Origin of the sequence: Thermosynechococcus sp., assembly GCF_025999095.1 — a bacterium.
Taxonomy (GTDB): domain Bacteria; phylum Cyanobacteriota; class Cyanobacteriia; order Thermosynechococcales; family Thermosynechococcaceae; genus Thermosynechococcus.
The window spans coordinates 173,015-230,321 of sequence record NZ_AP024678.1; the positions used below are offsets into that span (position 1 = coordinate 173,015).

52 protein-coding genes (2 of these 52 cut by a window edge) are annotated in these 57,307 nt (G+C 54.1%); 31 read left to right on the plus strand and 21 right to left on the minus strand.

The window, feature by feature from the left end; all coding sequences use genetic code 11:
• Nucleotides 1-1,246, minus strand: partial view of a thioredoxin-disulfide reductase gene (gene trxB, locus Q0W94_RS00870; RefSeq protein WP_297759919.1) — the 5' portion only. Its footprint begins 116 nt before the window's first position; 1,246 of the gene's 1,362 nt are visible here — the first part of the coding sequence; its start codon is at nt 1,244-1,246; the stop codon falls past the left edge of the window.
• A gap of 113 nt (nt 1,247-1,359) precedes the next feature.
• On the opposite strand from trxB, the gene smc reads away from it, so the two are divergent.
• Nucleotides 1,360-4,866, plus strand: a complete 3,507-nt coding sequence (smc, locus tag Q0W94_RS00875) for a chromosome segregation protein SMC (protein WP_297762451.1) — start codon at nt 1,360-1,362, stop codon at nt 4,864-4,866.
• A gap of 111 nt (nt 4,867-4,977) precedes the next feature.
• Entirely contained in the window at nt 4,978-5,607 is a 630-nt protein-coding gene (locus Q0W94_RS00880) for a DUF3747 domain-containing protein (protein WP_297759921.1), read from the plus strand.
• 2 nt (nt 5,608-5,609) lie between these two features.
• On the opposite strand, the gene smpB is transcribed toward Q0W94_RS00880, so the two are convergent.
• The gene (gene smpB, locus Q0W94_RS00885) at nt 5,610-6,068 is read right to left on the minus strand and encodes an SsrA-binding protein SmpB (protein WP_297762453.1); all 459 of its coding nucleotides are present in this window, start codon (nt 6,066-6,068) and stop codon (nt 5,610-5,612) included.
• A gap of 588 nt (nt 6,069-6,656) precedes the next feature.
• Between smpB and Q0W94_RS00890 the strand changes: the two genes are divergently transcribed.
• From Q0W94_RS00890 to Q0W94_RS00915, 6 genes are all read left to right on the plus strand, one after another.
• The gene (locus tag Q0W94_RS00890) at nt 6,657-8,342 is read left to right on the plus strand and encodes a ShlB/FhaC/HecB family hemolysin secretion/activation protein (RefSeq protein WP_297759923.1); all 1,686 of its coding nucleotides are present in this window, start codon (nt 6,657-6,659) and stop codon (nt 8,340-8,342) included.
• 572 nt (nt 8,343-8,914) lie between these two features.
• Nucleotides 8,915-17,377 carry an S-layer family protein gene (locus Q0W94_RS00895; RefSeq protein WP_297759925.1) on the plus strand — a complete coding sequence of 2,821 codons (8,463 nt, stop codon included), beginning with the start codon at nt 8,915-8,917 and terminating at the stop codon, nt 17,375-17,377.
• 106 nt (nt 17,378-17,483) lie between these two features.
• Nucleotides 17,484-18,158 (plus strand): two-component system response regulator RppA, encoded by a 675-nt coding sequence (rppA, locus tag Q0W94_RS00900; RefSeq protein ID WP_297759927.1) that lies wholly within the window; start codon nt 17,484-17,486, stop codon nt 18,156-18,158.
• An 11-nt stretch (nt 18,159-18,169) separates the two neighbouring features.
• Nucleotides 18,170-19,567 (plus strand): cell wall metabolism sensor histidine kinase WalK, encoded by a 1,398-nt coding sequence (locus tag Q0W94_RS00905; RefSeq protein ID WP_297759929.1) that lies wholly within the window; start codon nt 18,170-18,172, stop codon nt 19,565-19,567.
• A gap of 105 nt (nt 19,568-19,672) precedes the next feature.
• Entirely contained in the window at nt 19,673-20,293 is a 621-nt protein-coding gene (locus Q0W94_RS00910) for a hypothetical protein (protein ID WP_297759931.1), read from the plus strand.
• Between the two features lie 313 nt (nt 20,294-20,606).
• The gene (locus Q0W94_RS00915; protein ID WP_297759933.1) at nt 20,607-21,227 is read left to right on the plus strand and encodes a bifunctional 4-hydroxy-2-oxoglutarate aldolase/2-dehydro-3-deoxy-phosphogluconate aldolase; all 621 of its coding nucleotides are present in this window, start codon (nt 20,607-20,609) and stop codon (nt 21,225-21,227) included.
• On the opposite strand, the gene Q0W94_RS00920 is transcribed toward Q0W94_RS00915, so the two are convergent.
• Nucleotides 21,172-21,876: a DUF1997 domain-containing protein gene (locus tag Q0W94_RS00920; protein WP_297759935.1), complete on the minus strand. Its 705-nt coding sequence runs from the start codon at nt 21,874-21,876 to the stop codon at nt 21,172-21,174. The two genes, Q0W94_RS00915 and Q0W94_RS00920, sit on opposite strands and share 56 nt — an antisense overlap.
• A 76-nt stretch (nt 21,877-21,952) precedes the next feature.
• On the opposite strand from Q0W94_RS00920, the gene Q0W94_RS00925 reads away from it, so the two are divergent.
• Together Q0W94_RS00925 and Q0W94_RS00930 are read left to right on the plus strand one after the other, a co-directional pair.
• Nucleotides 21,953-24,118: a glycosyltransferase gene (locus Q0W94_RS00925; RefSeq protein WP_297759937.1), complete on the plus strand. Its 2,166-nt coding sequence runs from the start codon at nt 21,953-21,955 to the stop codon at nt 24,116-24,118.
• Between the two features lie 71 nt (nt 24,119-24,189).
• The gene (locus tag Q0W94_RS00930) at nt 24,190-24,582 is read left to right on the plus strand and encodes a DUF1823 family protein (protein WP_297762455.1); all 393 of its coding nucleotides are present in this window, start codon (nt 24,190-24,192) and stop codon (nt 24,580-24,582) included.
• Here the strand turns inward: Q0W94_RS00930 and bioA are convergent.
• The 11 genes from bioA to Q0W94_RS00985 form a co-directional block, all read right to left on the minus strand.
• Entirely contained in the window at nt 24,570-25,868 is a 1,299-nt protein-coding gene (gene bioA, locus Q0W94_RS00935) for an adenosylmethionine--8-amino-7-oxononanoate transaminase (protein WP_297759939.1), read from the minus strand. The two genes, Q0W94_RS00930 and bioA, sit on opposite strands and share 13 nt — an antisense overlap.
• Nucleotides 25,861-26,124 carry a YlxR family protein gene (locus tag Q0W94_RS00940; protein WP_315863139.1) on the minus strand — a complete coding sequence of 88 codons (264 nt, stop codon included), beginning with the start codon at nt 26,122-26,124 and terminating at the stop codon, nt 25,861-25,863. The genes bioA and Q0W94_RS00940 overlap by 8 nt, the downstream gene beginning before the upstream one ends.
• Before the next feature lie 5 nt (nt 26,125-26,129).
• Complete coding sequence (nusA, locus tag Q0W94_RS00945; RefSeq protein WP_297759942.1) at nt 26,130-27,329, minus strand: transcription termination factor NusA; 1,200 nt, start codon at nt 27,327-27,329, stop codon at nt 26,130-26,132.
• Nucleotides 27,330-27,369: 40 nt separating this feature from the next.
• The gene (rimP, locus tag Q0W94_RS00950; RefSeq protein ID WP_297759944.1) at nt 27,370-27,831 is read right to left on the minus strand and encodes a ribosome maturation factor RimP; all 462 of its coding nucleotides are present in this window, start codon (nt 27,829-27,831) and stop codon (nt 27,370-27,372) included.
• Between the two features lie 215 nt (nt 27,832-28,046).
• The gene (locus tag Q0W94_RS00955; protein WP_297759946.1) at nt 28,047-28,346 is read right to left on the minus strand and encodes a hypothetical protein; all 300 of its coding nucleotides are present in this window, start codon (nt 28,344-28,346) and stop codon (nt 28,047-28,049) included.
• A 156-nt stretch (nt 28,347-28,502) separates the two neighbouring features.
• Nucleotides 28,503-29,756 (minus strand): organoarsenical effux MFS transporter ArsJ, encoded by a 1,254-nt coding sequence (gene arsJ, locus Q0W94_RS00960; RefSeq protein WP_297759948.1) that lies wholly within the window; start codon nt 29,754-29,756, stop codon nt 28,503-28,505.
• A gap of 10 nt (nt 29,757-29,766) precedes the next feature.
• Nucleotides 29,767-30,777: an ArsJ-associated glyceraldehyde-3-phosphate dehydrogenase gene (locus Q0W94_RS00965; RefSeq protein WP_297759950.1), complete on the minus strand. Its 1,011-nt coding sequence runs from the start codon at nt 30,775-30,777 to the stop codon at nt 29,767-29,769.
• A gap of 87 nt (nt 30,778-30,864) precedes the next feature.
• The gene (locus Q0W94_RS00970; RefSeq protein ID WP_297759952.1) at nt 30,865-31,476 is read right to left on the minus strand and encodes a DUF4033 domain-containing protein; all 612 of its coding nucleotides are present in this window, start codon (nt 31,474-31,476) and stop codon (nt 30,865-30,867) included.
• Entirely contained in the window at nt 31,463-32,155 is a 693-nt protein-coding gene (locus Q0W94_RS00975) for a hypothetical protein (protein ID WP_297759953.1), read from the minus strand. The genes Q0W94_RS00970 and Q0W94_RS00975 overlap by 14 nt, the downstream gene beginning before the upstream one ends.
• 44 nt (nt 32,156-32,199) lie before the next feature.
• The gene (locus Q0W94_RS00980) at nt 32,200-33,561 is read right to left on the minus strand and encodes a DNA methyltransferase (protein WP_297759955.1); all 1,362 of its coding nucleotides are present in this window, start codon (nt 33,559-33,561) and stop codon (nt 32,200-32,202) included.
• Nucleotides 33,562-33,682: 121 nt separating this feature from the next.
• A complete protein-coding gene (locus Q0W94_RS00985; RefSeq protein WP_297759957.1) occupies nt 33,683-34,237 on the minus strand; it encodes an SPOR domain-containing protein in 555 nt (184 codons plus the stop codon).
• An 84-nt stretch (nt 34,238-34,321) separates the two neighbouring features.
• On the opposite strand from Q0W94_RS00985, the gene Q0W94_RS00990 reads away from it, so the two are divergent.
• From Q0W94_RS00990 to Q0W94_RS01030, 9 genes are all read left to right on the plus strand, one after another.
• A complete protein-coding gene (locus Q0W94_RS00990) occupies nt 34,322-35,389 on the plus strand; it encodes a thiamine phosphate synthase (RefSeq protein ID WP_297759959.1) in 1,068 nt (355 codons plus the stop codon).
• On the plus strand, nt 35,373-36,563 hold the full coding sequence (locus Q0W94_RS00995; protein ID WP_297759961.1) for a bifunctional 2-polyprenyl-6-hydroxyphenol methylase/3-demethylubiquinol 3-O-methyltransferase UbiG: 1,191 nt from the start codon (nt 35,373-35,375) through the stop codon (nt 36,561-36,563). The genes Q0W94_RS00990 and Q0W94_RS00995 overlap by 17 nt, the downstream gene beginning before the upstream one ends.
• Nucleotides 36,560-37,513, plus strand: coding sequence for a folate-binding protein YgfZ (locus tag Q0W94_RS01000; RefSeq protein ID WP_297759963.1), 954 nt, complete (start codon nt 36,560-36,562; stop codon nt 37,511-37,513). The genes Q0W94_RS00995 and Q0W94_RS01000 overlap by 4 nt, the downstream gene beginning before the upstream one ends.
• A 73-nt stretch (nt 37,514-37,586) precedes the next feature.
• Nucleotides 37,587-37,997 (plus strand): Nif11-like leader peptide family natural product precursor, encoded by a 411-nt coding sequence (locus Q0W94_RS01005; RefSeq protein ID WP_024124985.1) that lies wholly within the window; start codon nt 37,587-37,589, stop codon nt 37,995-37,997.
• On the plus strand, nt 37,981-39,330 hold the full coding sequence (locus tag Q0W94_RS01010) for a YvcK family protein (RefSeq protein WP_315863076.1): 1,350 nt from the start codon (nt 37,981-37,983) through the stop codon (nt 39,328-39,330). The genes Q0W94_RS01005 and Q0W94_RS01010 overlap by 17 nt, the downstream gene beginning before the upstream one ends.
• Before the next feature lie 63 nt (nt 39,331-39,393).
• Nucleotides 39,394-39,984, plus strand: coding sequence for a DUF3177 family protein (locus Q0W94_RS01015; protein WP_297759968.1), 591 nt, complete (start codon nt 39,394-39,396; stop codon nt 39,982-39,984).
• Between the two features lie 3 nt (nt 39,985-39,987).
• Entirely contained in the window at nt 39,988-40,644 is a 657-nt protein-coding gene (locus Q0W94_RS01020) for a class I SAM-dependent methyltransferase (protein ID WP_297759970.1), read from the plus strand.
• Nucleotides 40,644-41,204 carry a 2'-5' RNA ligase family protein gene (locus Q0W94_RS01025; protein ID WP_297759972.1) on the plus strand — a complete coding sequence of 187 codons (561 nt, stop codon included), beginning with the start codon at nt 40,644-40,646 and terminating at the stop codon, nt 41,202-41,204. Before Q0W94_RS01020 ends, Q0W94_RS01025 begins: the two co-directional genes overlap by 1 nt.
• Nucleotides 41,205-41,575: 371 nt before the next feature.
• Nucleotides 41,576-41,941 (plus strand): PadR family transcriptional regulator, encoded by a 366-nt coding sequence (locus Q0W94_RS01030; RefSeq protein ID WP_297759974.1) that lies wholly within the window; start codon nt 41,576-41,578, stop codon nt 41,939-41,941.
• On the opposite strand, the gene Q0W94_RS01035 is transcribed toward Q0W94_RS01030, so the two are convergent.
• On the minus strand, nt 41,938-42,645 hold the full coding sequence (locus Q0W94_RS01035) for a uracil-DNA glycosylase family protein (protein WP_297759976.1): 708 nt from the start codon (nt 42,643-42,645) through the stop codon (nt 41,938-41,940). The genes Q0W94_RS01030 and Q0W94_RS01035 overlap by 4 nt on opposite strands.
• Nucleotides 42,646-43,086: 441 nt before the next feature.
• Between Q0W94_RS01035 and Q0W94_RS01040 the strand changes: the two genes are divergently transcribed.
• From Q0W94_RS01040 to psbZ, 11 genes are all read left to right on the plus strand, one after another.
• Nucleotides 43,087-43,605, plus strand: coding sequence for a phycocyanin subunit beta (locus Q0W94_RS01040; protein WP_011057792.1), 519 nt, complete (start codon nt 43,087-43,089; stop codon nt 43,603-43,605).
• A gap of 68 nt (nt 43,606-43,673) precedes the next feature.
• On the plus strand, nt 43,674-44,162 hold the full coding sequence (cpcA, locus tag Q0W94_RS01045) for a phycocyanin subunit alpha (protein ID WP_024124992.1): 489 nt from the start codon (nt 43,674-43,676) through the stop codon (nt 44,160-44,162).
• 113 nt (nt 44,163-44,275) lie between these two features.
• The gene (locus Q0W94_RS01050; protein ID WP_024124993.1) at nt 44,276-45,139 is read left to right on the plus strand and encodes a phycobilisome linker polypeptide; all 864 of its coding nucleotides are present in this window, start codon (nt 44,276-44,278) and stop codon (nt 45,137-45,139) included.
• A 39-nt stretch (nt 45,140-45,178) separates the two neighbouring features.
• Nucleotides 45,179-45,415: a phycobilisome linker polypeptide gene (locus tag Q0W94_RS01055; RefSeq protein WP_024124994.1), complete on the plus strand. Its 237-nt coding sequence runs from the start codon at nt 45,179-45,181 to the stop codon at nt 45,413-45,415.
• Between the two features lie 22 nt (nt 45,416-45,437).
• Nucleotides 45,438-46,253 (plus strand): HEAT repeat domain-containing protein, encoded by an 816-nt coding sequence (locus Q0W94_RS01060; protein WP_297759980.1) that lies wholly within the window; start codon nt 45,438-45,440, stop codon nt 46,251-46,253.
• Nucleotides 46,250-46,891, plus strand: coding sequence for a HEAT repeat domain-containing protein (locus tag Q0W94_RS01065; RefSeq protein ID WP_297759982.1), 642 nt, complete (start codon nt 46,250-46,252; stop codon nt 46,889-46,891). The genes Q0W94_RS01060 and Q0W94_RS01065 overlap by 4 nt, the downstream gene beginning before the upstream one ends.
• A gap of 14 nt (nt 46,892-46,905) precedes the next feature.
• The gene (locus Q0W94_RS01070; protein WP_297759984.1) at nt 46,906-47,739 is read left to right on the plus strand and encodes a phycobilisome rod-core linker polypeptide; all 834 of its coding nucleotides are present in this window, start codon (nt 46,906-46,908) and stop codon (nt 47,737-47,739) included.
• A 3-nt stretch (nt 47,740-47,742) separates the two neighbouring features.
• Nucleotides 47,743-48,483 (plus strand): phycobilisome rod-core linker polypeptide, encoded by a 741-nt coding sequence (locus tag Q0W94_RS01075; protein ID WP_297759986.1) that lies wholly within the window; start codon nt 47,743-47,745, stop codon nt 48,481-48,483.
• A gap of 33 nt (nt 48,484-48,516) precedes the next feature.
• Nucleotides 48,517-49,272 (plus strand): phycobilisome rod-core linker polypeptide, encoded by a 756-nt coding sequence (locus Q0W94_RS01080; RefSeq protein ID WP_297759987.1) that lies wholly within the window; start codon nt 48,517-48,519, stop codon nt 49,270-49,272.
• A 135-nt stretch (nt 49,273-49,407) separates the two neighbouring features.
• Nucleotides 49,408-50,262, plus strand: a complete 855-nt coding sequence (locus tag Q0W94_RS01085; RefSeq protein WP_297759989.1) for a M23 family metallopeptidase — start codon at nt 49,408-49,410, stop codon at nt 50,260-50,262.
• A gap of 116 nt (nt 50,263-50,378) precedes the next feature.
• Nucleotides 50,379-50,567, plus strand: a complete 189-nt coding sequence (psbZ, locus tag Q0W94_RS01090) for a photosystem II reaction center protein PsbZ (RefSeq protein WP_297759991.1) — start codon at nt 50,379-50,381, stop codon at nt 50,565-50,567.
• Here psbZ and Q0W94_RS01095 read toward each other — a convergent pair.
• The 5 genes from Q0W94_RS01095 to Q0W94_RS01115 all read right to left on the minus strand — a co-directional run bounded on the left by Q0W94_RS01095 (nt 50,564) and on the right by Q0W94_RS01115 (nt 54,330).
• A complete protein-coding gene (locus Q0W94_RS01095; RefSeq protein WP_315863140.1) occupies nt 50,564-51,340 on the minus strand; it encodes an RNA methyltransferase in 777 nt (258 codons plus the stop codon). The genes psbZ and Q0W94_RS01095 overlap by 4 nt on opposite strands.
• Nucleotides 51,340-52,032: a type 1 glutamine amidotransferase gene (locus Q0W94_RS01100; RefSeq protein WP_297759995.1), complete on the minus strand. Its 693-nt coding sequence runs from the start codon at nt 52,030-52,032 to the stop codon at nt 51,340-51,342. The genes Q0W94_RS01095 and Q0W94_RS01100 overlap by 1 nt, the downstream gene beginning before the upstream one ends.
• A gap of 8 nt (nt 52,033-52,040) precedes the next feature.
• Nucleotides 52,041-52,511 carry a CAAD domain-containing protein gene (locus tag Q0W94_RS01105; RefSeq protein ID WP_297759997.1) on the minus strand — a complete coding sequence of 157 codons (471 nt, stop codon included), beginning with the start codon at nt 52,509-52,511 and terminating at the stop codon, nt 52,041-52,043.
• A gap of 129 nt (nt 52,512-52,640) precedes the next feature.
• Nucleotides 52,641-54,077, minus strand: a complete 1,437-nt coding sequence (locus Q0W94_RS01110; protein WP_297759999.1) for a circularly permuted type 2 ATP-grasp protein — start codon at nt 54,075-54,077, stop codon at nt 52,641-52,643.
• 25 nt (nt 54,078-54,102) lie between these two features.
• A complete protein-coding gene (locus Q0W94_RS01115) occupies nt 54,103-54,330 on the minus strand; it encodes a hypothetical protein (protein ID WP_297760001.1) in 228 nt (75 codons plus the stop codon).
• Between the two features lie 256 nt (nt 54,331-54,586).
• Here Q0W94_RS01115 and ffh point away from each other — a divergent pair, with 256 nt between their 5' ends.
• Nucleotides 54,587-55,996: a signal recognition particle protein gene (gene ffh, locus Q0W94_RS01120; protein ID WP_297760003.1), complete on the plus strand. Its 1,410-nt coding sequence runs from the start codon at nt 54,587-54,589 to the stop codon at nt 55,994-55,996.
• A 25-nt stretch (nt 55,997-56,021) separates the two neighbouring features.
• Here ffh and Q0W94_RS01125 read toward each other — a convergent pair whose 3' ends face one another.
• On the minus strand, nt 56,022-57,307 hold the 3' portion of the coding sequence (locus Q0W94_RS01125; protein ID WP_297760005.1) for a glycoside hydrolase family 57 protein. 304 nt of this gene lie beyond the right edge of the window; 1,286 of the gene's 1,590 nt are visible here — the last part of the coding sequence; its start codon lies beyond the right edge, outside the window; its stop codon occupies nt 56,022-56,024.

Here is a 57,307-nt window from a genome sequence, read left to right on the forward strand (position 1 = left end):
CCGCTTGCTCAGCGATCGCGCTGTCCTCAGTGATGTCAATTTCAATAAGCTGCACTTTGCCGTCGAATTCCTCCACCAGTCGATCCAAAATCGGCTTGAGGGTATGGCACGGACCACAGGTGGGGGAGACATATTTCACCACCAGGAGGCGATCGCTTTCGTGGAAGAGTTTGCGCAAGGCATAGCTGCCCCGATGTTTAATGGCATTGGGATCAAACTCCTGTTCTGGAGAGGCAGTGGGTTTCGCCGTCTCTGGGGGCTGGGTCGCCGTTGCCGTTTGGTGAAACTCCTGAATGAGCCCCCGCGCTGAGAGCCAACGTTCTGCATCAAGGGCTGCCATACAACCACTGCCTGCTGCTGTTACGGCTTGGCGGTATTCATGGTCTTGAACATCCCCAGCGGCAAAGACCCCCTCCACATTCGTATGGGTACCGTGACGGGTAATAATGTAGCCCACATCGTCCAATTCCAGAAAATCTTTGAACAGTTGGGTATTGGGTGTGTGACCAATTGCATAGAATAACCCCCGCACCGGCAAGAGGGATTCTTCCCCCGTAGCTTTATTGGTAATCCGCAGACCCGTCATTAAGTTGCCATCGCCAAGGATTTCCCGTGCTTCGGTTTGCCAGTGAACTGTAATTTTAGGATTGGCAAAGACACGATCCTGCATAGCCTTACTGGCTCGCATTTTGTCACTACGCACCAGAAGATGCACGTGGGAGCCATACTTGGTGAGATAAACTGCTTCCTCTGCCGCACTATCGCCGCCGCCAATCACCGCTAACGCCACATCCTTGAAAATGGGCGTTGCGCCATCACAAATGGCACAGGCAGAGACGCCCTTGGTCCAATACTGCTCTTCGCCGGGCAAATGGAGGCGTTTGGCCGTGGCACCCGTACAGATAATCACGCTGTGGGCATAGACTTGCCGCTCCGCTGAGCTGATGAGAAAGGGGCGTTGACTAAAATCCACCTGAATCACATCTTCGGTAACCATTTCTGTGCCCCAGCGCGCCGCTTGCGCCTTCATCCGTGCCATCAGTTGTGGCCCTTGAATGCCTTCGGGAAAGCCGGGGAAGTTTTCCACTTCAGTCGTGGTCATCAGTTGGCCACCGGGCAACCCCCCAATTTGATAGCCCTCAAACATAAACGGTTTCAGGTTAGCACGGGCAGCATAGATAGCCGCTGTGTAGCCCGCAGGGCCAGAACCAATAATGACAACGTTTTCAATCCGTGGCGGTGTCATGGCTAAAATAAACTCGAAACGACTATGAGTTATTTGATTTTAGCTTGATTTTCCGTGGCAAACAAGGGGAACATCTTTGGGCATAATGAAACGGTTAGGCACGCTCCTTGGCTGTGTACATCAAACAGTTAGAACTCACGAATTTTAAGTCCTTTGGCGGCACCACTGTGATTCCGCTGCGGCCAGGGTTTACGGTCATTTCAGGCCCCAATGGCTCAGGGAAGTCGAACCTTTTGGATGCTTTGCTCTTTGCCCTCGGCCTTGCCGGTTCCAAAGGGATGCGGGCAGAACGCTTGCCAGATTTGGTGAACCATAGCCAAACGCGGCGCAGCCATAGTGTTGTTGAAACGCGAGTCACGGTGACATTTGCACTGGATGCCGAAACGGAATGGCGGGTAACGCGGCGACTGCGGGTCACTAAGCAGGGCACCTATACCTCGACCTACGCGGTGAATGATCAACCCTGCACACTGAATGAATTACACGATCAGTTACAGGCGTTTTGTATCTATCCCCAAGGCTATAACGTCGTCTTGCAGGGGGATGTCACTGACATTATTTCGATGAATGCCAAGGCACGGCGGGAAATCATTGACGAATTGGCGGGGGTGGCCGATTTTGACCGCAAGATTGCCCAAGCGCGCGAAAAATTAGATACGGTTAAGGAACGCGAAGAACGCTTTCGCATCGTTGAGCGGGAATTGATTCAACAGCGCGATCGCCGGCAACGGGATCGGCTGCACGCCGAAAAATATCAAGCCCTACGATTGGAACTGCAAGAGCGAGAGCAATGGCTACTAGTGCGCCAATGGCAGTCCCACGAAGAGCAAAAAGTGCAACTACAAGCACAGATCCAGACCCTACAACAGGAGCAAACCCAGCGCCAAGGGCAACTGCAACAAAAGGCACAGGAGATGGCCACGGCAGCCGCTGCCCTAGAACACCTCAATCAACAGGTGAAAGCCCTCGGTGAAGAAGAGTATCTCCGCCTCCAAGCAACGTTAGCGGCTCTCCATGCCCAACAGCGCCAATGTCAACACCAGCAAACCGCCTACCAACAGCAGCAAGAACAGTTGGCAGAACAACTCCAGCAACGGCAAGCCCAGTACCACCATCAACAGGCGCAACACCGGCAACTTGCTGAAGAGTTAGCACAGCAACGGGGCGATCGCTCCCCCTTGGTTACAGCGGTTGCCACCAGCCAAGCCGCCCTCGAGGCCCTGCGGCAGCAAGCTCAGGAGTTGCATACGGCCGCCCAAGCTTGGTTTCAGGAACACAGTCAGCGGCGGCAGCGGATTGATACCCTGATCCATGAACTGGAACCCAGTCGCAGTGAATTGTCTCGCCTGCAGGAGCGATCGCAACAATTGCGGCAGCGGCAGGGGGAATTGCGCCAAGCGGCCACCACCTTAGAAGCCGAACAATTGGAATTGCAAGACGCTCTAACAAAAGCTGCGGCAGCAGTCAAGCAAGAGGAGCAACAACTGCAAACCATCGCCCAGCAACTCGCGACAGCACAGCAACAATTGAGCCTCACAGAAGAAACCTATCACCGCCTTGAGCGGGAACAGCGCCAAAAGCAGCGGGAGCTCGATCAATTGGAAGCACGGCAACAAGCAGTTGAGGAAACCCAAGGCAGTTTTGCAGCGCGGCTCATTTTAAGTGCGGATCTCCCCGGTGTGTTTGGGCTGGTGGCACAGCTCGGCCAAGTGGAACCCCGCTATCAACTGGCCTTGGAAATTGCAGCTGGAGCGCGCCTGGGCAACATTGTTGTGGCAGATGACAGTGTCGCAGCGGCAGCGATCGCCCTCCTCAAGCGGGAGCAGGCAGGTAGAGCCACCTTTTTGCCTTTGAATAAGATGGCGCGTCCCAAGCCCCTCTCCCCCATTGTCTTGGCGGGCTGTATTGACTATGCGTTAAATCTCGTGACCTTTGAGCCGCAATATGCCCCCATTTTTGCCTATGTGTTTGGCACTACGCTGGTCTTTGAGAGCCTTGAGGCGGCGCGACAATACCTAGGGCAATATCGGATAGTCACGCTTGAGGGAGATTTGCTCGAACCCTCAGGGGCAATGACTGGGGGCAGCCAGCGTCGCACCAATACCCTGCGTTTTAATCAGGGCATCACCCCCCAAGAGTCGGCAGAAGTCCAACAGGTGCGCGATCGCCTGAGGGAATTGGAAGGCCTGTTAGATGGCCTGCTGCAGGAGCGCACTCACAAACAAGGGAGAGTGAATGAGCTGAGCCAAGCCCTGAGTGAAATCCGCCAAAGCCATCGCGATCGCCAGCGGCAATGGGAGCAACTGCAGCAACAACAGCAGCACCTAAACCGCCAGCAAGCAGAGTTAGAGCGCCAGCAGCAGTACCTTAGCCAAGAGTTAACCGCCGCCGCAACTGAACTCACTCAGCTACAGGCTCGCCTTCCTCAACTAGAGGCAGAACTTGCTGCAGAGCGCCTTGCCCTCAATGCCCTTGAAGCCAATCCTAGCCATCAGCAGTGGCAGCAGGTTCAGGCACAGCTTCAAGCCCAGGAAAAAATCCACGCGGAGCATGTGGCCGCCCTGCAAGCCGTGGATCACGCCTTGGGCGATCGCCACCGTCAACTAGAGCAACTGGAACGCGACCTACAACAAACAGAGCAGGAGATTCAGCGACTGCGCCAAGCCCAACGGGAAATGCTCTGTCAACAGCAAGCCCTCGATCAAACCCTTGGGGATCTAGCGACACAAGTTCAAAGAACGCAAACTGCCTTGAGTGAGTTGGACACCCGCCTTGGCCACCTCAAGGGCGATCGCGATCGCCATGAGTACCAACTGCGGCAGCAGCAAAAGAACTATCAGCAACTGGAATGGCAATACCAAAAAGCCAGCGAAACCCTGACCACGCTGCAAGCACAACTTCAGGAATTGAGTACCATTGAGCCACCTCCCTTGCCGCAGCCATTGCCGGCAGTACCCGCTGACCTCTCCCTTAGGGACATTCAACAGCAGTGCCAAGCCCTCGAAAAACAGCTCCGCGCCATGGAACCAGTCAATATGCTGGCAATTCAGGAATTTGAGGAAACACAAGCACGGCTCAAGGAGCTACAGGAGAAACTCGCCGTTCTGGCAGCAGAGCGCACGGAGATTTTGCTGCGGATTGAGAACTTCACCACCCTGCGTCACCGGTCCTTCCGTGAAGCCTTTGATGCCGTCAATGCGAACTTCCAAACGATTTTTGCCACCCTCTCCGATGGCGATGGCTATCTGCAACTCGAAAGTCCTGAAGATCCTTTTGCTGGTGGACTGAATCTGGTGGCGCATCCCAAAGGTAAGCCCGTCCAACGCTTGGCCTCAATGTCCGGGGGTGAAAAATCCCTAACGGCTCTCAGTTTTATCTTTGCCCTACAACGCTATCGCCCTTCCCCGTTTTATGCCTTCGATGAAGTGGATATGTTTCTCGATGGTGCCAATGTCGAGCGCCTTGCCAAAATGATTCAGCAGCAGAGCCAACAGGTGCAGTTTATTGTTGTCAGTCTGCGGCGACCAATGATTGAAGCGGCTCAGCACACCATTGGTATCACCCAAGCGCGGGGTCAACATACCCAAGTGATTGGCCTCGATTTGACGGCTCACCATTGATGGCTGAAAAATAATGCCTAGAATTTTGATAGTTCATCGGCGTGGATCGTAGTGGAACAGTAAGTTCAACTGAGCTGTCAAAATCCCCACGTGTTGCTGAGGAGTGTCCCTATGAAATACTGGCAAAAACTTGGCTTGAGCTTGTTGACAGTGGTGGCCTGTTTGGGAACAATTGCCCCTCGGCCGGCCCAAGCCAATATGTTTACGCAAACGGAAGTAGATCAAAGCCGCTATGTGGTGATGGCTGTGCCCCTGGCCCGCGGTGGCTATCGCCTACTGGTGGTGGAGCAAATGAAGGATACTCGCCCCTGCTGGCGTGAATCGGGCAGTAACCCTGTGGTGATTGATCCGCTGTTGACGACGTTTGACTTTACGGGCATTTGTGGTCGGGCTACGGATAGCAATGGCTACTCGATTCGGGTAGCGCAACAGGATTTAGGGTTGCAGTATAGTCTGCGCATTGAACAGAGGGATGGGGAGTTGCTCCTTGTTGGCAGTAGCAATCGCGGTGGTCCGCGGATGGTGATTGGCCGCACCCACGGTATGCAGGAAGGGCAATTTCTCAAATTCCATCTGGAACCCACTTGGCGGCTGACGCGGCGCACCTACGAAGGCCAAGTGCTGGGGCATGTTTATTTCACAAATGACACTTGGGAAACAGCCACAGGCAGCGCTCCTGCTCCTGCCAAGCCCGTCAGCACCGAAACCAACATCCCCACTGCAACAACGCCGCAAAGCTAGGCTTAGCGTTGCTTCATTGCCCGTTCCATTTCCCGCTTGTCCTGCCGTTGCTTGAGGTCTTGGCGCTTGTCGTGGAGTTTCTTACCACGGGCAAGTCCTAGGGAGACCTTGACCCGACCATTTTTCAGGTAGAGCTTTAGGGGCACAAGGGTCAGCCCCTTTTGTTCAACTTTGCCCACTAGCTTACGGATCTCCTGCTTGTGGAGAAGGAGCTTGCGATCGCGCAAGGGCTCATGGTTATAGGATGGGTTGGTACCTTCGTGGGGCGAAATGTGGACATTCATCAACCACGCTTCACCATTGCGGATGCGGGCAAAGCCATCCCGTAAATTTACCTTGCCAGCGCGAATAGACTTTACCTCGGTGCCGAGCAACACGAGACCACATTCATAGGTTTCCAGAATTTCGTATTGGAAGCGCGCTTGGCGATTTTCACTTAGGACTTTGATGCTATCGCCCATCAAAAACTCCGCAAGGGTACTGCCAATATACCGTAGTTTAGGGATAGGAAGAGTTTTCATCTTATCACTGCCTTCCCACCCATTTGCTGAATAGTTGTGACGCCATGCCCAAGCTGCAGCAGTTAGAGTTTTTGCAAGGCCTGCCCTTGATTGTCGTGGTGCATTGCTGTGGTGTGTGCTAATGGTCCTGCTGAAACAATCAGCCACGCCGAAATTCATATTCAAGCGGGTTTTCCTTGCCTAGGGGTAACTTGGACACCCCCCGATGCTGCTTTGGTCTTGCAACAACAAGGAAGCTTACGCAGACATCAGGACTGCTTCCTAGTACCCTCGTAGCAGCCCCCTCTCCAGGGCACGAGTTCGGGTTGGTCCGACCCTACGGCCCGATTAGAGCTCAAGCCAAGCCCTTTCCTCAGAATCACTGGCTACTTCACTCCTCAAAATGGGATCATCTAATCAAAAACTAAGCAAGAAGTAAATTTAGCATGATGACAGCTTGTCAAGTGCACAATTGACAATCAGCAGCAGCAATGCAGCGCATATAATAATTTCTATAGAATAACCGTACTAACATCTTATGGCTAGTTAATGAACTCCCTATTGGTATTTTTGATGTTTCCTACACCTATTTCGTTCAACTACAACCAAGCGGTATTAATCGCTCAAGCTTTTTCCCCTGAGCGCATCATTGAGGAGCTTCAACCCCCTTCGTTACCATCTCGTGAGCCCAAAATTACCATTCCCCAGGGTCAGGAAATTGAACCACCTGCCGATGCCGATAAAACTCGCTTCTTTCTCAAGGACATTATTATCAGAGGTTCCACTGTCTATACTCCCGAAACCCTTAAACAGCTATACGCAGATCAGCTCAACCGCGAGGTAAGCCTTTCCGATATCTACACCATTGCCCAAAGAATTAGTGAATACTACCGTCGCTCAGGCTACCTTCTGATTCGTGTCTTGGTCCCTGCTCAGGAAGTAGTCGAAGGTACTGTGCGCCTCGAAGTCATCGAGGGCTATGTCGAGGAGGTACGGTTTGAAGGTTCTAAAGGAGCTATCAAACCGCTACAGCCCTATGCCAATCGCATCCAATCCTCCCGCCCTCTCAAGGCTAAGGTTCTCGAGCGTAACCTATTATTAATAAGCGATTTAGCGGGCTATCAAGTAAGTGGGCGCCTTGAACCCGGTAGCCAGCGTGGTGCAACCATTCTTTCCCTCACTGTAAATAAAGATTCGTTTCAACCTTTTGTTACAATCAACAATTGGTCTGCTGACAATGTCGGGCCTGTTCGTCTTCAGGCAGGAACCTATTTTAACTCTCTGCTCAATCGAGGTGAACAATTTATTCTCAGTAGCACAACAGTCCCCTTTGATTTCAATGAACTGAAAAGTGGTCGCTTCGATACAAACATTCCTTTAAATTCAAACAGCCTCAGATTCCTAGGCAGCTTGAGTTACGCTGAAAGCCAACCTGGAGGTAATCTTGCTCCCTTCAGGATCAAAGGTACCACTTGGGCGGGCAGCATAGGCTTCAGCTATTACCCCATTCGCTCAAGAAAACTGAATCTGCTCACAAGTATCTCCTTTGATGCCCTAAATAGCACTGTCAGCACTACATTTTTAGGGCCGCCAGTTCCTCTGAATCAAGACCGAGTCCGCGTATTCCGCACCACGAGTCAACTCAGCTATCTCAGTTCGGTGGGATTCACCAGCGCTTCCATACAGCTCTCCCAAGGCATTGCAGGCTTGGGTGCTCGTTTGAATGGAACCCCCACTTTACCGCTCTCTCGTCTGAATGCCACTCCTGCAGCCTTCAAAGCTAACTTTGACGTTAGCCAGATTTTCTTCTTCCCACAAAATTGGTCAGTCACCCTAACAGGTGCAGCTCAAGTGGCAGCAGCTCCCCTGGTGGTTTCTGAGCAGTTTGGAATTGGCGGCCCTAACTTTGGATCTGCCTACATTCAATCTGCCATTACAGGAGATGATGGCTATGCCCTACGCCTTGAGTTGCAAAATACCCGTCGCTATCGCCTAGGCAAGACAGACTTTATTAGCCAACCCTATGCCTTTGTGGACTACGGCCAGACATTTCTTAAAAGGCCCACTATTGTTGAACCTCAGAGTCAGGAAGCTTTTTCAACCGGTTTTGGTTTGCGTCAACTAATCAACCCTAACCTCCAACTTCGCCTAGAGCTTGCCCTTCCGCTCACGCGAATTACACCTAACTTTGAGCGAAGTCCTCGTCTATTCTTTCAGATTCAAGGTGTATTCTAGATTTTTACCTTGCTTAGGAGCTGGTCTTATTTGTGTGATCTGTGGATTCTCAATCCTCAGATAGACATAGACACCACCACCTCGGGTCACAGGTGGGGCGAGCTTCACACAACAGTTAGTCGCATGTCCCTTAAGGCGAGTGTCCAGATTAAGCCCATATTAAGTTTCTAGCCAATAGTCAATCTAGGTAGATATGCGCTATTGACTGTAGGGGTAAGTATATTGTATAAGGAGAGGTAAGCAATAAACTCCCCTCTAGGAATGTAGGAATGAGATAACTCTGCTCACCTACACTTCTGAGATTCCATGAGGAGTGGCGGAAGTGCTCTACTAGAGATACCGCCGATCTCCAGGGCCCTAAAGTACAGAAACGCAAACGGCGTTGGTGGAGGAGGTAACCTCAATTCAGCTTAAAGCCAAGAATACCATAGCCCTTAGCTTGGGGGTCTTAATCTGGGTATCTACAGCAAAAGACAGGAGTTTGTTCCCCTATGAAAAAACTGCTTAGTGTGTTCCTGAAAGGATTTGGTCTTACTCTCTCAAGTATTTTTCTGGGAAGCCTAAATCCCCAAGTGGTTAGGGCTCTGCCACAAAATCCCAGTGTCACACATGGTCAGGTTTTCTTTGACCAAAGCACCGCCCATCAACTCCACATTCTCCAAAGCAGCGATAAGGCAATTATCAACTGGGAGGGCTTTAGCATTGCCGGCAATGAAGGTGTCTTTTTTGTCCAACCAGGAGCAACAGCAGCCGCGCTGAACCGAGTCACAGGATTAACTCCCTCAAGTATTGCTGGTCAACTGAGTGCCAATGGTCGTATCTTCTTGATTAACCCCAACGGCATCGTCTTTTTGCCCAACGCTCAAGTCAATGTGGGTAGCCTCATTGCCAGTACCCTTGACATCAAAGATCAAGACTTTTTACAGGACAATCTACGCTTTTACAGCCTTCCCAATACCCCCCCTGCTGCTATCACCAACCAGGGTCGTATTACTGCTCAAGAGGGCGGGCTAGTAGCCCTAATTGCGCCGGGGATTCAAAACACAGGTCTTATTTCGGCCCGCTTAGGTCAAGTTGCCCTGGCGAGTGGTACCGGTGTAACCCTTGACTTCACAGGGGATGGTCTCCTCAGCGTCAGGGTAGATAGCGATCTCGCTGAGCAAGTGACCGACATCTATGGTCGCCCACTATCTAGCCTAATTGACCAACAGGGACACATTACTGCCGGGCAAGTCCTTCTTTCCGCAAGTGCGGCTCAGCGCATCATGGATCGGGTAATGAACGTTGACGGCGTCATCGAAGCACGCACCGTTGACAATCGCCAAGGGCGCATCCTCTTAGCTGGCGGTCCCATTGGTGAAGTCGGTATCGGCGGACGGCTGGATGCTGATGGAACTTATGGCGGCCAAATTACCGTAACAGGCCAAGATATTCATCTTCGAAACACTGCCCATCTATCGGCCAACGGCGACCTTGGTGGGGGTCAGATTTTTATTGGTGGCAGTCTCCAAGGACAAGGTCCCTTACCCAACGCCAGAAACACCTTCATTGACGCAGGGGCACAACTTCAAGCCAATGCCCTCACCCAAGGCAATGGTGGGGAAGTGATTGTGTGGGCGGATGGGACAACGAAGTTTGCGGGTTTTATCAGTGCTAAAGGCGGCATTATTGCCGGGGATGGTGGATTTGCTGAGGTATCTGGGAAAGAGCACTTGTGGATGGGTGGTTTTGCGGATTTGAGTGCAACTAATGGCAAATTTGGTACTCTCCTGCTCGACCCTGGTAGTGTCACGATTCAAGATGGCCCAAATGACCCGCCTACAACTTCAGATGTATTCAATGATGCGTACATTGCCAGTCAACTAGGTAGTGCCAATGTAACCATTAGCACTACTGCATCTACCAATGGTGCTGCTCAAACCATCACGATCAATAGCGATGTAGATATTACTTGGAATAAACAAACTAACCTCACCCTCCAAGCAGGGCGCGATATCGTTGTTAACCCCAATGTAACCATCAAAAATACATATGGAGGTACAGGTGGAGGTAGCATCACACTAAAAGCAGATGGCAACGGAGGTGGCAACTTCAAGGGTATTTTTATTGATGGCGGCACTGGTACTCAATCCACTACCATAGAAACAACCTCAGGCAATATAACCCTTAGCGGCAAAGGAGGTAACAGCCTCAATAATAACTATGGCATTCAATTAACGGGCAACGCCAACCTCATTAGCAACAGCGGCAGCATCAGCCTCACTGGCACAGGAGGTAATCCTGCTGGTACAAACAACTATGGTGTTTACTTGAGCCGAGGTGCTCGTATTGAGAATACCGCTGGACACATTACAATTACTGGTGTTGCTGGTGCATCTGGTACTAGTAGTGGGTCAAACAACGACGGTGTTTTCATTACAACCAGCCCACGTAATGACGACGTTCCGAATTCACCGACCACTAGTCCTCGCCAAACTCAAATTATTAACAATAACGGTAACATAACAATCACAGGCACTGCTCAGGGAAGTAGATCCACAGACGATGGCATCGCTCAGTGGAATGCGTTGGTGCAAACTACAGGGACAGGCAATATCACTTACATTGGTACGTCAGGCACAGGCGCAGGTTCGGGCAACAAGGATGGCCTAGAATTACAACGGCATCAAGAGCTATATGGCACTGTGAGATACAGTGCCGAGATTTCGGCAACGGGTTCAGGCAATATTACCCTAACTGGTATTTTGCGGGGCGGTAACGCCACGGATAATGCGATTAAGTTTGGCGAGCCAGCGAGCGGTGGTAATGATGGTGGTTTTATTGTCACAACAAATACAGGCAATATCTGTTTAATTGGTGAGCATGGCAATAGTGTCCCTGCAGGCTCTACTTGGCGGAGTATCCGCGCACAGGGAAACACACGCACAATTCGAAGTACGGATGGCGGCAACATTATTCTTGTTGGGGATAGGATTCAGCTTGATGCCGCTTCTGGTACCACCACATTAAATAGCTCCGGCATTTTAGTCGTCCAACCTCATACAGTAGGTCGTAATATTGATATCCTTGGTACCGCGCCTGACAACTCTGCTCTGGCGTTTAACACCACAGAATTTGGTTTAACGACTGGTTTTAGTCACATCATCTTTGGCCGCGCAGATGGCACAGGAACAGTTACAGTCAATGGTCTGATCACTCGAAACCAACACCTCAGCCTGCGAGGTGGTTTTATTAACCTCAACCAACTAATTTATTTAAGTGGACAAACACTAGGTCTTTTCAGCAATGGAGGCGCTGTCAATCAAACAGCACCGTTTAGTGCAGCTAACTTACTTTTATCGGGCAGCGGCACTTTTATCCTCAACCATCCCGCAAATAATGTCAACACCATCGCAACCGCTGGCTCAACCGGTGCGATTACATACCGAGATCAAAGTGCTCTTACGGTTGGCAGTGTCAGTATTCCTTTTGTTAGTACATATCCCAGTTGTTGCACCAGCTCATCGATCACCTTAACTGCTAACGGCATCACGACTAACAATGCTGATGTCATTCTGCGCACCCCCAGTGGTTTGCTAACCCTCGATGCCAGCAGCAACCTCGGCAGTGGCAACCTCACCCTGATTAGTGGCAATGGAGTCACACAGACTGGTACCGGCAGCATCACCGCCGGCGGCCTGGGCTTGCAAGAAGGCACAGGCACCTTTGACCTGAACAATGCCAGCAACGATGTGACCACCTTTGCGGCCAATGTGGATGGCGGGGTCACCTTCAGCGATACCGACGGCTTCACCCTAGGTCAGGTGACGAGCAATGTTGGCATCGAAACTGAAATCACCACCGGCCTGAGGACGGGCGGTAACGATGCCATTCTCGACAGCGGCAGCGGTGTACTCACCCTCGATAAGGCCAGCGACCTCGACAGCGGCAACCTCACCCTGATTAGCCAAGGGGGTGTGCAACAGAATGCAGGCGGCAGCATCACCGCCGGTGGCCTGGGCTTGCAAGGCACAGGCACCTTTGACCTGAACAACGCCAGCAACGATGTCAACAATCTAGCGGCGAGCATTAATGGCGGTCTAAGCTTCAAAGACACTGATGACCTAACCGTAGTTGGCAGCATTACCAGCACTGTGGGCAGTGATACTGTCACGACCACCGGTGGCCTGACCACGGGCGGCAACGATGCGATTGTGGAGACAGGGAATACCCTGACCCTCAATGCCAGCAGCGACCTCGGCAGCGGCAACCTCACCCTGATTAGTGGCAATGGAGTCACACAGACTGGTACCGGCAGCATCACCGCCGGTGGCCTGGGCTTGCAAGGCACAGGCCCCTTTGACCTGAACAACGCCAGCAACGATGTCAACAATCTAGCGGCGAGCATTAATGGCGGTCTAAGCTTCAAAGACACTGATGACCTAACCGTAGTTGGCAGCATTACCAGCACCGTGGGCAGTGATACTGTCACGACCACCGGTGGCCTGACCACGGGCGGCAACGATGCGATTGTGGAAACAGGGAATACCCTCACCCTCGATGCCAGCAGCAACCTCGGCAGCAGCGGCAACCTCACCCTGATTAGTGGCAATGGAGTCACACAGACTGGTGCCGGTAGCATCACCGCCGGTGGCCTGGGCTTGCAAGGCACAGGCCCCTTTGACCTGAACAACGCCGGCAATGATGTGACCACCTTTGCGGCCAGTGTGACTGGCGGTGTTACCTTCAGCGATGGCAATGGATTCACCTTGGGTGAGGTGAACAGCAGTGTCCCTGGCACAGGTGGGAATGACATCCAGACCACCACCGGCCTGGCGACGAACAATAACGATGCCATTCTCGACAGCGGCACCGGTGCACTCACCCTCGATAAGGCCAGCAACCTCGGCAGCGGCGACCTCACCCTGATTAGCCAAGGGGGTGTGCAACAGAATGCAGGCGGCGGCATCACCGCCGGTGGCCTGGGCTTGCAAGGCACAGGCACCTTTGACCTGAACAACGCCGGCAACAATGTCAACAATCTAGCGGCGAGCATTAATGGCGGTCTAAGCTTCAAAGACACTGATGACCTAACCGTAGTTGGCAGCATTACCAGCACTGTGGGCAGCGATAACGCCATCACCACTGGTGGCCTGACCACGGGCGGCGACGATGCGATTGTGGAGACAGGGAATACCCTGACCCTCAATGCCAGCAGCAACCTCGGCAGCAGCGGCAACCTCACCCTGATTAGCCAAGGGGGTGTGCAACAGAATGCAGGCGGCGGCATCACCGCCGGTGGCCTGGGCTTGCAAGGCACAGGCCCCTTTGACCTGAACAACGCCAGCAACGATGTCAACAATCTAGCGGCGAGCATTAATGGCGGTCTAAGCTTCAAAGACACTGATGACCTAACCGTAGTTGGCAGCATTACCAGCACCGTGGGCAGTGATACTGTCACGACCACCGGTGGCCTGACCACGGGCGGCAACGATGCGATTGTGGAAACAGGGAATACCCTCACCCTCGATGCCAGCAGCAACCTCGGCAGCAGCGGCAACCTCACCCTGATTAGTGGCAATGGAGTCACACAGACTGGTGCCGGTAGCATCACCGCCGGTGGCCTGGGCTTGCAAGGCACAGGCCCCTTTGACCTGAACAACGCCGGCAATGATGTGACCACCTTTGCGGCCAGTGTGACTGGCGGTGTTACCTTCAGCGATGGCAATGGATTCACCTTGGGTGAGGTGAACAGCAGTGTCCCTGGCACAGGTGGGAATGACATCCAGACCACCACCGGCCTGGCGACGAACAATAACGATGCCATTCTCGACAGCGGCACCGGTGCACTCACCCTCGATAAGGCCAGCAACCTCGGCAGCGGCGACCTCACCCTGATTAGCCAAGGGGGTGTGCAACAGAATGCAGGCGGCAGCATCACCGCCGGTGGCCTGGGCTTGCAAGGCACAGGCCCCTTTGACCTGAACAACGCCGGCAACGATGTGACCACCTTTGCGGCCACGTTAACTGGCGGTGTTACCTTCAGCGATACCACTGGTGACTTCACCTTGGGTGAGGTGAACAGCAGTGTCTTTGGCACAGGTGGGAATGACACCCAGACCACCACCGGCCTGGCGACGAACAATAACGATGCCATTCTCGACAGCGGCACCGGTGCACTCACCCTCGATAAGGCCAGCAACCTCGGCAGCGGCGACCTCACCCTGATTAGCCAAGGGGGTGTGCAACAGAATGCAGGCGGCGGCATCACCGCCGGTGGCCTGGGCTTGCAAGGCACAGGCCCCTTTGACCTGAACAACGCCGGCAATGATGTGACCACCTTTGCGGCCAGTGTGACTGGCGGTGTTACCTTCAGCGATGGCAATGGATTCACCTTGGGTGAGGTGAACAGCAGTGTCCCTGGCACAGGTGGGAATGACACCCAGACCACCACCGGCCTGGCGACGAACAATAACGATGCCATTCTCGACAGCGGCACCGGTGCACTCACCCTCGATAAGGCCAGCAACCTCGGCAGCGGCGACCTCACCCTGATTAGCCAAGGGGGTGTGCAACAGAATGCAGGCGGCGGCATCACCGCCGGTGGCCTGGGCTTGCAAGGCACAGGCCCCTTTGACCTGAACAACGCCAGCAACGATGTCAACAATCTGGCAGCGAACATTAATGGCGGTCTGAGCTTCAAAGACACTGATGACCTAACCGTAGTTGGCAGCATTACCAGCACCGTGGGCAGTGATAACGCCATCACCACTGGTGGCCTGACCACGGGCGGCAACGATGCGATTGTGGAAACAGGGAATACCCTCACCCTCAATGCCAGCAGCAACCTCGGCAGCAGCGGCAACCTCACCCTGATTAGTGGCGGTGGAGTGACGCAGTCTGGTACTGGCGGCATCACCGCCGGCGGCCTGGGCTTGCAAGGCACAGGCCCCTTTGACCTGAACAACGCCAGCAACGATGTCAACAATCTGGCAGCGAACATTAATGGCGGTCTGAGCTTCAAAGACACTGATGACCTAACCGTAGTTGGCAGCATTACCAGCACCGTGGGCAGTGATAACGCCATCACCACTGGTGGCCTGACCACGGGCGGCAACGATGCGATTGTGGAAACAGGGAATACCCTCACCCTCAATGCCAGCAGCAACCTCGGCAGCAGCGGCAACCTCACCCTGATTAGTGGCGGTGGAGTGACGCAGTCTGGTACTGGCGGCATCACCGCCGGCGGCCTGGGCTTGCAAGGCACAGGCCCCTTTGACCTGAACAACGCCAGCAACGATGTCAACAATCTGGCAGCGAACATTAATGGCGGTCTGAGCTTCAAAGACACTGATGACCTAACCGTAGTTGGCAGCATTACCAGCACCGTGGGCAGTGATAACGCCATCACCACTGGTGGCCTGACCACGGGCGGCAACGATGCGATTGTGGAAACAGGGAATACCCTCACCCTCAATGCCAGCAGCAACCTCGGCAGCAGCGGCAACCTCACCCTGATTAGTGGCGGTGGAGTGACGCAGTCTGGTACTGGCGGCATCACCGCCGGCGGCCTGGGCTTGCAAGGCACAGGCCCCTTTGACCTGAACAACGCCGGCAACGATGTGACCACCTTTGCGGCCAGTGTGACTGGCGGTGTTACCTTCAGCGATACCACTGGTGGCTTCACCCTAGGTCAGGTGACGAGCAATGTTGGCGGTGACATTGCAACTACCACCGGCCTGACGACGAACAATAACGATGCCATTCTCGACAGCGGCACCGGTGCACTCACCCTCGATAAGACCAGCAACCTCGGCAGCGGCAACCTCACCCTGATTAGCCAAGGGGGTGTGCAACAGAATCCAGGCGGCGGCATCACCGCCGGCGGCCTGGGCTTGCAAGGCACAGGCCCCTTTGACCTGAACAACGCCGGCAACGATGTGACCACCTTTGCGGCCAGTGTGACTGGCGGTGTTACCTTCAGCGATACCACTGGTGGCTTCACCCTAGGTCAGGTGACGAGCAATGTTGGCGGTGACATTGCAACTACCACCGGCCTGACGACGAACAATAACGATGCCATTCTCGACAGCGGCACCGGTGCACTCACCCTCGATAAGACCAGCAACCTCGGCAGCGGCGACCTCACCCTGATTAGCCAAGGGGGTGTGCAACAGAATCCAGGCGGCGGCATCACCGCCGGCGGCCTGGGCTTGCAAGGCACAGGCCCCTTTGACCTGAACAACGCCGGCAACGATGTGACCACCTTTGCGGCCAGTGTGACTGGCGGTGTTACCTTCAGCGATACCACTGGTGGCTTCACCCTAGGTCAGGTGACGAGCAATGTTGGCGGTGACATTGCAACTACCACCGGCCTGACGACGAACAATAACGATGCCATTCTCGACAGCGGCACCGGTGCACTCACCCTCGATAAGACCAGCAACCTCGGCAGCGGCAACCTCACCCTGATTAGCCAAGGGGGTGTGCAACAGAATCCAGGCGGCGGCATCACCGCCGGTGGCCTGGGCTTGCAAGGCACAGGCCCCTTTGACCTGAACAACGCACCTGTGATAACAGCAGTTTTTGCTGCGAATATAAATGGTAACCTACTCTATAGTGGCTTGAATTTGGTTGCCATTGGTACAGTAACTAGTACTGTTGGCAGTGATAGTGTTACAACCAGTGGATTGAATATCTTAAATTCACCTAGTGGTGGTAGCCAGCCCCCCAGTACTAGCCAACCTCCCAGTACTAGTCAGCTCCCCAGTACTAGCCAGGTTGTTTCTGAAACGAAAGCAGAAATAGGAGGTAGCGCTACGGTAGCGACAGGAACAACCAAGATCAGTTGTTCTCGTAATATTGAGCAAGCTACAGAGGAGAATCAGGAAAGTAAATCGAAGTCTCGTCTTGTCCTTATCAATAGCCGAGAAACGTCTGTTGATCCACTCACACGACTTACAGTAGATGAAATTGACGAAAAGGAATCTACTGATGTTACTGATGATGGCAACTGCGTCAACCTTGAGCTAAGTGCTGATAATGTGAGGCAGTAGCTTTCTCGGTGTTTGGAGACTGAGGGATGCTGTACACTTATCGGTGATTGAATAAAGATGGCTTGAAGTGTTTTTCTCTTAGAGTGACTCAGCCACTGTTACTTTCATGCGGATTCTATTTGTAGAAGATGATCCTGAGCAACTAGAGCCATTGAGTACTGCACTCTCCCATACGGGGCATTTGGTAGATGGAGTGCAAGAGGGAGAAACCGCTCAATGGTTGATGCAGGAAAAAACCTATGACCTGTTGATTTTGGACTGGATGCTGCCTAAGGTGAGCGGCCTTGAGCTGTGCACCCAGTGCCGCCAACAGGGAAAGAACACGCCAATTCTGTTGCTTACTGCCAAAGACACCACTGCCGATAAGGTGATGGGGCTCGATGCAGGCGCCGATGACTATCTAATTAAACCAGTGGATGTCATGGAATTGTTAGCGCGGGTGCGTGCCCTTGGTCGCCGATCGCCCCAATGGCTGGGAGATCAACTGCATTTACACGATTTAACCCTTGATCTGCCCTCGATGAAGCTAAAGCGGGGCGATCGCACCCTCTTGCTCTCCAGACGGGAATACCAGTTTTTAGAATTTTTCCTGCGTCATCCAGGCCAGGTGATCACTCGTGAACAATTAGAGCTAAATCTTTGGGAGTGGGATAACCAACCGGAGAGCAATGCGGTGAGTACACAAATTCGGCGGTTGCGCCGCCGTCTTGAGGAAGTGGGATGTGCCGATTGGCTAGAGACAATTTACGGCATCGGCTACCGCTTACAAGCCAATTCCTAAAAAATAATCAAATGCTGCAGAAACTCCAGCTAACGGCCCAGAGATGGCAGCAACTGCGCCCCACTCGGCGGGGAATAGTCATCATTGCACTGCCGGTTTGCTGCCTCTTGGGTACCGTGGGGATACTGATGTGGTTCAGCGCCAGCATTGCTAGTTACGAGGGCTGGGTGCGTCACACGCAACGAGTGAAAATTGAAGGACGCGAGCTACTGAATCTCCTTATTGATGCTGAAACCAGTGTACGGGGCTATCAACTGACTGGTCAGCCGGGTTTTCTGGAGCCGTATCATAGTGCTGCGGCTGAGCTACCTTTGACCCTAGAAAATCTAGAGGACCTGATCAGGGATAATCCTACACAACTAGCACACTTTCAGCAGCTCAAATCCCTAGTCACACAAGTCTTCGAGATTCTGGCACAACATGTTGCACTTCGGCTTGATCCATTCTCAGAGGAAGCAACACAACGCCACTATCTTGCTCAGCAACTGGAGCAGGCAAAACAAGCGATGGATCGCGCCCATGCAGCGATTGATGCATTTTTGATGGAAGAAGAACGGCTTTTGCTCGAACGCCAGGAACGCTTAGAGGCGTTGCGGCGAATGAATAGCTTTGTTCTTGTTGTGGCGGTTGTTGTCGGACTAGGAAGTAGTGGCCTAGCCATATATTGGTTTCAACAGCTTCATCAAGAACTGGATCGACGGGGACGCCGCCTAGAGGCGGCCTGCGATCGCTTGGCTCGCTTTACGGCCAATGCCTCCCATGAGTTGCGGGCGCCCATTGCTGCCATTTTAAGCCATGCTCAAGTGGGACTCCTGCTGGCGCAGGAAGCCCCTGAGCAATCCCAACTTCGGCTAGAAAAAATAGCAACATTAGCCAAGTTCATGGGGCAACTGGTCAACGATCTATTGTTTCTTGCCCGTTATGAAGGAGTATCATCTCCTAATTTCACAGAATCTTTTGAATTGGTAACATTGCTGGAACAAGTTGCCCAACAATGGCAGGAAACCTGCACAGCAAGTCATGGGTTCCACCTTGAACTACCCTCAATCTCCGCAGTAGTTAAGGGCGATCGCGACCTAATTAAACAGGCGATTCTTAATTTGCTGCGCAATGCTGACCGCTATACACCGGCAGGTGGAACCATTACCCTGCGCCTGGAAGTTGCAGAGCATTTTGCTGTAATTGAGGTCAGTGATACTGGCATGGGCATTAGTGCCACGGCCCTTCCCCACATTTTCGATTATTTCTATCGCGATGAACGGGTGCGGCAGCGGGGCATCAACGGTTCAGGGCTAGGACTGGCAATTGTCCGCCAAATTGTGGATCTGCATCAAGGCAGGATCGCTGTTGTCAGCCAAGAGGATCACGGCTCAACCTTTAGCATTAGCCTACCCCTGGCCTCTAACTGAAGTTGTCATACTTGTGTCATTTTTATTGGTTATTCTCGAGGTGTTCTGGGGAATAAACACCAGGATTAAAACCATGACTTTTAACAGTTGAAGGGAGGATAAAACATGCAGATTCAACGACTACAACCGCTCATGGTTGCTACCCTTACAGCCCTAGCGATCCCCCTGGCGATCGCCCCCCCTAGTCTTGCCCGTCCGGGTTGGGGTGGGCCACCCATGGTGGGGCGCGACGCGGAAAAAGCATTTCGCGATCTCTCAAAAGCGGAATATGAAGGCACCCGAGCCAAAGGCATCGGCGGTGCCGATACGACACTCCTCAGTTTGGGCGATCGTCTGTTGGCCACGGCGCGCCAGCAGCAGCAAAGTAACAACTACTTCGGCGCCAGAGAAACAGCTAAGGCAGCCGCACGAGTTTATGAAGCCGCTCGTAACCTGGTGGAAGCCCGCACGGGGCAAGCTTTTCTTTCCCGGAGCTACTACGATGCTCCTTTCGTCGTCAGCCGTGAGTTAAGTCGCACCGAAGCAGAAATGGCCTACTATAGGGGTAGCAATGGCACAATCCGCGATCTGTACAACCAGGGCCGCCAGCTCGCTCAACCAGCCACTGTCAGTGCAACTATACCCCCACAAACAAACGGGAATGTTGCCTACTTGGCTAGCAATCGCGCTGCCGTTCAACTCTTGAAAGCAGCCCGTCACCTGATGCGCGCCGAGCTAGGCTTTTAAAGCTTGATTAGATTAATGGTAGGGGCAACATGACACTTGCCCGTAGGGTTTTACCCCACTGCTAAGCCCCTACCCCCAAGTTACCCAAAAACTGGGTTTCATGTTTTGCTGTGGGGGCTGGCTCTCAGTTTGTAGAGCGGCATAGAGCGGCGCAAGAGTACCCATCCCCTTCAGGGAAGAGGAGAGCATCACGGTAAAGTAGGTAACAAGTTCTTGGTAAAGCCATCTTCCTTGCGATTCGCAGGCAACCTACAATGGTCAGCACGGTCACTGAACCAGCCACTAAAATTCCCACTCTTTAGGGCAGGGGAGTATGTTAGCGCAGTTACAGTTCCTGCAGCCTTTGCCCCTGATTGCCGTGGTGCGTGCCCCTGATCCGGTCCAAGCGATCGCCCGCGCTCAAATGTATATTCAAGCGGGCTTTACTTGCCTAGAGGTGACTTGGACAACTCCCGACGCTGCTTTGGTGTTGCAGCAACTGCGTCAAGACCATGCCCACTGCACCATCGGAGCGGCTAGCCTACAGACGCCACCCATGGCGGAGGCGGCGATCGCGGCGGGTGCCCAATTTTTAGTGACCCCCCATACAGCCATAGAGGTGGTGCCCCTTGCCAAGGATGCCAACTGTCCTCTGATTCTGGGTGCACTGACCCCCACGGAAGTTCTCTATGCTTGGCAATCTGGGGCAACGGCCGTGAAGATTTTTCCAATCATAGCAGTGGGGGGTGCGAGCTACCTGCAGGCCTTGCGACCCTTGTTTGCTGAAATTCCCTTAATCCCCTGTGGAGGCATTGGTTGGGAAGATGTGGTGCCCCTCTGGCGTGCCGGCGCGATCGCCATCGCCATGGGCAGCCAACTGGGTACGGATCTGACGAGACTCAAGCAGCAGGTGGCTCAGGCTCATCAGGCGTATCAGGCCCTGGGGCAGGGGTAGGGGTAAGGGTGCGCACCCGCTCAGCATGGAAGCGTTTGCGTCGCCAGCGTTGGCCTATGTCCAGGCCAATGGTTTTGTGGAAGTCGTCTTGGACTTTTGCCGTTAGGCGGTAGGACACTTGGCGGACAATTTGAGCCAAGACGCGGTTACCTGTCCCCTGAATCAGACCATGGGGCAAACGGTAGATAAACCGCGGAAAGTACATTTCCACCCGCAAATCCAATTCCCAATTCACCCGGGTGTAGTCAAGGATGTTCAAGGCCAGCAGGTCCCTATCCGTTGTGGGGTTGGCGCGCATCGGTACCAAGGCCATTGCCGCTTGAAAATTCACCTCGTAGTTCAAAAACGGCTGCTCGGGCACAGGAATTGTTTCAATGCGATAGACCCCCTGCTCTTGGGGCAGCAGGTGCAGTCCAATTTTAGGTTCCACTTCATAGCCATGGGAACCGTAGCGACCAATGGTGAGAATGTAGCCATGCTTGCCCACCGGCTCTGCTTTCATGGGGTGGGCACAACGATGGAACCAGTCTTGATGGTTGTTGAGGTAGGTTTCATAGCGTAACACTGGCGCATAGACTTCCATCCAGCCTCGGAATTGGTTGTGAAAAATAAAAGGGGGTAGGTTCGTCCCGTATTGGGCGTCCGTCATAGGATTACATCAGCATTTGGTGATTTTGATCCTGACATACTGCTGGGGGCGATCGCTAGGGCGGGGAACCTTGGCAATGGGATCTCTGTCCAACGGTTGGTTTACATTTCGTTACATTACTATTCAATTCATTGAGGCTCCACCGATGCCACCTGTCACACCTTGGCTCGCCGTTGAACACTTAGACAAGCCATGGATTTTTTGGCCATTGTTCTTGATGGTGGTTCTCAGCAGTGTCGTTTTGCGCTGGGGAAACGTGCAGCAGCAGTGGGCGCGGGTTATTGTTGTTGGCAGTGTGATAGCCTTAATGCTGCACTATCTGCTGTGGCGATCGCTAGCCACCCTGAATCTGCGCACGCCCCCAGAGGCTGCCCTTAGCCTACTCCTACTGGGCATTGAAGGTTTTATGATGGCGGGCTATGGCCTGCAACTCTACCTCCTCCTGCACATCAAAAATCGTCGTCCTGAAGCCGATGCCGCTGCCCTTGCAGTCAAAAGTGGCCACTACCAGCCGTGGGTGGATATTTTTATTCCCACCTACAATGAACCTCTGACGATTTTGCAACGTACAATTGTCGGTTGCCAAGCCCTTGATTATCCCCACAAACGTATTTATGTTCTTGATGATACTCGTCGCCCTGCCCTACGGGAATTGGCCTATAAGCTAGGCTGTGAGTATCTCAGCCGTCCAGACAATCGCCATGCCAAAGCGGGCAATCTCAACCATGCCCTTGCCCAAACTCAGGGTGAGCTCATTGCGGTCTTTGATGCTGATTTTGTTCCCACCCGCAACTTTCTCACCCGCACGGTGGGCTTTTTTCAGGCTCCCGATATTGGCCTTGTGCAGACCTACCAGAGCTTTTACAATCCTGACCCCATTGCCCGCAATCTTGGCCTAGAGGAGCATTTGCCCCAAGAGGTGGAAATCTTTTCGCGTCACTATCAAGTGCTGCGGGATGGCATCGAAACGGCCTTGTGCTACGGCAGTTCTTTTGTGGTGCGGCGATCGGCCCTAGAGGCCATTGGCGGCTTTGTCACTGCATCTCTCAGTGAGGACTACTACACCGGCATCCAATTGGCAGCGGGCGGTTATCGGCTGATTTACTTGAATGAAAGCCTGAGTGCGGGACTGTGTGCGGAGGACATGGCGGCTCACATTCGTCAACGCCAACGCTGGGCACGGGGGACGCTTCAGGGCTTTTTTATTGCTGCCAACCCGCTGCGGGTAGCCAATCTCACCTGGCTGCAGCGCCTTGCCCACCTAGAGGGCATGACCCAGTGGTTTCACAGTCCGCTGCGTTTGTTCTTGCTGCTGTTGCCCTTAATGGCTGCCTTTTGGGGGATCGTGCCCCTGGAAACAACACTGCGGCAGTGGCTTTACTATTTTGTGCCCTACTACTGGCTGCTACTCAGTACCTTCCGCTGGCTCAATTGTCACAGTCGTTCGGCTCTGGTCTCAGATCTCTATGCTGTTGTCCAATGTGTGCCCCTGACATTGACCGTGATTCAGACACTGTTGCGTCCCTTTGGTCACCGTTTTTGGGTAACACCGAAGGGGAGGTATGGCGATCGCTACCATTTTCAGTGGCACCTAGGGGCACCGCTACTCGTACTTTTTGTGCTCTCAGTTGTTGCTGCTGTAGTGAATTGGCAGACATTACACACCAAGGGGCTACTCCTGGCTTGGGTCTGGAATCTTTACAACTTGCTGATTCTTGCCCTTGCCCTCTACAGCCTCATCGAACGCCCCCGCCCCGATCCCTACGATTGGCTCAATGTACAGCAAACCGTTGAACTCCATCTGGCTTGGGATCGAACCACTGCCCTCTGGGGCAGGACGATTCGCCTTTCTGACGGGGGGGCTCTCGTTCATCTACATCAACCCCTCCCCCCCTCCGCAATGGGTGTGCCCCTCACCTGTCGGCTGTTGGAGGCCGGCATTGACCTCAGCGGCCAAATTGTGAACATGCCCAATCCAACGACCCTCAAGATTGGCTTCGATCCCCTCACTCCGGCTCAATATCGGCAATTGATCACGTTCCTTTTCTGTGAACCCAACCGCTGGCAATGGCAACAAGCCCCCACTGAATTGCAGACCCTGTGGCTGCTCCTGCGAGCTCTCGTCTTGCCTCCCTTGAGTTGCCAGCGACAGCACCTACGACCTGCCCCTCAGGCAAAGCAACATCAGGGCATTGTATCTGTTGCTATTGCCAAACGAAACCATGGACAAAGCAATCATTAAATTTAATAATTAACAATTAACATAGAGTAGTGACTCGCAAGATCCATCGGCGATCGCCAGCAGAGCTAGGAATGAGCCCTCCCGATTCGCAACTACCTCCCCTAACGGCAACGACCTTGTGGCAAATCCTCAATGAGGAACTGGATGATGCCACGGTCAATCGGCTGCTGTGGCACTGCTTGGGCTACCGGTATGACGCCCACAGCCAAACTTGGCGCAGCGATCGCGTCTCTGCGCAATGGCGGCAAGAATATCCCCAACCCCCCGACTTCATTGGCAGCCGCCCGGCTATTGTCAAGCTCACCCGCTCCATTCCCCCTGCCCACAAGCAGCTTCTCAAGGAGCGATTGGGCTTTGCCGGTTACGAAATTAAGGAACTCAACCCCCGCCGTACCCGCCGTGCCACTGCTGTCAATTGGCTCCTCAGCTACATGGCCACTCAAGAGGAAGCTCAGGCAAAGTAACCCGCAGCTACCTCGATCGCCACTTGGCGGATAGCGCGATAGACGGTGGCTAGTTCCGCATCAGTAATGCAGTAGGGGGGCAGGATATATAGGGTATTGCCCAAGGGTCGCAAAAGTACCCCCAGCTCAATAAAGCGGCGGCGCAGTTGGGGCACAAGATCGCTAAAGTAGGAGGCCTCTGTTTCTAATTCCATGGCCGCGATCGTGCCACAGGTACGAAAGTGCCGGAGATGACTGATGTCGGCAAGATGCTGCCGATAACACTGCCAATGGCGCGCCTCTAGGCCTTGGTAAGAGTCAGGTTCTGCAAGCAGTAACTGGAATGAAGCCACACTCACGGCACAGGCTAAGGGATTACCCGTATAGGAATGGCTGTGGAAGAAGGCACGGGCGGGGTCATCGCCATAAAAGGCTTGGTAAATTTCCTCCGTGGCCAACGTGACGGCAATGGGCAAGCAGCCTCCCGATAGCCCTTTGGATAAACACAGCACGTCTGGTTGCGTCCCTGCTTTCTCACAGGCAAAAAGGGCCCCGGTGCGGCCAAACCCGGTCATCACCTCGTCGTAGACCACTAAAACGCCATAGGTTTTGGCTATCTCAGAAACCGCTTGCAAAAACTGGGGACGACACATGCGCATGCCGCCCGCTCCCTGTACCAGGGGCTCAATAAAGAGGGCCGCATAGGCGTCAGGGTCTGTTTTGAGGGTGAGCTCCAGTTGGGCGATCGCCTCCGCTTCCTTGGTTTCAACCTCTAGATCTCCTGGATAGGTGGCGGGGTAGGGGAGGATGGTCAAGGGGGGCAACAGCGGTTGAAAGGGTTGCCACCAGGGGGAACTTTGGCCGACAGTCATGGCCCCAAGGGTATCGCCATGGTAGCCTGCCGCAAAGCCAATGAAGCGCGATCGCTGGGGTTGATCTCGCCGCTGCCAATACTGATAGGCCATCTTCAGCGCCACTTCCACAGCCGTTGAGCCATTGTCGGAAAAAAAGACCCGTTGTAATCCTGCTGGGGTGTGGGCACACAGGAGTTGAGCAAGCTGCTCCGCTGGCTCGTGGGTAAAGCCCGCAAAAATGACGTGCTCAAGGGTTTGCGCCTGGTCGTAGAGCGCTTTAGCCAGCACAGGGTGGCCATGGCCATGGAGCGTCACCCACCAACTGGAAATGGCATCAATAATCTGACGGCCGTCGCTCAGTTCAAGGCAAGCCCCCTCGGCACGCACTACCTTTAGGGGGGGGCCAGCGGTTTTCATTTGTGTAAAGGGTTGCCAAATGGGGGAGTCAGTCATGGTTGCCATGGGCATCTAAACGAGCAGCAAGGGCTGTAAAAATCTCCTCAGGAATGGGACAGCGGAGCGATCGCGCCAAGCGTTTTTTTTGTTTGGCCACCTTAAGACACTCAGCCGTGGGACACAGATAGGCCGATCGCCCCATCCCCCGATCCAACTGCACCGTTTGATCGGGCCAGCAGCGAACAATCCGCCAGAACTGCGAGCGATCGGCCACCCGGCCACAGGCAACACAGCGGCGTTGGCGAACAGCCATCATCCCTAACTGGCAACCTGTTCTTCGAGGGGTTCTGCCAGGGCGGCCATGGCTAAGCGGTCCTCCTCTTCGTAGTTGTATTGGGAGCTATCGCGCACCTCAATTTTCCAGCCTGTTAGGCGAGTTGCTAAGCGCACATTTTGGCCTTCCTTACCAATGGCTTGGGAGACCTTATCGGGGGCCACAAGGACATGGGCAATGCGGGCCTCGGGGTTGATTAGCCGCACCTCCTCCACCGGCGCTGGACTGAGGGAATTGGCAATATAGGTAGCTGGATCCGGTGACCAGCGGATCACATCAATTTTTTCGCCCCGCAGTTCATTCACCACTGCTTGAATGCGAGATCCCCGTGCCCCAATACAGGCCCCCACCGGATCCACATCGCGCTCTAAGGTATCCACCGCAATTTTGGTGCGGGGACCAACTTTGTGGGTGGGTGGATTGGCCTCGCGGGCAATGGCCACAATCCGCACCACCTCGTCCTCAATTTCTGGCACCTCATTGGCAAAGAGATAGACCACCAAGCCGGCATCGGCACGGGAAACCTCCAATTGGGGGCCACGTTGGGGGCCCTCTTTGACGCGCTTGAGGTACACCTTAAAGGTGGAGTTGGCGCGGTAGTTGTCGTTGGGAAGTTGTTCCCATTTCGGCAGTTCGGCCTCCACTTCCGGTTGGCTAGCATCGCTGCGCACCGCCATAATCACCGATCGCCGCTCAAAACGGAGGACGCGGCCCATGAGAACGGTGCCCTCAAGCTCTTTGAATTCCTCTTGGATGAGGCGACGCTGTTGATCCCGTAATTTTTGTGCCAACACTTGCTTGGTTTGCATCGCCGCCATGCGGCCAAATTCTTGATGGTCGGGGGTAACATCCAACAGCACCGTATCGCCGACGCGGGCATCCTGTACCACCTCAATCACATCGGCAAGAGCAATCTCGCGATCGGGGTTCTCTACTGTTTCTTTAATGGTTTTGGTGGCCAAAATCCGAAAGCCCTCCTGCTCCGTATCTAGTTCCACTTCAAAGTTGGCAAAGTGATCCTCCTCAAAGTGGCTATGATCTGGGCGCAGACTGCGGCGATAGCGTTCGTATCCCTTGAGCAGTGCTTCCTTGAGGGCTTGATGCACTGCGTGCTTGGGCAAATTCCGCTCTTGGCTGATTTCATTGATCATGGCCCGTAGGCCGGGTAAGCGATAGATGGTCATCGTCTGTTACAACCTCGTTCTTTATGTAGATCAACTGCTGCTAAGGCTCACTGCTGGGGGTGTACAGTTGGACACTGGCAATGAGTGACCGCGGAATCGCCAGCGATCGCCCCCGTTGATTGAGATAGACATTCACCTCGTCACGGCGAATCAGGTTGCCCTCCCAAAGGGTTTTACCCCGATGGGGTGCGGTGGTCGTGACCCGTACCGGAAAGCCACGAAAGGCATCAAAGTCGCGATCGCTACTCAGGTAGTCTGACAGGCCGGGACTCGACACCTCGAGAATGTAGGCAAACTCCAACTCTGCCAGCCCATCCAAAGCCATCTCCAGGGCCCGACTCAGCCGCTCGCAATCCCCTAAGCTGGTGTCGTTCTCAGGATGGCGCACCTCCACCCGCAAAATGGGGGGCGATTGATGGGTAAGCCACTGCACACTCACCAGATCAAGGTTTTCTTGGGCGGCAACCTGCTGGGCAAGGGTTTGCACCACAGGCAAAAGCATCTGTATCTGCATAGGAAATAAAAAAGGCGGGACGTTGCCCACCACACCCAAACAATCTCAAAAAGTGACACTCCCACTTCCCTAGGGGAAGGAGACTTATGAATCGTTCACAATAGAACGTTCCTGGGTGCTGCCAATACACCACTGTTCGTTGGATTTAGTATAGCAGCTAACCGTGGGCGATCGCCACCCTGGTCAATACCCCCTCGGTGCTCCTAGCGATCGCTAAAATCGCCATTCGTCAGCTCATCACCGTCATAGTGCTCTTCCTCTAACTCCAAATCCTCCAAGACAGGATTCAAGAGCACTGCCATCTCAGCCTCATGGTGAGTGAGCCACTGGCCTTGGGTGCGGAACCAGCGGGGCGGGTTAATGTAGCGAGCATAGTACCACGGGGGAGCAGTGGGCTGGCTAATTTCTGCCTGTACTCGAATTTTCTCACCCGGATAGTAGGCGTCTTCGGGTTCCACTTCTAACCACACTTTTTGGCCGATGATTTCTTGGGGGAGCATCATAATGGCAATTCCTCGGGGAACCTCTCCTACAACCCTTTTCTGGAAGTACTACCCTTCTCACACCTGCTTTGTGCTGAGGATGCCTCATCCTTGCGAAAAGAGCTGTACCTTATCTTCATTCTATTCAGTTGTAGCCAATCTGGGGAAATGTTGCACTTATTCACCATCGCCCACCGCCAAGGAGGGGTAAGGCTGCTGCCGCTTCGGATCCTCGAGCGTTAAGGAAATGAGGCCGGCACAGAGGACAAAGACCATTGAAACCCACAGACAGCCGACAATGCCCCAAATTTGATAAATGAGGCCAGAGAGGACAGTTCCCGCTAGTCGCCCCCCAGAGTTGGCCATGTAGTAGAAGCCAACATTCAAGGCTACTTTTTCATCGTCGGTGTAGGCTAGCACCAAGTAGGAGTGGACTGCCGAATTCATGGCAAAAACCAAGCCAAAGAGAAACAACCCACCAATAATGACGGCATTGGGATTCCAGTTGCTCATCAAGCCGAAAGCAATCACTGCTGGCACAACTGTCAGCGTAAATGTCCAAAACTGAATCGTGGCCGCTTGGGGAGGGCGACCGCGATTGAGGTATTTCAACAGAACTGGCGCTGAGGACTGGACACCGCCATAGCCAATGACCCACAAAGCGAGAAAGCCCCCCACTTCATAAAATGACCAGTTGAGGACGCTTTGCAAATAGACCGGCAGACCCACCACAAACCAGACATCCCGTGCCCCAAAGAGGAAAAAGCGGGCGGCGGAGAGGATGTTGATCTCCTTGCTCTTGGCAAACAGTTGCCGAAATTTGATTGTCTTTTTGATCTGCCCCATCCCCCGCGGTAATAACCCTGCAGTGAATAGGATGAGCAGCAGGGCGATCGCCATGATCCACAGAGACGCTGTAAAGCCCACCAACGTTAACAGCACACTGCCCACAAAGAAGCCCACCCCCTTGAGGGCATTTTTAGAACCTGTAAGAATTGCCACCCACTTAAAGAGCCGCGACTCTGCCTGTTGGGGCACCACTAAGCGAATGGCACTCTTAGAACTCATCTTTGTCAGGTCTTTGGCCACCCCCGACATTGCCTGTGCTGCCATCACATAGGGCACCGCAAACCACAGGGGCCATTGTTGGGTGAGGGGCGTAAGCATGATCAGCGAGATCACCTGCAGGCCAATACCCGCGTAGAGGGTGACATTCAGCCCGAACCGGGAACCCATCCAGCCACCGAGAAAGTTGGTGACAATGCCAAAAACTTCATAAAAGAGAAATAGGAAGGCAATTTGCAGCGGTGTGTAGCCAATCTGGTTAAAGTAGAGCAGCACTAGCATCCGCAGTGCGCCATCGGTAATCGTAAACCCCCAATAGGCGAGGGTAACAATCATATAGTTGCGGACACTGGTGGACACAGCCATAGCAGACTCCCTAGGGCAAAGTAGTGGCAACGCGACGAGCTAATTCGGCCATACGATTGCTGTAACCCCATTCGTTGTCATACCACGCCAGAATTTTCACCTGCGTTTCATCCACGACCATGGTGGAGAGGGCATCAACAATGCTGGAACGGGGATCGTTGCAGTAGTCAATGGAAACAAGGGGACGTTCCTCATAACCGAGGATTCCCTTGAGTTCGCCGGCTGCAGCGGCCTTGAGGGCGGCATTCACTTCGGCTACAGTGGTGGGGCGGCTCACTTCAAAAACGCAGTCGGTGAGCGACGCATTCAACAGGGGTACCCGTACAGCTAGACCATTGAGCTTGCCTTGGAGTTCTGGATAAATGAGACCAATAGCGGTAGCTGAACCAGTTGTCGTCGGTATAAGGGACATGAGACTAGAGCGGGCACGGCGCAAATCCTTGTGGGGAGCATCCACCAGCGTCTGGGTATTCGTGACATCGTGGATCGTGGTAATCAAGCCGTGGCGAATGCCAAAGCTTTCGTGAATAACTTTGACGACGGGGGCAAGGCAGTTTGTCGTACAGGAGGCGGCGGTGAGTAAGTGGTGGGCGGAGGGATTGTAGAGGTGATCATTGACCCCCATGACAATGTTGAGCGCCTGTTCCTTGACAGGGGCAGCAACAATCACTTTTTTCACCCCAACTGCAAAGTAGGCCGCCAGTTGCTCAGCGGTACGGAATTTACCCGAGCATTCCAGAACAATCTCGACTCCCCGTTCTTGCCAAGGCACCTCCGCCGGAGTTTTCGCTTCCGAAAAGCTAATGCTTTGATCGTTGATGGCGATCGCCCCCTCCTTGGCTTGGATGGTCTGGGGCCAACGGCCATGAACCGAATCAAACTCTAGCAAATGGGCAGCAGCGGTTGTGCCTCCCTTAATCTCGTTGATGTGACGAAAATCCAGTTCAGGCCAACCCCATGCGGCACGCAAAACCAAGCGACCCATGCGGCCAAAACCATTGATGCCAATGCCAACGCCCATGGTGTCTACGCCAGTGGGACACCCCTAAGTTATTTCAAATAATCTTGAATTGTCAATCGGCAGACATGCTTCCCCAAGAGAATGGGCTTAAACGTAAGGGCAGGGGGTTTGGCTCGGATCTTGCCAACAGGGGAGCAGCGGCGGCTCAGGAATCGGCTGGGCAGGGGTGCCAAAAACCATTTCGCAACTGTAGTCCCTAAAGTTCGGCGTCATCGTCAAAGGAATGCCCAGTCGCTGCCGAAAAAATTGCTCGGTGGGGTTTTTGCACAGGTTGATACACAACGCCATACATTGGGATTCAGCCAAGTAGCGGCATTTTTGGATGCGCACGCCACTGTGTTGCCATTGGGGGAGTTGATCGGGGGGAATGACCTCGACCCAGTAGCGATCGCTGGCACCCACTAACCAGCCCGTGAGGCGGGTAGCAAACCAGGCATTCCCCTCACAGACCCAGCGGCTTGGTCGAAAGAGTCTGCGTATCAATGTACTCACCATTGGTGGGATAAGGCGATCAAAGACCGTGGCCACAATGGCCTGTTGCTGCGCGGGCGATCGCCCCCGTTTCAGCTGTCGGGTGATCTCAACAAAGCCAACATAGTCCCATCGCTGTGGCTCAACGCCAATGGCACTGGCGATCGCGCCAATCAGCCGAGCCAAGCACCACCGCTCTAGCCAGTTCAGGGACTCAGGCGGCATCATCAAGGTGATCGAGCACCTCAAGGGCAGCCCGGCGAACGACTGCCTCCCTTTCCTGTGCCAGTAGCAGATATAGCGCCTCCTGCAGCTGGCGACGCTGTGCACCCTCCGAGACACGAGCTAATTGGCGAATGGCCACTAGGCGGTGCAGGGGCTGTGGATGGGTCAGATCAGTCAACCACTGGGACACCTGTTGGGTCTGATGCTGCTGTTGCAGTTGACCGATGATTGTGCCGAGAAGGACAATGACGCCCCCCAACAGGATACCAAGGATGACAAGAGCGACCACCAACCACGGATCGGCCGCATGTTGACCGAGATGCAAGAGAGTATAGGTACCCACACAGGCCAGCAGACCCCCCACCACCGTAAACGCAAAGGGGTGATGGAGCCATTCGTACATCCGTTGGCAAAGGTTTTGCCATAGCGTCAAAAGTCGGCGTTGCCAGTGACTGAGGAGAAAAATCGTACCCACACCACTGAGGGTTGCCATCAGCAGGGGGGCATCTGTTTGCCACAGGAGCCGGCCTGCCCCCAGTGCACCAATGACCAGCAAAAGACGCTCAGACAGCAGATTAAAAACAAACGATTTCCCGCGCAGCCGTTGCGATTGCCTTTGGCGCAGCGGAGTTAAGCGCCGTTGAGGCCGCGGCAATGACCATTTCGCCCAAGAGGTAACCATAGGGTGGGTGTACTGCCAATTTGATGCCTTATTCTACCGTAATTCTACCGCCCCTCAGCTTGTCTGAATTGGCTACATGCGCCTTTCCAGCGTAGGATCACGACTTCTTCTCGCAGTTGTTCCTTAGTGGCACTGGCAAACCGTGTTCGGAAGAGATCCGTGCGCACCAACTCATAGCCGAGGGCCTGAGCAATGTCAGCTAATAACTCACCTGTGGGAATCATCACCCGCAAGTATGAGGCTTGGTCACCAACCACATAGGCGAGCTGAGCATTGGGGCGCAGCAGCGATCGCAGGGCAGCCAAGTGCCGGGCCATGCCACCAAAATAAAGTTTGGTGACTCTGCTGTAGCGTTTCTCAAAGCCGGAGGTCTTACCCAGTTGAATTCTGCGGCGTTCAATTACCTCTGCAATCGCCTGAATTTTAGGGTGATCTTGAATCCAGCGATCGTCATCATCGGCTTTATACACATTGCGAGTGTTAGAACGGATGAGCCCCTTCTTCAAGGTTTGTAAATCAGCCTTAGTTTTAATGAAGCCTAAGATCACCGACTCGAGGCGGGTTGTTCTGGTGTAGTCCTTTTCGTTGGGATAAGGGGGTGAGGTGATCACCGCATCAATCGACTGTGGGGGCAAGACCTTGTCAGGACCTCTGGCATCGGCCAGATAGACGTGGGCAGGGGTATCCTCTTGATCCTGTACCCGCCGCAAATCCTCCACCATTTCAGCAATCTTGGTAAGCCAAGCACGAATCACTGGCGCATCAACCTTGGCTTTAGCAACACCCACTTCAGGACCAAAGCGCAAATTACTGACGGCAAAAACGAGAGTGTGGGCGATCGCCAGCAATTGATGCCGATAGACCTTTTCTATTTTGTATTTCTCTAAGCACTCAAGGAGCACCAATACCTTGTGTAAGGGAAGTGGACTGATCGACCCCGCAAGGATGAGTTGATTTTGCTCTGCAGATAGTTGGCGTAGCGGTAGGTCAGCAACATTGGCCGCAAAAGGCACTGAGTCCTCTATCCCTTGCTGCCGTAGGATATTAAGGGCAAGTTCGGCCACCGCGTAGGAGTGACTGGACAGTAAATCAGGATCAACCCTCCAATCGGTCTTTACCGATGTCGCAAAATGGGCGAAGGGATTGGCTTCGATACCCAACGATGGAATGCCTTGGCGCTTCGACTCCACAAGTGTTGTCCCGGTGCCGCAAAAGGGGTCTAGGATGACACTCTCTTCATTCAAGCCAAAGTCTTCTATGTAACCCCTCACAAGATGGGGTGGATAGGACAGCACAAACCGATACCAGTCATGGAAGGCACGGTCTTGCTCATCTATCTTGTTGATATTGCTGTTGTCCCTGGAGATTTTTGTATGCTTTTGAGGCAACTCAACTCCTGTGGCCATTTGCTACTAATTCTCTAAGTGTATGAAAAATTGACTGCTTTGGCAGGGGGGTATTTCCCTGCGCCAAAAAGCGCACAATGCCTAGACCTCTTCGCGGCATTTGCGATCCGATTGAGGTCCTTTAGGGGAGAGGTTGAATCTCAGCGCGAAAGCCATTGACCTCCATAAAGGCACGCATTTGGGTGGCATTGGCCTCGTTTCGGAAACTTCCCACTTGCAGGGCGCGGCGCTGACCCAAGGTAATGGGTACAACTTCGGGAACCAGCGATCGCAGGCGTTCTTGATTGGCCACATCCTCCTCCCGTACATCTAAAACAATCACCCGAAAGCGCGTTTTGGGGGCTACAGGAGCTAGGGTTGCTAAGTCGGCGTCAGAAATCTCTGGTGGGGGGGGCAATTGATTCATCCCGCGATCGCTCCCCACAAATCCCATCGGAATCGGGCCACTGGGCACCGGTAATCGTTCGCGGGAGCTGTCCAGCGGCGGCGGTAGGGTAGGAATTGGAGCGGTCCTCACCTCTGGGGCAGGCACGGGAATGGGGATGACGGTATTCACCTCTGGCGGTGGTACGGGGATGGGAATCGGTTCTGCCGCCAATGCAGGCGTCCCCCAACCCATTAGGATCAAACATAGGTGACTCAACCACGGCTGGGAGTGAATGCTGACACGGCTCATCAAAGACTTCATTGCTCTATCAACAATGCCGATGAACGGTAAACAGAACTGTGTTGATTCTTTTCTGTGGGGATCGGACGTGCTATGCAAAATTTAGCTCCCGAATCTGAGGGGCAACGCATCCGGCGGATTCTTGATGCCAATCTTGACCGTGCCCGCGAAGGTTTGCGGGTGATCGAGGAATGGTGCCGCTTTGGCCGCGAAGATGCCAGCCTCAGTGCGGAATGCAAAGATTTGCGCCAAACCCTAGGTCGCTACCATACTGAGGAGTTGCGGGCGGCACGGCAGACGGATCAGGATCCAGGGACTGCCTTGAGTCATCCCCAGGAGCGCGATCGCCAGACCCTCAACGCGGTGCTCACCGCCAACTTTGCCCGTGTTCAAGAAGCGCTACGGGTGATTGAGGAGTATGGGAAATTAACGGATACCGAGCTCAGTGAAACCGCTAAAGCGCTACGCTACCGCGTTTACATTCTGGAGCAGGCACTGACCCTCAACCCGCGCCAAGCGCGATTGCGACACCTGCACGCCGCCAAACTCTATCTGGTCACTTCGCCGAGCGATCGCCTACTGGAAATTGTTGAAGCTGCATTAAAGGGGGGATTGACCCTGGTGCAATATCGCGATAAAACCAGCGATGATCATACTCGCCTGCGAACGGCTTGCCAGTTGCAAGCCCTCTGCCAACGCTACGGTGCCCTGTTTCTGGTCAACGATCGCGTGGATATTGCCCTTGGCGCCAACGCCGATGGCGTGCACCTCGGACAGACGGATATTCCCATGGAATTGGCGCGACAAATCCTAGGGCGCGATCGCCTGGTGGGACGCTCGACCACCAATGCGCAAGAACTGGAGCGGGCCATTGCCGAAGGGGCCGATTATGTCGGTGTCGGGCCAATTTTTGCCACGCCCACCAAACCTGGTAAGGCGGCCGCGGGTTTTGACTATCTGCAATATGCCCGCAAACATGCCCCGCTGCCCCAGTTTGCCATTGGCGGCATTAATCTGAGCAACATTGAGGAGGTCATCAAGGCCGGGGCCACTCGGGTGGCTGTTGTGCGCGCCATTATGGAGGCACCAGATCCAGAAGCCACAACACGGGAGCTATTGCAACGCCTATCTCAAGGGGGGAACCATGACTTCGGCGGCTGAGATTACTGCGGCGGTGCGGCAACTGTACAATATCTATCCGTTTCCGCCGGAACCCCTCCTCGATGAACCACCCCCCGGGTACAACTGGCGCTGGTCTTGGCCGGCAGCCTATAGCTTCTGCACAGGGCGTTATCCTTCCCAATTGGATGTTGCTATTCTCGATGCCGGCTGTGGCACCGGTGTAGGCACAGAGTACTTAGCCCATCTGAATCCACAGGCGCAGATCACGGCTTTGGATCTCAGTGAAGGGGCGCTAGAGATTGCCCGGGAACGGTGCCGGCGATCGGGCGCCACCAATGTCCAATTTCACCACCTGAGCCTAGAGGACGTGGCGCAACTGGGGCAAACGTTCCAGATGATTAACTGTGTCGGAGTGCTGCACCACCTGCCGGATCCGCAGCGGGGGATTCAAGCCCTTGCCAATGTCCTGGCCCCCGGTGGCATTTTTCATATCTTTGTCTATGGTGAATACGGTCGCTGGGAAATTCGGCTGATGCAGCAGGCCATTGCCCTTCTGCAGGGGAGCGATCGCCCCAACTATCGCCAGGGAGTGGCTATTGGACGGCAACTCTTTGCGGCATTGCCGGCGAACAACCGCCTGAAAAAGCGGGAGCAGGAGCGCTGGAGTCTTGAAAATCAGCGGGATGAATGCTTTGCCGATATGTATGTGCATCCCCAGGAAATTGACTATACAATCGCCAGCCTATTTGACCTCATTCGTGCTTCAGGCCTAGAGTTTATCGGCTTTTCCAACCCTCAAGTTTGGCAGCTAGAGCGGCTATTGGGCAGCCAGCCCGAACTGTTGCAACGGGCGCAGCAACTTGACCCGATTCAGCAATATCAACTCATTGAGTGCCTTGACCCCGAAGCCATGACCCACTTTGAGTTCTTTTTGGCTAAGCCGCCACTGCCGCGTCACGATTGGGCAGCAGACAGTGAACTCTTGGCAGCTATTCCCTGGCGCCACCCCTGCATTGACAGCTGGCCAGGGGCCTGTGTCTTTAACTGCCACTATGAGGTGATTCACCTCAACCAGGCCGAACAGCAGTTCCTGAGTGCGGCCAGCGGTAAGGCAACCGTGGCTGAGTTATTGGCACAACAGCCAGACTTCAACCTGGCCGGCGTGCGATCGCTCCTTGAGCGGCACCTACTTCTTTTGGGAGTAGCAAAATGACAGGCAAAATGACAGATCTACTGGAAACGGTCTGCACAAGCGGTGCAGTTTATGATTGCAGTCATTGGGGGCGGCTGCGCCTGACGGGGGGCGATCGCCTGCAGTTTTTGCACAATCAAAGCTCAAATCACTGCCTCGCCCTTCAACCCGGCCAAGGCACAGATACCGTTTTCCTGACCTCCACAGCCCGCATCCTTGATTTAGCAACTCTACTTGTCCATCGGGAGTGGGTGGATCTACTGGTATCACCGCAGCGCCGCGAGTTTCTCCTCAAGTGGCTTGATAAGTACATTTTCTTTGGCGATGATGTCCAACTCAGCGATCGCACCCCTGAGAGCTACTGCTATCGAGTTTTTGGGAGCGTTGCTGAAAAGATGACTGCCCAGTTTGGCCTAGGACCATTGGCCAATCCCTACGATCATGTCACTATCACCCATGCAGGTGCCCCCTTAACGTTTGCTGCCACCAGTGGCTTAGCCATTCCCGGTTTAACCCTTTGGAGCGATCGCCCCCTCAGGGATCTCCTGAGCCCCTATCCCCAACTCAGTGACGCTGACTGGGAGCACCTGCGCATCCGCCAAGGTCGACCCGCTGCCGACGCCGAACTCACCGAAGCGTACAACCCCCTGGAAGGACGGTTAGGGCATACCATTTCTTTTAATAAGGGCTGCTATATCGGCCAAGAGACGATCGCCCGTCTGAACACCTACCAAGGGGTCAAACAACACCTCTGGGGACTGGAGTTAACTGCGGCAGTGACACCACCTACACCCTTAATCCTAGAGGGTGAAAAAGTGGGTCTTGTTACCAGTTGCACTCCCCTAGGGAGGGGTGCCTTTGGCCTTGGGTATGTGCGCACAAAAGTTGGTGGGGCTGGCCTAACGTTGCACACCCCAGAGGGCATCATAGCCCAGGTCGTTGAGGTACCCTTCTTAAGAACCGTTGTCTAAAAATACTCTCATTAGAGAATGTTATAATCCAATCGGCTCGTGCAGACATTTACTGAGCGAAGGAAGGAAGCCTATGGCCACGGCACAGGTATTAGCGTTCATGCAAAAGACCGCTGAGGATGCCCAACTGCGGGATGAATTGGAAAAACTGCTGGGGGTCGGAGATGGCAACATTAGTGGGGCGGCCGAACTAGATGCCGAGGAGCTGGCAGCGCTGCGGGGAGAAATGGCGCCGAAAGTAGTGGATTTTGCCAGTCAGCATGGGTTTGAATTTTCCACCGATGAGCTCATTCAGGTGGTTGATTCCTTTGCCCAGCACCAAGCAGGGGAAATGAGCGATGAGGAATTTTCAGGCATTTTAGGCGTTCCGGTGAACAGAGATCACGCTGAACACAAAACTAAAGTGACCAATCCGCTCCAGCGCCTCGCCCGCTACCTTAGTAAAACCTATTTGGGTATAGGTGCGGATGAGGAGAGCGAATAAGGCTCCACAACTCTCAGTGAGACTGCGTCCGGCACGTCGTAAAATCCGTTTGTGGTCCCAATGGCTTTTGCCTGGGCTAATGGTGAAGCGATGGCTCCTCATTAGTGCAGTTGGGGTTTTGCTTGCGAGTCTGGGCTTTGCCATTAGCATCAATCTCACCCCTATTTTTTACTTCTTGCAATTTCTGGAGCAGTTCCTCCAGAGTGTGGCGCGTTTTGTGCCCAGTTACATCAGTGGCCCTTTACTGCTCCTTGGGGGTTTGGCACTGATTGCTTGGGGTTATGCGCGTACCCTGGGTTCGATTACAGAAGTGCTGTTGCCAGAAGACGATCAAGCCCTGGTGGAGCGACTCCTCACCTATCGGCGCCTGGGGCGCGGACCGAAAATTGTTGCCATTGGGGGTGGGACGGGGCTGTCAACGCTTCTGCGGGGACTAAAGCTCTATAGTTCCAATATCACCGCCATTGTGACGATGGCCGATGATGGTGGCTCATCCGGGCGACTGCGGCGGGAAGTTGGGGTGCTGCCACCGGGGGATATTCGCAACTGCTTGGCGGCTCTGGCCGATGAAGAAAAAATTGTTACTGAACTGTTTCAGTATCGCTTTGAGGCGGGCGATGGCTTGGCAGGACATAGTTTTGGCAATTTGTTTCTGACGGCGATGACGAATATCACCGGGGATCTGGAGCAGGCGATCGCCACCAGCTCAGCAGTCTTAGCCATTCGCGGTCAAGTGTTGCCAGCCACCCTAACAGATATGACCCTTTGGGCCCGTCTTGCCGATGGTCGCCTTATCCATGGAGAGTCGAACATTACCGCCGCCCGGGGCAAAATTGTCGAAATTGGCTGCTCGCCCCCAGCCCCCAAAGCTCTGCCCCGCGCTATTCAAGCCCTCCGTGACGCCGACTACATTATTCTTGGCCCCGGCAGTCTCTATACCAGTATCATTCCCAATCTCTTGGTGCCTGAGATTGCCCAAGCCCTAGCAGAACGCCAGTGCCCCTGTGTGTATGTCTGCAACATTATGACGCAGCCGGGGGAAACCGATGGCTATACCGTGGGTGACCATGTGCGTGCCCTCGATGCCGTTACGGGCGATCGCCTGTTCGATGCCGTGCTGGTGCAAAAATATCCCCCCAGTGCCGCTCACCTTGAACGCTATGCGCAGCAGGGCAGTACCGTTGTGGCCATTGATCGGGAAGAACTCGCTCGCCAAAACTGCCGGCTGATCCTGGCGGATGTCATGGATGAATCCACACCCACGGTGCGCCACGATTCACGAAAGTTGGCAGCTATCCTTATGCGTTGGTATCAGCGGGTGCGATCGCTCTAGCCTTGTGCCGTGGGAAGGTGATCCTTAATAATAGAACCGTTACCCTTGGGTTTGTGGCCTGCCATGTCCTTGGAACTTCTGCGATCGCTGGTGTGGATGGACTACCGCCTGGCGGTGCTCTTTACCGTGGTTATTCCCGTGATCCTGCTGCTGTGGTCAACGATTAAAAACGTGCCAGCCATTACCCAACTCCTGATTATCTACTGGCGAGTCTCTAGTCTCTTGGCAATTACCGTGTATCTGATGATGCCACAGTGGCCAGTGGCCTACGTCACTGGATTTATGGCCTTGGTGTTGATTCCCATTAGCCTCTGGTTCTGGGTGGATCTCAATGAAGAAATTAGCGATCGCCAAGATTTGATTGGTCAGGTCTTTAGTAGCTGGCGCTGGGGGGTAACGCTCTACTGTGTTCTTGCCGCCATTGGTCAGGCCTTTTATCTGCGCTGTGCGTTTGTTGCTGGCGCGGTTCAGACCCCCAGCTGCCAAGTCTGGCTCGAGCCACCGCTGATGTTCAAGGAGATTTTCCATGCCCAAGCCCGTGCAGGGACTCTTGGCTTTTTTGCAGCTGTTGCCCTGGTGATCTATATGCTCTATCTCAGCTACTTTGTGTTTGTGCGCTTACCCAAGCAGGGGCGATCGGCCACGGGGCTATAGCCTATGCCGCTGCCACGCATTCTTGAACCCGCGGTCATGGAGACGCCAGAAACCGCTGCTGCCTATGACGCGATGGATTTTACGGCTGTTAACACTGCCTTCTGTGAAGATTTAGCCGCGGTCTTGCCCACGGTTGAGCAACCTTTAAGGGTTTTGGATGTGGGTACAGGGAACGGGCGGATTCTGCAAATGCTGCATCAACGGTACCCCCATTGGCACCTGACGGGGATTGACCTCAGTCCAGCCATGTTGGCGATCGCTCGCCACCACAGTCCACAATTGAACTTTATTGAAGGGGACGCCAAAGCTTTGCCCTTTGCCGCAGCCAGCTTTGATGTGGTCATCAGCAATAGCCTTGTCCACCACCTAGCCGACCCTCAGGCCGCCCTAGGGGAAATGCTGCGGGTGCTCCGTCCCCAGGGTACCCTATTTATTCGCGATCTCTGTCGTCCGCAAACGTTGGCAGAACTGCAAGCTTTGGTTGAGCAATATGCTGGCCAAGACACACCCACACAGCAGCAACTTTTTGCTGACTCCCTCCATGCGGCGCTGACCCTAAGGGAAATGAGTGATCTCCTGAGAACATTGCCACAGCCGCCGCCGCAGTGGCAAGCCACCCTCACCTCCGATCGCCATTGGACCGTCGTAGCGCAGCGCTAATGAACCGACGGCAATACTTTATGGCTTTGTTGCCCAGCCCTGAAATTCAGGCTGAAGTGACCTGCCTCAAGCAGTATTGTTGCGATCGCTACCAAAGTCAAGCGGCCCTGCGCTCTCCCCCCCACGTCACCCTCTATCCCCCCTTTTGGTGGCCGGATGCGGCAATAGCAGAGCTGGAGCAAGCCCTAGAAACCTTTTGCTGCCAAGTCGCTCCAGTGGAATTAATCTTCGATGGCTTTGCTGCCTTTGCACCGCGAGTCATTTATATCCACGTGGCACCCACCCCAGCGCTCAAAGACCTGCAAGCACAGCTGGTCAAAGCAGTAGTGAAACCCCTGAACCTTCCCCCTACGCAACGCCATCCCTTTACCCCCCACATGACGATTGCCTTTCGCGATTTAACCAAGGAGCACTTTCGCCACGCCTGGGCCGAATTTCAGGAGAAACCCTTTACGGCCCGTTGTTGGGTATCCCACCTCACCCTACTGGTGCACAATGGCCGACGCTGGCAGATCTATCGTGAATTTTTGTTAAGAAATCTTGCCCCTGAGGCCCCTTAAAATCAATTGGCAACAAGTCAATGACTTGATTTTTGCCAACTGCGGAATTATGATGCAAGGAATACTTTTCTCTCAAACTTCCTAAAATCAGAAGTAGAGACCTTTGCCCAAGGATGGCACACGCTCACAACCGTGAAAGCCGAGGGGGGAGAGAATTATCTCTCCTAATATTTTAGATAAATTGGAAGAGAATATTAAAACCTTGGTATCGATAAGTACTTAGTTACTTTCATGCTATGGGACCTGATATGAGGGGGATACTTGTGTTTCCCATCCTTTGGAACAATGGAGTTGAATTCAGACCCTGCCATGATCTGAGGAATTTTGGGGAGTCAAGGTATCAGCAGTAGCCGATTGCTGAGGACAAGGTTATGAAACTGGAAGATATCTACACCTTTTTCCGCCAGCCACCGCCCATTTACTTGAGTAAGGAAGTTGCGGTGTGCTATGTGCTTTATACCCTTGTGGAAAAAGGGGATTCCTATGGCACGGCCCTGATTCAAGCCATTGAAAATGAATATCCCCTCTACCGCCTATCCGATACAGTTCTCTACAGCGCCCTCAAATTTCTAGAAGATGAGGGGATTATTGATGGCTATTGGAAAAAGGTCGAAGGTCGCGGTCGGCCTCGGCGGATGTACCACATTGTTGACGAAAAGGAGCAACAGGCGCGAGAACTTTCGGAGCTTTGGCTGCGCTATTTGCAGGAACATCCCCACCGTCAGGAATCATCTTAGGAGTCGAGCTGGCGCAGGCGATCGCGCACGGCTTGGATATCCTGCCACGTTAACCATTTGGGGCTGCCCGGCTCCCGCGAGTGATTGCGCAATAGATAGGCTGGATGAAAAATGGGCATACACCAGCGTCCCTGCCATTCGATCCACTGGCCACGAATTTTTGTAATCCCGCGATGATCTTTCAGCAATCCCGATACAGCCGTTGCCCCCGCCAGCAGAATAATGCGGGGGTCGACCAAGCGAATCTGCTCTAATAGGTAGGGTATGCAGGCCGCTGCTTCAATGGGTGTTGGCACACGGTTGCCAGGGGGACGGCATTTAACAATGTTGCAAATATAGGCATCCCGCTCACTGTCGAGATTGACCGAAGCCAGGATTTTATCGAGGAGTTGCCCCGCCTTACCGACAAAGGGGCGGCCACTTTCATCCTCTGCTTGACCTGGTCCTTCCCCAATAATCATCAGCTTAGCAGCAGGATTACCGCGGCTGACCACCACCCGGGTACGGGTAGCCGCTAAACCACAGCGTTGACACTGCTGACAATGTGCCGCAAGGGCCTCCAAGGTGCGGTAGGTGCCAGCGGGAATGGGCACCTCAGCCCGGAGGGGAATTTGATCATAGGTGGCAGGATCCAGGGGCGTCGCTGGCTCAGGTTTGGCCTCCGTAGGGCTGTCAAATAAGCTAAATTGCAACGGCTCACTCATGCAGATCGTAACTTCCTGAGAACAATGTTAAAGAAACTTCACAAAAATTAGGAAAAACTTAGGACAAGTCACACCAATTTTATGGCGATCGCCAGAACTTTAATTTATCTCACAAAAGTATTTTACAAATTAATAACTACGGCGAAACAGGTTTCCCACCGCATTGTATAAGAAATACCTGAAGGGTTTAACAACACGGTCGTTGTTTCCCAGACCCCTTTGCGGAACAACCCATCAGTGATCGTTAGACCTTTCCGTCACGCCAAGAGCGTTGCACGTTTCTTAAAAACTACACCAAGGATCAGCTTGGTCGCTCTCGGGTTGCTTGGCACAGCCCTTAGGGAGTTGCTGATTAGCCCCCTAAAAATCCTGCCTGATCTCTGGGGGCAGGAATGTCAAGAAGGTCTCACTTCTTTAATAACCCTTAAGGAGAATTGATCCATGCTAGATGCATTTGCCAAAGTTGTCGCTCAGGCCGATGCCCGGGGTGAATTTCTCACCAACGCCCAGTTCGATGCCCTGTCCAACTTGGTGAAAGAAGGCAACAAGCGTCTGGATGCTGTCAACCGCATCACCAGCAATGCCTCCACGATCGTTGCTAACGCTGCTCGTGCCCTCTTTGCAGAGCAACCCCAACTGATCCAACCCGGTGGGAATGCTTACACCAACCGTCGTATGGCGGCTTGCCTGCGCGACATGGAAATCATCTTGCGCTATGTGACCTACGCCATTTTGGCCGGCGACTCCAGCGTGCTGGATGATCGCTGCTTGAACGGTCTGCGGGAAACCTACCAAGCCCTGGGTACGCCCGGCTCCTCTGTGGCTGTGGCCATTCAGAAAATGAAAGATGCCGCGATCGCGATCGCCAATGATCCCAATGGCATCACCCCTGGCGATTGCAGCGCCCTGATGTCCGAAATCGCTGGCTACTTTGATCGTGCCGCTGCCGCTGTTGCCTAGGACACCTTAGACGTTCCTTAACTTTGACCGTTCTGAACACGCACATTTTTTAGGGAGATATTTTATCCATGAAAACGCCGATTACTGAAGCTATTGCCGCCGCCGATACCCAAGGTCGTTTCCTCAGCAACACCGAACTGCAAGCGGTGGATGGTCGCTTCAAGCGCGCTGTGGCCAGCATGGAAGCGGCTCGCGCCCTGACCAACAATGCCCAGAGCCTGATTGACGGCGCAGCCCAAGCGGTGTATCAAAAATTCCCCTACACCACCACCATGCAAGGCTCTCAGTATGCCTCGACCCCCGAAGGCAAAGCCAAGTGCGCCCGTGACATCGGCTACTATCTGCGGATGATCACCTACTGCCTCGTGGCGGGTGGCACCGGTCCGATGGACGAGTACCTGATTGCCGGCTTGTCTGAAATCAACAGCACCTTTGATCTGTCGCCAAGCTGGTATATCGAAGCTCTGAAGTACATCAAAGCCAACCATGGCTTGACCGGCCAAGCTGCGGTGGAAGCCAACGCCTACATCGACTACGCCATTAACGCCCTCAGCTAATAGGCGTTTCCCTTTGTTGCCCGGTGAGGTAAGCAGATGTTGTCGGCGTTGGGCTGACCCTTTGTTTACAACACCGGGCTTGTTTGTACCCTCGATATTTAGGAGTTTGTACCGTGGCTATTACTGCTGCTGCTTCGCGCTTGGGTACCTCCGCCTTCAGTGATGCTCCGCGGGTGGAGCTGCGTGCCAACTGGAGCGAGGAAGATCTGGAGACTGTCATCCGTGCCGTTTACCGCCAGGTTTTGGGCAATGACTATGTCATGGCATCGGAGCGTTTAGTGAGTGCGGAGTCACTGTTGCGCAATGGCAAAATTACCGTGCGGGAGTTTGTGCGCGCAGTGGCTAAGTCGGAACTATACAAAGAGAAGTTTCTCTACGGCAATTTCCAAACCCGTGTCATTGAACTGAACTATAAACATTTGTTGGGGCGGGCACCCTACGATGAGTCGGAAGTGATCTTCCACTTGGATCTCTACGAAAATGAGGGCTTTGATGCCGACATTGACTCCTACATTGATTCCCCTGAATACACCAATAGCTTTGGGGATTGGGTGGTGCCCTACTATCGCGGGTTTAATACCCAGCCGGGTCAGAAAACCGTCGGCTTTAACCGCATGTTTCGTCTCTATCGCGGCTATGCCAATAGCGATCGCGCCCAAGCGGAAGGCAGCATGTCCCGTTTAGCGCGGGATTTGGCCACCAACCGTGCCAATACGGTGGTGCCCCCTTCCAATAGTGATACGGCCTTTGCCTATTACACCCCCAGTGCCGATGTTCCTCCACGGGCATGTTTGGGGGGGTCCTTTGGGGAAAGTGGCCGCGTCTATCGCATTGAAGTGGCGGGGATTCGCCAGCCGGGCTATCCGGGGGTGCGCCGCAGTAGTACCGCCTTCTTGGTGCCCTATGAGCAACTGTCAGCGAAAATGCAGCAGCTTCAGCGGACGGGTGCTCGCATTGTCAGTGTCAATCCTGCTTAGGAATATTTAGCGTCCTTTTGAGATTGGGAGTCAGGTGTCATGTTTGGTCAAACTGCGTCTGGAAGTGCTGCCCTTAGCCCCTCCGGCGCGCGTGTTTTCCGCTACGAGGTTGTGGGCCTGCGTCAAAACGAAGAAACCGACAAAATGGGGTTTCCAATTCGGCGCAGCGGCAGCACCTTTATTACGGTGCCCTACAGCCGCATGAATGAAGAGATGCAGCGCATTACCCGCATGGGGGGCAAAATCGTTTCTATTACCCCAGTGGTTGCCTCCTAGGTCGCTGAGGTCAGGAGAGGGAATGACGGCGGTCTCTGAACCGGTACAGCTGACGGTTCCCCAAATGCTGGCGCAGCTTCAGGGGACGGATATCAGTCTCCGCTACTATGCGGCGTGGTGGCTGGGGAAGTTTGGCCTAGAAACCGCGACAGCAGCGGAGCGGCAGGCCATTGTCAGCGCTTTGATTGCGGCTTTGGCCGATGAAGCCGATCGCACAGAATTGGGGGGCTACCCCCTACGGCGAAATGCCGCCCGCGCATTGGGTAAGCTAGGCGATCGCCAAGCTGTGCCGGCGTTGATTGAGTGCTTGCGCTGTGAGGATTTTTATGTCCGGGAGGCGGCGGCTATTGCCCTCGGCCAATTGGGAGATCCGCGGGCGATCGCTCCCCTACAATCGCTCCTAGAAGGCGGTGTGGCGATGGCGCAGCTTGTCCCCGGTCGCCCGCATCTGGTGCAGCCAGTGGCAGCCGTGATTGAAAGCCTGGGTCACCTTGGCGCTACCGAAGCCATTGCCCTCATTGAGCCCTTCTTGACCCATGAAATGCCGCGAGTGCAATTTGCCGCTGCGCGGGCCCTCTTTCAGCTGACGGGGGACGCGGTGTATGGCGATCGCCTCCTAGCCGCCCTCAACAGTGAAGATGTGCAACTGCGGCGGACAGCACTTCTAGATTTGGGAGCAATGGGGTATCTGCCAGCAGCGGAGGCTATTTTGCAGGCGGGTGTTGAGGCCAGCTTCAAGCTCATTGCCCTCCACGGCATCCTAGGGAAGCAACTGCGGCAGGCTGCCCCACTACCCCAGACCCTCTCCCTCTTTCAAGGATTGGATCAACTGCTGTGAGTGACCTCCATGCCTATATCCATGCTGTTGAGACCGCCAGCTCTGGGCCGGCGTTGCGGCAGGCGGTGATTCAGCTTGCCCAGCAAAAAGACACCGCTGCCATTCCCACACTGATTGCCGTTTTGGGGTACAACAACCCCGCTGCCGCCCAAGCTGCTGTGGAAGGTCTGATTGCCCTTGGGGATGCTGTTGTAGAGCCGCTGCTGGCACAGTTGGATGGGTATAACTACGGTGCCCGTGCCTATGGGGTGCGTGTCTTGGGGAGTATTGGTCATCCCGCCGCCCTGCAGGTCCTATTGGCTGCTGCGCAGTCGGATTTTGCCCCCAGTGTTCGCCGCGCCGCCACAAAGGCCTTGGGAACGCTCCGCTGGCACTTAATCCCTGAGGAGACGGCAAGAGAGACCCAGTTAAAGGAGGCACTGGCGGTTCTCCAACGCAACAGTGCAGCAGCGGATTGGGCGGTTCGCTATGCTGTGGGCGTTGCCCTTGATCATCTGCATCAGCAGGCGGCGGCCCGTGCGATTCGGGAAGCGGTGCGTTCACTCCTCAATCATTTGAGCGATCGCGACCCCGATATTGTGGTGCGTTCCCGTTGTCAACTTGCCCTCCAGAGGGACTCTCTATCGATGCACACCTAGAGGATTGGAAAGTTATGTCGTTACCCTTGCTGGCTGTGAAGCCCAGAACCCTTGACCAGCGGGTGGTCAGTTATGAAGTCCCCGCCGAGGATGATCCCGTCATCTACCGCCTCAGCGATGCCACCGATGCCGCAGATGTGGATGCCCTAATTTGGGCAGCCTATCGCCAGATTTTCAGCGAGCACTTGATTTTGGCCTCCTACCGTCAGCCCTTCCTAGAATCTCAACTCCGCAACCGTGCCATTTCCGTACGGGATTTTATCCGTGGCTTGGGTAAGTCGGAGGTCTATCGCGAGCAAGTGGCAGCCGTCAACTCCAATTACCGCCTTGTGGATATTTCCTTCAAGCGATTCCTTGGCCGCCCCACCTATGGCCAGCAGGAGCAAATTGCTTGGTCGATTATCCTTGCCACCCGTGGCCTAGAAGGGTTTATTGATGCCCTCGTGGACAGCGACGAGTACCAGCAAAACTTTGGTGCCGATATTGTCCCCTACCAACGGCGGCGGCGCATGGCCCGTCCTTTTAACCTCGTTAATCCCCGCTACAGCGACTACTGGCGCAACAAGGAAATCTCCCTGGGTGGCCGTTCTTACTATCAAGCGCGCTACTACGGTTCAGGGCCACTCGACAAGCAAATTGTCCGAGGGGCGATTCCAGCCAACTTCCTGTCTATGGCGCGTTCAATCGTGGTGCCCACCCTCGATACGCAACGCCATGTGGCACGGGCCACCTCAAGTTTGGTGAGGGTTCCCAATACTGCCCAAGAACGGGATCTGCCGCCCACCCCCGTCAAACCGGTGCCTGTTGCGTTGCCCTACCGTTATTTGCCCTCTCAACCAAAGGTGTAAGCCATGACGATTCCCTTGCTGAGCTATGCCCCCAGTTCTCAAAATCAGCGGGTACCGGGCTACGAAGTACCCAATGAAGAAACCCCCTGGCGCTATTCCCTTGAGGATGCAGTGGATCAGTCGGATGTTGAGGAACTGATTTGGGCAGCCTATCGCCAGGTATTTAGCGAACACGTGGTCCTCAAGAGTACCCGCCAGCCCCATTTGGAATCACAATTGGCCAATCGTGCCATCTCGGTACGGGATTTTATTCGCGGCTTGGCCAAATCAGAGACCTTCCGCCGCCTGGTGGTGGAGACGAACTCCAACTATCGCTTGGTGGAAATTGCCCTAAAGCGGCTGCTTGGACGTGCTCCCTACAACAAAAATGAAGAACTGGCGTGGTCCATTCGCATTGCCACCGATGGTTGGCAGAAATTTGTGGATACCCTGGTGGACAGCGACGAATATACGCAAAACTTTGGCGATAACACGGTGCCCTATCAGCGTCGCCGCTACAAAGATCGCCCGTTTAATCTGGTGACCCCTCGCTATAGTGACTACTGGCGCGATAAGTTAGAGAACAGTCGCTACAAGTGGGGCGACATCCGCAACTTCCTAGAGATGGCACGATCGGTCAAGGTGACGCCCGTGCAATTCAAGCCGGTCTCCACCGCCAATGTGCAAATCCCTGATACCACACGGCGCGATCGCCCGACTGTCCCGGCCTCGATCAACCCGACGGCGAGCTTTCCGCTGCGCTAGCTATTGTTTCACTCTTTGACTTGGGAGAGATCCATGGACTTACCTCTACTCGCCTACAAACCCACAACTCAAAACCACCGCGTCGCTAGTTTTGGCATTGCCGATCAAAACGAAGATACCCCCTATATCTATCGTCTTGAGGATGCAGCCTCCGCCTCGGAAATTCGGGAGGTGATCTGGGCCTGCTATCGGCAGGTGTTTAGTGAGCATGCCACCTTGGCCTTTAACCGTCAAATCACTTTGGAATCCCAATTAGTGAACCGAGTGATTACGGTGCGGGACTTTATTCGCGGTTTGGCCAAATCAGAGCGCTTCTACAATACAGTGGTGGCCGTAAACGACAACTACCGCTTGGTGGATGTTTGCCTGCGGCGGTTCTTGGGGCGCAGTGCCTACAACGAAGAGGAAAAAATTGCTTGGTCAATTAAAATTGGCACCCTTGGCTTCTATGGCTTTGTCGATGCCCTCCTCGACAGTGAGGAATACACCAATGCCTTTGGTGACTTTACGGTGCCCTATCAGCGCAAGCGGATGGAGGGACGTCCCTTTAACCTCGTGACGCCGCGCTATGGCTTTGAATATCGCGACAAAGTGGGTACCACCAAGACAGATTGGCGGTTTGCGCTGGAGAAATTCTACGATCGCAAGTTCCAGGAGCGGCGGCTACCGGAGGGCGACCCCCGCAAATACCGCGATTTGGCAGCAGCGATCGCGCCCAAAACTCGCTATGCCCAACAGTTGCGTGCGGCTGATATTGACTACCTTGCCAAAGTGCCCCGCCGCCGTTAAAGCGCCCTGATCATTCTCCAAATGTCCTCTAGCGGTTTAGCCGTCGGTTATACTACTGGCGGCTTTTTTCCATGGTTTTGCCTTTGAAACCCAATCTATGAGCATCTAACATAGAGGTCAGTTATTTCTTGAACTATGGGCAATCACCTTCTCCCGTGGCTGGTCAGCGCCATTATCCCTGCCACCATTGTGCCGGCCAGTAGTCAAGTGACGATTCCACTTACAGTCAGCATCAGTCCTGATCGCCCTGTTTTAGGAGATACACTGGCCATTGTGGTCAATGCTCCAGAAGCTCCCACGGTAGAGGTGGCGGGCAAAGCACTGCCGGTGTTCTCCATTGGCCCCCAGCAATGGCGTGCTTTTGTGGCAACAACACCGCTCCAGACACCCGGCCGCCGTTCCTTAGTGATTCGCTCAGGAAATCAAACCCGCCATCTGCTGCTTTGGGTGGGCGATCGCGCCTTTCCTGTGCAACGCATTTGGCTACCACCGGGCAAGGACTCCTCAGGCACAGATTTTGAATTTGATCGCGTGGATGCCTTTAAGGCACTGGTCACCCCCCAACGACTCTGGCAGGGCGCCTTTGTGCGTCCCAACACTGGCCCTGTAACCACCCCCTACGGTGTGCGGCGGTATTACAACGGCGTTTTTGCCAAGGACTATTTCCACCGCGGCATTGACTATGCAGGCCCCAAGGGATCACCGGTAGTGGCAGCGCAGCGGGGACGGGTTGCTCTCGTGGGGCAAGAATCTCAAGGGTTTCTGATCCATGGCAACACGGTCGGTATTGATCATGGGCAGGGGGTGCTGACGATTTACCTGCACCTTGATCAAATCCGCGTTCAAGAGGGACAAATGGTTGAGGCAGGGGAAGTCATTGGCACCGTTGGCAATACGGGTGCCGCCACAGGCCCCCATCTCCACTGGGGACTCTACGTCAATGGCGAGTGCGTCGATCCGCGATCGTGGCTGGCGCAGGGGTGGCAGTAGTTGTTACAGGAACTCAGCTCCCTGCCTAGCTTAGGGTCAACAAATGGGCGATAATGCTACTTCAGAGGTAGTCACTTACTACCGTTGCCGCTGATAAGATTTGGGAGTTAGCAACAATGACCATTTTGTTTCAACTGGCCTTGGCTGCCCTCGTCATCCTGTCCTTTGTGATGGTGATCGGTGTACCCGTGGCCTATGCCTCTCCCCAGGATTGGGATCGCTCAAGGCAGTTAATTTTCCTTGGCTCCGGGCTATGGATTGCCCTAGTGCTGGTGGTGGGCGTTCTCAACTTTTTTGTGGTTTAGTCCAGCCAGCGTTGGCGATAGACCTCATACAAAAGCACTGCCGTAGCAATCGCCACATTCAAGGATTCGACAGTTGGCTCCTGAGGAATCCGCAGTGCCGTAAAGGTGCGATCTTGGTAGGCCGGGGGTAATCCTTGGCCTTCATTGCCCATGACCAGCAAGGTGGGTTGACGGAAATCCCCTTGCCAGTAGACCAGGGGCGCCGTCGGTAGTGTGACAACAATTTGCCATCCTTGGGCTTGATAGGCCTTGAGGGTTGTTAAGCCATCGGTAACAGTTTGCATGGGTAGGCGAAACCATTGACCGGCACTAGCGCGCAACACTTTTGGATGGGTCATGTCGACGCAATCGGAGGTCAGCAATAGACCCTCAACCCCCACTGCGGCAGCGGTGCGAATAATCGTTCCCAAATTGCCCGGATCTTGAAGCGTTACTAAACACAGCCCCAAAGACTGGAGCGGCAAGGTAGGCAGGGGTGTATAGTCGGCAACGGCGACGACGCCATCGGGGGTGGTTGTTGTACAAAGGGCAGCAAGGACTTCCTCACTAACTTCAACGGCGCGATCGCTCCTGTGGAGAAGCTGCTGCCAAAATGTTGGAGATTGTTTAGCTTGCCAAGCACTGGTATAGCAAACCACAGATAAGTGATAGCCACTTACCAGTGCCTCTTGGATTAGATGAGTCCCCTCTAAAAGCAAGTGCCCTTGGCGATATTTGCGGTGGTGCAGCTTCCGAATCGAGCGCACCAATTGATTCTGGCGACTGGTAATGATCACTGCTGAATCCAGCGCTCCAGAAAACGTTCCAGATAGGGAGCCAAGAGTGCTGTTTGCCCTGCTTGGGCTTGAATTTCTGTGGCCGATTGAATGTAGCGATCGGGGACCAGCTCGTGCTGACAGTGCTGAATCAACTCCCCAAGACTGGCAGGCGTCACTTCTAGGTGAAACTGCAGACCAACAACGCGATCGCCCCACAGGAATCCCTGTTGCGGACAGGCGGCACTTTTGGCGAGGCGAATCGCGCCCGTGGGTAGGCTAAACATATCCCCATGCCAATGCAGCACCGTCAGTTGGGGTGGCCAATCCTGAAACCAAGGATGGGCTTGGGCGGCTGCTGTGAGTTCAATGGGAAACCAGCCGATTTCCTTCGTGGGTGCGGCGCTGACCGTTGCCCCTAAGACCTGTGCCAACAGTTGAGCACCCAGGCAAATCCCTAAAATGGGTAATCCGTTGGCGATCGCCTGCCGCAAAAAGGCTTTTTCAGCTCCTAACCACGGATAGAGCGCCTCATCGTATACCCCCATGGGGCCACCCATGACGATCAGGGCATCTACCTCCGTCAATGCGGGTAGCGGCTCACCCGCATAGAGATGACTGCCTTGCCAATCAAACCCCCGGGCGATCGCCCACTGCGCAATATGGGCGGGGGTCTCAAAGGGGACATGCTGGAGGTAGTGCAGCCGCATGCATCCCCTTAGGAAGAACTACCGCCTTGATTGCCAAGGATACGGGATTTATACTCGTTCACCCTTTGACCCAATTCACGGCGACCCGATTCAAAGAGGACATAGCGATAGAGAAACCAACAGGTGTAGCCAAAGCCCACGAGTTCACAGGTCGGCCCTAGGAGGGGAATCGCATTCACCACTTCCAAAATGGCAACCGCCAGTGCCACAAAAGGAACAGTAGCGAGAATGATGAGAAGGGTACGCAGGGACTGCTGGTATTCGCCCAGAAATTCACTAACCTGATCGGGAAAGACTGTGAGGAGCCAATAGAGTTTTTCGCGAGCCTGTTGCCACTGTTCATCCGTGAGACCACCAACCTTTGGCGTCGCTGTCTGAGACTCTACTTCCGCTAAGGGTGCTGGCGGCGGCGTTGGTTCAAAAATAGGCTTTTCTGTATGGGTGGTTTCTGTGGTTGGGGCTGTCTCAAATTCATTCATGGGCTTAAGTTCCTTCAGTACCTCAGCAAGTTTAGGCTAAGTTCACCGATCAGCGTTGGCTAATAGCTAATAATTGTTTAACATAGGTGGTGCCTTACCGCTAGCATCCCATTGCCCCAAAAAACGGCGCTACTCATTGAGCACCCAAGTATCCTTGCTCCCTCCCCCTTGGGATGAATTCACCACCAATGAGCCGCGCTTCATTGCTACCCGCGTCAGACCACCAGGATGGACATAAATTTCCTTGCCGTACAGAATATAGGGGCGTAAATCCACATGGCAGCCAACAATTTCACCCCCCAAAAGGGTGGGCACGCGCGACAGCGAAAGAGTGGGCTGGGCAATGTAGTTGCGGGGATTGGCTTTGATGCGTTCTGCAAATTCTGCCCGCTGTTCAGCCGTCGCTTGAGAACCAATCAGCATGCCATAGCCACCGGACTCGTTGGCAGATTTCACCACGAGGGAATCGAGGTTCTTGAGCACATGGTCTAACTGTTGCGGCTCCCAGCACAGGTACGTGGGCACATTGGGCAGTAGGGGTTCCTCACCGAGGTAATAGCGAATCATTTGCGGCACATAGGCATAAATTACCTTGTCATCGGCCACACCAGTTCCGAGGGCATTGGCGATCGCCACCCGCCCTTGGCGATAAACCTCTACCAGACCCCTCACCCCTAGGACCGAATCGGGACGAAATACCGCTGGATCGATAAAGTCATCATCAATGCGGCGATAGACCACATCCACCCGCTCAAGCCCCTTGGTGGTACGCATTTGGAGGTAACCATCGGCTACCACCAGATCCCGCCCTTCCACGAGTGTCACCCCCATTTGCTGCGCAAGGAAGGAATGCTCAAAATAGGCGGAGTTGTATATTCCCGGCGTCAGTACCACCACTGTCGCATCCGGTAGACCGGGGGGCGCAAGGTTCAACAGGGTTTCCAGTAGACGGCTGGGGTACTCGTCCACCGGTTGAATGTGCAGTTCTCTGAAAAGCAGGGGAAACGTGCTTTTCATCACGCGGCGGTTTTCCAGCACATAGGAGACCCCCGAAGGACAGCGCAAGTTATCCTCTAGAACATAGAATGTGCCATCGCGATCGCGCACTAAATCGGTACCCGTAATATGGCACCAAATCCCTCCTGGGGGCTTCAGGTCATGGCAGGGACGCAAATAGCCCTTAGCTGACTCAATCAACTCCCGGGGAATGACACCATCCTTAATAATTTTTTGATCGCCATAGACATCAGCAATAAAGGTATTGAGTGCTCCAATCCGTTGCTTTAGACCCCGTTCAAGGGCTTGCCACTCTTGGGCGGGAATGACCCGCGGCAGAATATCAAAGGGCATGATCCGCTCCGTGCCCTCAGCCGCACCATAGACCGTGAACGTGGCGCCAATGTTAAACATTACCTGTTGTGCTGTTTTTTGGCGCTGTTGGAGCTGTCCCGCTGGGAGCGATCGCACCCGTTGCAACAGCGGTTCAATAAAAGGGCGTGGCTGTCCTTTGGCAAGAAACCACTCGTCGTAAAAGTCTCCCGGATCGTAGTTGTCAAATTCCCGCATTGATATTCCTTTGTGGCGATTTCCCTCAATGATCTTGCTCTAGAGGCGTCGGCAAATCGGAAACCGCCACTAGATGAAACCCCATTTGACAGCGAAAGTGTTGGCATCCCGCTGCAGCGGTACTCCCTAGGGGGGCCCCACAACGAAGCTGACCCTCCTGCCAGCGGGGTTGGCCTTGGCGATCGGCCAATAAACAGGATTGACACACAGACTGTGACGGTAAAATCTGATTTTGGGTGAGGATCACAAGCATCGGACACCTCCCACGGATCAGAGCCTTTCATAGAGAGTCTTTATAGAACCTTGCCGCAAAAAGACTCCAACCCTCGTGCTTTCATTTTATCGTGAAAGCCTAGCGGATACGGTTGACTGCAACTGCTAACTTTGCTACAAATTGCAACTTGCAGCCCCTTGCTTAATCGGCAGCAAAGACTGTACGGGGAAGACGGTTTGCTACGATAAATACGCTAAGACTAATAAAATGATTGTCACCCCTTGAGCTGTAATCCATGTTTGACGCCCTTGCCGAACGCCTTGAATCTGCTTGGAAAACCCTACGGGGTCAAGACAAAATTACGGAAAACAATATCCAGGAAGCGCTTAGGGAAGTGCGCCGCGCCCTCTTAGAGGCCGATGTCAACCTACAGGTCGCCAAAGACTTTATTGAAAACGTCCGGCAGCGGGCGATCGGTGCTGAGGTCATTGCCGGGGTTCGTCCCGATCAGCAATTTATCAAAATTGTTTATGATGCCCTCGTTGAGGTCATGGGGGAATCCCACAGTCCCCTTGCTCACGTGGAGTCACCGCCCACGATCATTCTCATGGCGGGTTTACAGGGAACGGGGAAAACCACCGCCACCGCAAAGCTCGCCCTGCACTTGCGCAAAGAAGGTCGTAGCAGCCTTTTAGTAGCCACCGATGTCTATCGTCCTGCTGCCATTGACCAGTTGATGACCCTTGGTAAACAAATTGATGTGCCCGTGTTTGAAATGGGGACAGAGGTTAGCCCTGTGGAAATTGCTCGCCAAGGGGTGGCCAAAGCCAAGGAACTGGGTGTGGATACCGTGATCATTGACACTGCGGGGCGCCTACAAATTGATGCCGAGATGATGGCAGAACTGGCGGCCATTAAGGCAGCGGTCCAACCCCACGAAACCCTCCTAGTGGTGGATGCCATGACCGGGCAAGAGGCGGCCAACCTCACCCGTGCTTTCCATGAGCAGGTGGGGATTACGGGAGCCATTCTCACCAAGCTAGATGGCGATACACGCGGCGGCGCAGCTCTCTCGGTGCGTCAGGTCTCTGGACAGCCGATTAAGTTTATTGGTGTTGGTGAAAAAGTCGAAGCTCTCCAGCCTTTCTATCCCGATCGCTTGGCTTCGCGCATCTTAGGGATGGGGGATGTCCTCACCCTTGTCGAAAAAGCCCAAGCGGAAGTGGACTTGGCCGATGCCGAAAAAATGTCCCGCAAAATCCTCGAAGCCCAGTTTGACTTTGATGACTTCCTCAAGCAACTGCGCTTGCTAAAAAATATGGGTTCCCTGGCGGGAATTATGAAGCTTATCCCCGGCATGAATAAAATTTCAACGGAGCAACTCCAGCAGGGGGAAGTGCAACTCAAACGGGCAGAAGCAATGATTAACTCCATGACCCGCGAAGAGCGCCGCAATCCTGAACTTCTTGCCAGCTCCCCCAGTCGCCGTGAACGGGTTGCCAAAGGTGCCGGTTATCAGGTGGCCGATGTCACAAAGTTGGTCAGCGATTTCCAACGCATGCGATCGCTGATGCAGCAGATGGGTCAAGGGAGCTTTCCGGGCATGGGTATGCCGGGTATGACCCCCATGGGTCGAGGAGCACGGGCTCAGACTGCCAAAAAGCCCAAGAAGCAAAAGAAACGCAAAGGCTTTGGCGTTCTCTAAACGCCTTCTCTAAACACTGCTGCGACTACAGGGGGCGATAGACCCGATAGTTAATGTGGGGGAAAATATTGTCAATCGCCTCCACCTTTTCCAGCCAGCCGGCATCAATCTTTTGTGCCTTAATGTCCTCGTAGAGCTTGTGGAAGCGCATCAGGTGGCTACGGGTGCGGCGAACCGCATAGGGCACCATCGTTCCCGTGCGCATAATAAAGGCCCAGTCTGAGGATTGGGCAAGGAGCAATTCCCGTGCCGCTTGGTTGAGGGCACGCCAACTCAGTTCATCCCACGGCTCCCCCTTGGCCAGTTCAATCATCCGTTCAGCAGCCTTATGGAGGTGAGGGTAAATCCAAGCATTGGTGTCATTCAGCCAATATTCATGAAAGCCCTTGTAGCCCCAACTGGACTGGGAAGGACGGCACACCTGCTGGGTGGGATGGGCGCGTAGATAGTCTGCCAAGTGGGTCATGGTAAAGGTGTCTTGGTCAAACCAGACCTTGCGGAAGAGAAAGTCCAGGAACCAAGGCCCTTCATACCACCAGTGGCCATAGAGTTCAGCATCGTAGGGAGAGACCACAATCGGCGGACGCTGCATCAGGTGGTATAGGTAGCGAATTTGGTTTTCGCGGTTAAACATGAAATTGGCAGCGTGTTCGGCAGCTTTTTCCCGTGCCCAGTAGGGGTCATAGAGCTGCTTTTCCCCTAGACCAAGGCCACGCCCAGTAATTTTGTGGTACTTGATCCCGGTATTTTTGCGTTGGCCATTGGGCATGATATAGGGTTTGATGTATTCGTAGTCCGCTTCCCAACCCAAGTCCTTGTAAAACTCACGGTATTCAGGTGCCCCCGGATAGCCCACCTCCGATGACCACACCTGCTGGGAAGATTCGTGATCACGGCCAAAGGCAGCCACCCCAGTTTCAGTAAAAATGGGCGCATAGGTGCCAAAGCGAGGGCGGGGACGAGCGTAGAGAATACCGTGGCCATCGGTAATGAAATAGCGCAAACCAGCATCTGCTAGCATGCGCTCTAGACCTTCGTAGTAGGCGCACTCTGGCAGCCAGATGCCCTTGGGTGGACGCCCAAAGGTTTGCTCATAGTGCTCACAGGCCACCTGTAGTTGTGCCCACACCGCTTGAGGATACATTTTCATTAGGGGCAGGTAGCCATGGGTGGCGCCACAGGTAATGATTTCTAGGTTATTAGTGTCTTGAAACTGCTTAAAGGCCTTGACGAGGTCGCGATCGTAGTTTTCCCATGTCTGCCGTACGCGGTTGAATTCTTGGGCATAGTGCTCGGCGAGGTAGCGGATAT

What these genes read in the sequence shown, in the direction of transcription:
- arsJ (WP_297759948.1), bottom strand. Translation starts at nt 29,756, where the DNA reads ATGGCTGTGTCCACCAGTGTCCGCAACTATATGATTGTTACCCTCGCC.
- Q0W94_RS01080 (WP_297759987.1), top strand. Translation starts at nt 48,517, where the DNA reads ATGGACTTACCTCTACTCGCCTACAAACCCACAACTCAAAACCACCGC.
- Q0W94_RS01030 (WP_297759974.1), top strand. Translation starts at nt 41,576, where the DNA reads ATGAAACTGGAAGATATCTACACCTTTTTCCGCCAGCCACCGCCCATT.
- Q0W94_RS01100 (WP_297759995.1), bottom strand. Translation starts at nt 52,032, where the DNA reads ATGCGGCTGCACTACCTCCAGCATGTCCCCTTTGAGACCCCCGCCCAT.
- Q0W94_RS01040 (WP_011057792.1), top strand. Translation starts at nt 43,087, where the DNA reads ATGCTAGATGCATTTGCCAAAGTTGTCGCTCAGGCCGATGCCCGGGGT.
- rimP (WP_297759944.1), bottom strand. Translation starts at nt 27,831, where the DNA reads ATGCTTTTGCCTGTGGTGCAAACCCTTGCCCAGCAGGTTGCCGCCCAA.
- Q0W94_RS01085 (WP_297759989.1), top strand. Translation starts at nt 49,408, where the DNA reads ATGGGCAATCACCTTCTCCCGTGGCTGGTCAGCGCCATTATCCCTGCC.
- Q0W94_RS00975 (WP_297759953.1), bottom strand. Translation starts at nt 32,155, where the DNA reads ATGGTTACCTCTTGGGCGAAATGGTCATTGCCGCGGCCTCAACGGCGC.
- cpcA (WP_024124992.1), top strand. Translation starts at nt 43,674, where the DNA reads ATGAAAACGCCGATTACTGAAGCTATTGCCGCCGCCGATACCCAAGGT.
- Q0W94_RS00880 (WP_297759921.1), top strand. Translation starts at nt 4,978, where the DNA reads ATGAAATACTGGCAAAAACTTGGCTTGAGCTTGTTGACAGTGGTGGCC.
- Q0W94_RS01035 (WP_297759976.1), bottom strand. Translation starts at nt 42,645, where the DNA reads ATGAGTGAGCCGTTGCAATTTAGCTTATTTGACAGCCCTACGGAGGCC.
- Q0W94_RS00920 (WP_297759935.1), bottom strand. Translation starts at nt 21,876, where the DNA reads ATGACGGACGCCCAATACGGGACGAACCTACCCCCTTTTATTTTTCAC.
- Q0W94_RS00955 (WP_297759946.1), bottom strand. Translation starts at nt 28,346, where the DNA reads ATGATGCTCCCCCAAGAAATCATCGGCCAAAAAGTGTGGTTAGAAGTG.
- psbZ (WP_297759991.1), top strand. Translation starts at nt 50,379, where the DNA reads ATGACCATTTTGTTTCAACTGGCCTTGGCTGCCCTCGTCATCCTGTCC.
- Q0W94_RS01000 (WP_297759963.1), top strand. Translation starts at nt 36,560, where the DNA reads ATGACAGGCAAAATGACAGATCTACTGGAAACGGTCTGCACAAGCGGT.
- Q0W94_RS00985 (WP_297759957.1), bottom strand. Translation starts at nt 34,237, where the DNA reads ATGAGCCGTGTCAGCATTCACTCCCAGCCGTGGTTGAGTCACCTATGT.
- Q0W94_RS01005 (WP_024124985.1), top strand. Translation starts at nt 37,587, where the DNA reads ATGGCCACGGCACAGGTATTAGCGTTCATGCAAAAGACCGCTGAGGAT.
- bioA (WP_297759939.1), bottom strand. Translation starts at nt 25,868, where the DNA reads ATGACTGACTCCCCCATTTGGCAACCCTTTACACAAATGAAAACCGCT.
- Q0W94_RS00995 (WP_297759961.1), top strand. Translation starts at nt 35,373, where the DNA reads ATGACTTCGGCGGCTGAGATTACTGCGGCGGTGCGGCAACTGTACAAT.
- Q0W94_RS00890 (WP_297759923.1), top strand. Translation starts at nt 6,657, where the DNA reads ATGAACTCCCTATTGGTATTTTTGATGTTTCCTACACCTATTTCGTTC.
- Q0W94_RS00910 (WP_297759931.1), top strand. Translation starts at nt 19,673, where the DNA reads ATGCAGATTCAACGACTACAACCGCTCATGGTTGCTACCCTTACAGCC.
- Q0W94_RS01055 (WP_024124994.1), top strand. Translation starts at nt 45,179, where the DNA reads ATGTTTGGTCAAACTGCGTCTGGAAGTGCTGCCCTTAGCCCCTCCGGC.
- Q0W94_RS01060 (WP_297759980.1), top strand. Translation starts at nt 45,438, where the DNA reads ATGACGGCGGTCTCTGAACCGGTACAGCTGACGGTTCCCCAAATGCTG.
- Q0W94_RS01010 (WP_315863076.1), top strand. Translation starts at nt 37,981, where the DNA reads ATGAGGAGAGCGAATAAGGCTCCACAACTCTCAGTGAGACTGCGTCCG.
- Q0W94_RS00940 (WP_315863139.1), bottom strand. Translation starts at nt 26,124, where the DNA reads ATGGCTGTTCGCCAACGCCGCTGTGTTGCCTGTGGCCGGGTGGCCGAT.
- Q0W94_RS00965 (WP_297759950.1), bottom strand. Translation starts at nt 30,777, where the DNA reads ATGGGCGTTGGCATTGGCATCAATGGTTTTGGCCGCATGGGTCGCTTG.
- Q0W94_RS01110 (WP_297759999.1), bottom strand. Translation starts at nt 54,077, where the DNA reads ATGCGGGAATTTGACAACTACGATCCGGGAGACTTTTACGACGAGTGG.
- Q0W94_RS00990 (WP_297759959.1), top strand. Translation starts at nt 34,322, where the DNA reads ATGCAAAATTTAGCTCCCGAATCTGAGGGGCAACGCATCCGGCGGATT.
- nusA (WP_297759942.1), bottom strand. Translation starts at nt 27,329, where the DNA reads ATGACCATCTATCGCTTACCCGGCCTACGGGCCATGATCAATGAAATC.
- Q0W94_RS00970 (WP_297759952.1), bottom strand. Translation starts at nt 31,476, where the DNA reads ATGATGCCGCCTGAGTCCCTGAACTGGCTAGAGCGGTGGTGCTTGGCT.
- Q0W94_RS00915 (WP_297759933.1), top strand. Translation starts at nt 20,607, where the DNA reads ATGTTAGCGCAGTTACAGTTCCTGCAGCCTTTGCCCCTGATTGCCGTG.
- Q0W94_RS00925 (WP_297759937.1), top strand. Translation starts at nt 21,953, where the DNA reads ATGGGATCTCTGTCCAACGGTTGGTTTACATTTCGTTACATTACTATT.
- Q0W94_RS01020 (WP_297759970.1), top strand. Translation starts at nt 39,988, where the DNA reads ATGCCGCTGCCACGCATTCTTGAACCCGCGGTCATGGAGACGCCAGAA.
- Q0W94_RS01115 (WP_297760001.1), bottom strand. Translation starts at nt 54,330, where the DNA reads ATGCTTGTGATCCTCACCCAAAATCAGATTTTACCGTCACAGTCTGTG.
- Q0W94_RS01015 (WP_297759968.1), top strand. Translation starts at nt 39,394, where the DNA reads ATGTCCTTGGAACTTCTGCGATCGCTGGTGTGGATGGACTACCGCCTG.
- Q0W94_RS00905 (WP_297759929.1), top strand. Translation starts at nt 18,170, where the DNA reads ATGCTGCAGAAACTCCAGCTAACGGCCCAGAGATGGCAGCAACTGCGC.
- smpB (WP_297762453.1), bottom strand. Translation starts at nt 6,068, where the DNA reads ATGGGCGATAGCATCAAAGTCCTAAGTGAAAATCGCCAAGCGCGCTTC.
- Q0W94_RS00930 (WP_297762455.1), top strand. Translation starts at nt 24,190, where the DNA reads ATGAGCCCTCCCGATTCGCAACTACCTCCCCTAACGGCAACGACCTTG.
- ffh (WP_297760003.1), top strand. Translation starts at nt 54,587, where the DNA reads ATGTTTGACGCCCTTGCCGAACGCCTTGAATCTGCTTGGAAAACCCTA.
- rppA (WP_297759927.1), top strand. Translation starts at nt 17,484, where the DNA reads ATGCGGATTCTATTTGTAGAAGATGATCCTGAGCAACTAGAGCCATTG.
- Q0W94_RS01070 (WP_297759984.1), top strand. Translation starts at nt 46,906, where the DNA reads ATGTCGTTACCCTTGCTGGCTGTGAAGCCCAGAACCCTTGACCAGCGG.
- Q0W94_RS00980 (WP_297759955.1), bottom strand. Translation starts at nt 33,561, where the DNA reads ATGGCCACAGGAGTTGAGTTGCCTCAAAAGCATACAAAAATCTCCAGG.
- Q0W94_RS01105 (WP_297759997.1), bottom strand. Translation starts at nt 52,511, where the DNA reads ATGAATGAATTTGAGACAGCCCCAACCACAGAAACCACCCATACAGAA.
- Q0W94_RS01075 (WP_297759986.1), top strand. Translation starts at nt 47,743, where the DNA reads ATGACGATTCCCTTGCTGAGCTATGCCCCCAGTTCTCAAAATCAGCGG.
- Q0W94_RS01025 (WP_297759972.1), top strand. Translation starts at nt 40,644, where the DNA reads ATGAACCGACGGCAATACTTTATGGCTTTGTTGCCCAGCCCTGAAATT.